The sequence below is a fragment of the Streptomyces gilvus genome, assembly GCF_022513565.1.
In the GTDB taxonomy this organism is placed as follows: Bacteria; Actinomycetota; Actinomycetes; order Streptomycetales; family Streptomycetaceae; genus Streptomyces; species Streptomyces gilvus.
Genome location: NZ_JAKWBE010000002.1, coordinates 57,672 through 114,396, shown reverse-complemented (window position 1 = coordinate 114,396; position 56,725 = coordinate 57,672). Strand labels below are relative to the sequence as shown.

General features: G+C 70.6%; 52 protein-coding genes and 1 pseudogene (2 of these 53 only partly in view). 25 read left to right on the top strand and 28 right to left on the bottom strand.

Translation table 11 applies throughout. The features are described from left to right. The 3 genes in view from MKW14_RS04695 to MKW14_RS04685 are tightly spaced (each overlapping or abutting the next) and all read right to left on the bottom strand, a layout consistent with a single transcriptional unit that may run on beyond the window. Window positions 1-798: the 5' portion of an STM4013/SEN3800 family hydrolase gene (locus tag MKW14_RS04695; protein ID WP_240859646.1), read on the bottom strand. Its footprint begins 18 nt before the window's first position; only the first 798 of its 816 coding nucleotides appear in the window; its start codon is at window positions 796-798; its stop codon lies beyond the left edge, outside the window. Beyond that, window positions 795-1,961: an STM4014 family protein gene (locus MKW14_RS04690; protein ID WP_374116536.1), complete on the bottom strand. Its 1,167-nt coding sequence runs from the start codon at window positions 1,959-1,961 to the stop codon at window positions 795-797. The genes MKW14_RS04695 and MKW14_RS04690 overlap by 4 nt, the downstream gene beginning before the upstream one ends. Then, window positions 1,958-2,917: an STM4015 family protein gene (locus MKW14_RS04685; protein WP_240859086.1), complete on the bottom strand. Its 960-nt coding sequence runs from the start codon at window positions 2,915-2,917 to the stop codon at window positions 1,958-1,960. The genes MKW14_RS04690 and MKW14_RS04685 overlap by 4 nt, the downstream gene beginning before the upstream one ends. 170 nt (window positions 2,918-3,087) lie before the next feature. Between MKW14_RS04685 and MKW14_RS04680 the strand changes: the two genes are divergently transcribed. Both MKW14_RS04680 and MKW14_RS04675 read left to right on the top strand, forming a co-directional pair. Continuing rightward, complete coding sequence (locus tag MKW14_RS04680) at window positions 3,088-3,414, top strand: DUF8820 family protein (protein ID WP_240859084.1); 327 nt, start codon at window positions 3,088-3,090, stop codon at window positions 3,412-3,414. 22 nt (window positions 3,415-3,436) lie between these two features. Then, window positions 3,437-4,489 carry a DUF6745 domain-containing protein gene (locus MKW14_RS04675; protein ID WP_240859082.1) on the top strand — a complete coding sequence of 351 codons (1,053 nt, stop codon included), beginning with the start codon at window positions 3,437-3,439 and terminating at the stop codon, window positions 4,487-4,489. An 87-nt stretch (window positions 4,490-4,576) separates the two neighbouring features. Here MKW14_RS04675 and MKW14_RS04670 read toward each other — a convergent pair whose 3' ends face one another. Then, window positions 4,577-5,221, bottom strand: a complete 645-nt coding sequence (locus MKW14_RS04670; protein WP_374116535.1) for a response regulator — start codon at window positions 5,219-5,221, stop codon at window positions 4,577-4,579. A 335-nt stretch (window positions 5,222-5,556) separates the two neighbouring features. Continuing rightward, a pseudogene (locus MKW14_RS40830) lies at window positions 5,557-5,766 on the bottom strand (DUF6262 family protein); the annotation flags it as partial. Between the two features lie 432 nt (window positions 5,767-6,198). Here MKW14_RS40830 and MKW14_RS04660 point away from each other — a divergent pair. Continuing rightward, the gene (locus MKW14_RS04660; protein ID WP_240859080.1) at window positions 6,199-6,720 is read left to right on the top strand and encodes an NUDIX hydrolase; all 522 of its coding nucleotides are present in this window, start codon (window positions 6,199-6,201) and stop codon (window positions 6,718-6,720) included. A 596-nt stretch (window positions 6,721-7,316) separates the two neighbouring features. On the opposite strand, the gene MKW14_RS04655 is transcribed toward MKW14_RS04660, so the two are convergent. After that, a complete protein-coding gene (locus tag MKW14_RS04655; RefSeq protein ID WP_240859078.1) occupies window positions 7,317-7,538 on the bottom strand; it encodes a CarD family transcriptional regulator in 222 nt (73 codons plus the stop codon). 204 nt (window positions 7,539-7,742) lie between these two features. Here MKW14_RS04655 and MKW14_RS04650 point away from each other — a divergent pair, with 204 nt between their 5' ends. Then, window positions 7,743-7,961, top strand: coding sequence for a hypothetical protein (locus MKW14_RS04650; RefSeq protein WP_240859075.1), 219 nt, complete (start codon window positions 7,743-7,745; stop codon window positions 7,959-7,961). A gap of 528 nt (window positions 7,962-8,489) precedes the next feature. Beyond that, the gene (gene htpG, locus MKW14_RS04645; protein ID WP_240859074.1) at window positions 8,490-10,397 is read left to right on the top strand and encodes a molecular chaperone HtpG; all 1,908 of its coding nucleotides are present in this window, start codon (window positions 8,490-8,492) and stop codon (window positions 10,395-10,397) included. Between the two features lie 147 nt (window positions 10,398-10,544). Here the strand turns inward: htpG and MKW14_RS04640 are convergent, their stop codons facing one another. Continuing rightward, complete coding sequence (locus MKW14_RS04640) at window positions 10,545-11,207, bottom strand: Tat pathway signal sequence domain protein (RefSeq protein WP_240859073.1); 663 nt, start codon at window positions 11,205-11,207, stop codon at window positions 10,545-10,547. A gap of 303 nt (window positions 11,208-11,510) precedes the next feature. Between MKW14_RS04640 and MKW14_RS04635 the strand changes: the two genes are divergently transcribed. The 5 genes from MKW14_RS04635 (at window position 11,511) to MKW14_RS04615 (ending at window position 17,115) form a co-directional block, all read left to right on the top strand. Beyond that, window positions 11,511-12,254 (top strand): TetR/AcrR family transcriptional regulator, encoded by a 744-nt coding sequence (locus MKW14_RS04635; protein WP_240859072.1) that lies wholly within the window; start codon window positions 11,511-11,513, stop codon window positions 12,252-12,254. Window positions 12,255-12,317: 63 nt separating this feature from the next. Then, a complete protein-coding gene (locus MKW14_RS04630; RefSeq protein ID WP_240859071.1) occupies window positions 12,318-13,016 on the top strand; it encodes an NAD(P)-dependent oxidoreductase in 699 nt (232 codons plus the stop codon). Between the two features lie 352 nt (window positions 13,017-13,368). Then, window positions 13,369-14,862 carry a hypothetical protein gene (locus MKW14_RS04625; RefSeq protein ID WP_240859070.1) on the top strand — a complete coding sequence of 498 codons (1,494 nt, stop codon included), beginning with the start codon at window positions 13,369-13,371 and terminating at the stop codon, window positions 14,860-14,862. A gap of 275 nt (window positions 14,863-15,137) precedes the next feature. Further along, window positions 15,138-16,196, top strand: coding sequence for a C40 family peptidase (locus MKW14_RS04620; RefSeq protein ID WP_240859068.1), 1,059 nt, complete (start codon window positions 15,138-15,140; stop codon window positions 16,194-16,196). 4 nt (window positions 16,197-16,200) lie between these two features. Further along, entirely contained in the window at window positions 16,201-17,115 is a 915-nt protein-coding gene (locus MKW14_RS04615; protein ID WP_240859066.1) for a hypothetical protein, read from the top strand. 82 nt (window positions 17,116-17,197) lie between these two features. On the opposite strand, the gene MKW14_RS04610 is transcribed toward MKW14_RS04615, so the two are convergent. Next, the gene (locus MKW14_RS04610; protein WP_240859060.1) at window positions 17,198-17,650 is read right to left on the bottom strand and encodes an ester cyclase; all 453 of its coding nucleotides are present in this window, start codon (window positions 17,648-17,650) and stop codon (window positions 17,198-17,200) included. Between the two features lie 147 nt (window positions 17,651-17,797). Here MKW14_RS04610 and MKW14_RS04605 point away from each other — a divergent pair, with 147 nt between their 5' ends. Next, window positions 17,798-18,547: a YhjD/YihY/BrkB family envelope integrity protein gene (locus MKW14_RS04605; RefSeq protein ID WP_240859058.1), complete on the top strand. Its 750-nt coding sequence runs from the start codon at window positions 17,798-17,800 to the stop codon at window positions 18,545-18,547. 70 nt (window positions 18,548-18,617) lie between these two features. Next, window positions 18,618-18,941 carry a hypothetical protein gene (locus MKW14_RS04600; protein ID WP_240859056.1) on the top strand — a complete coding sequence of 108 codons (324 nt, stop codon included), beginning with the start codon at window positions 18,618-18,620 and terminating at the stop codon, window positions 18,939-18,941. Between the two features lie 434 nt (window positions 18,942-19,375). Here the strand turns inward: MKW14_RS04600 and MKW14_RS04595 are convergent, their stop codons facing one another. After that, on the bottom strand, window positions 19,376-20,203 hold the full coding sequence (locus MKW14_RS04595; protein WP_240859054.1) for an NAD(P)H-binding protein: 828 nt from the start codon (window positions 20,201-20,203) through the stop codon (window positions 19,376-19,378). 96 nt (window positions 20,204-20,299) lie between these two features. On the opposite strand from MKW14_RS04595, the gene MKW14_RS04590 reads away from it, so the two are divergent. Together MKW14_RS04590 and MKW14_RS04585 are read left to right on the top strand one after the other, a co-directional pair. After that, a complete protein-coding gene (locus MKW14_RS04590) occupies window positions 20,300-20,683 on the top strand; it encodes a winged helix-turn-helix transcriptional regulator (RefSeq protein WP_240859052.1) in 384 nt (127 codons plus the stop codon). 284 nt (window positions 20,684-20,967) lie between these two features. Then, a complete protein-coding gene (locus MKW14_RS04585; RefSeq protein ID WP_240859051.1) occupies window positions 20,968-24,318 on the top strand; it encodes a lectin in 3,351 nt (1,116 codons plus the stop codon). An 81-nt stretch (window positions 24,319-24,399) separates the two neighbouring features. Here MKW14_RS04585 and MKW14_RS04580 read toward each other — a convergent pair whose 3' ends face one another. Together MKW14_RS04580 and MKW14_RS04575 are read right to left on the bottom strand one after the other, a co-directional pair. Beyond that, window positions 24,400-24,822: an ATP-binding protein gene (locus MKW14_RS04580; protein ID WP_240859049.1), complete on the bottom strand. Its 423-nt coding sequence runs from the start codon at window positions 24,820-24,822 to the stop codon at window positions 24,400-24,402. Window positions 24,823-24,892: 70 nt separating this feature from the next. After that, window positions 24,893-25,039 (bottom strand): hypothetical protein, encoded by a 147-nt coding sequence (locus tag MKW14_RS04575; protein ID WP_240859047.1) that lies wholly within the window; start codon window positions 25,037-25,039, stop codon window positions 24,893-24,895. Window positions 25,040-25,187: 148 nt separating this feature from the next. On the opposite strand from MKW14_RS04575, the gene MKW14_RS04570 reads away from it, so the two are divergent. From MKW14_RS04570 to MKW14_RS04560, 3 genes are all read left to right on the top strand, one after another. Continuing rightward, window positions 25,188-25,478 carry a hypothetical protein gene (locus MKW14_RS04570; RefSeq protein ID WP_240859045.1) on the top strand — a complete coding sequence of 97 codons (291 nt, stop codon included), beginning with the start codon at window positions 25,188-25,190 and terminating at the stop codon, window positions 25,476-25,478. Between the two features lie 84 nt (window positions 25,479-25,562). Beyond that, window positions 25,563-25,841 carry a GlsB/YeaQ/YmgE family stress response membrane protein gene (locus tag MKW14_RS04565; protein ID WP_240859044.1) on the top strand — a complete coding sequence of 93 codons (279 nt, stop codon included), beginning with the start codon at window positions 25,563-25,565 and terminating at the stop codon, window positions 25,839-25,841. 235 nt (window positions 25,842-26,076) lie between these two features. Then, a complete protein-coding gene (locus MKW14_RS04560) occupies window positions 26,077-27,261 on the top strand; it encodes a beta-ketoacyl-[acyl-carrier-protein] synthase family protein (protein WP_240859043.1) in 1,185 nt (394 codons plus the stop codon). Window positions 27,262-27,323: 62 nt separating this feature from the next. Here MKW14_RS04560 and MKW14_RS04555 read toward each other — a convergent pair whose 3' ends face one another. Continuing rightward, on the bottom strand, window positions 27,324-29,501 hold the full coding sequence (locus MKW14_RS04555) for a SpoIIE family protein phosphatase (protein WP_240859042.1): 2,178 nt from the start codon (window positions 29,499-29,501) through the stop codon (window positions 27,324-27,326). Between the two features lie 197 nt (window positions 29,502-29,698). Between MKW14_RS04555 and MKW14_RS04550 the strand changes: the two genes are divergently transcribed. The 3 genes from MKW14_RS04550 to MKW14_RS04540 all read left to right on the top strand — a co-directional run bounded on the left by MKW14_RS04550 (window position 29,699) and on the right by MKW14_RS04540 (window position 32,064). Then, on the top strand, window positions 29,699-30,262 hold the full coding sequence (locus MKW14_RS04550) for a dihydrofolate reductase family protein (protein WP_240859040.1): 564 nt from the start codon (window positions 29,699-29,701) through the stop codon (window positions 30,260-30,262). 250 nt (window positions 30,263-30,512) lie between these two features. Then, a complete protein-coding gene (locus MKW14_RS04545; protein WP_240859037.1) occupies window positions 30,513-30,857 on the top strand; it encodes a carboxylesterase/lipase family protein in 345 nt (114 codons plus the stop codon). Window positions 30,858-31,074: 217 nt separating this feature from the next. Continuing rightward, window positions 31,075-32,064: an aldo/keto reductase gene (locus MKW14_RS04540; protein ID WP_240859035.1), complete on the top strand. Its 990-nt coding sequence runs from the start codon at window positions 31,075-31,077 to the stop codon at window positions 32,062-32,064. 314 nt (window positions 32,065-32,378) lie between these two features. On the opposite strand, the gene MKW14_RS41490 is transcribed toward MKW14_RS04540, so the two are convergent. Next, window positions 32,379-32,627, bottom strand: coding sequence for a hypothetical protein (locus MKW14_RS41490; RefSeq protein ID WP_374116534.1), 249 nt, complete (start codon window positions 32,625-32,627; stop codon window positions 32,379-32,381). Between MKW14_RS41490 and MKW14_RS04530 the strand changes: the two genes are divergently transcribed. Continuing rightward, a complete protein-coding gene (locus tag MKW14_RS04530) occupies window positions 32,619-33,434 on the top strand; it encodes an SAM-dependent methyltransferase (protein ID WP_240859033.1) in 816 nt (271 codons plus the stop codon). The genes MKW14_RS41490 and MKW14_RS04530 overlap by 9 nt on opposite strands. 24 nt (window positions 33,435-33,458) lie before the next feature. Here the strand turns inward: MKW14_RS04530 and MKW14_RS04525 are convergent, their stop codons facing one another. The 4 genes from MKW14_RS04525 to MKW14_RS04510 form a co-directional block, all read right to left on the bottom strand. Beyond that, complete coding sequence (locus tag MKW14_RS04525; protein ID WP_240859031.1) at window positions 33,459-33,836, bottom strand: hypothetical protein; 378 nt, start codon at window positions 33,834-33,836, stop codon at window positions 33,459-33,461. Between the two features lie 105 nt (window positions 33,837-33,941). Further along, window positions 33,942-35,975 (bottom strand): right-handed parallel beta-helix repeat-containing protein, encoded by a 2,034-nt coding sequence (locus MKW14_RS04520; RefSeq protein ID WP_240859030.1) that lies wholly within the window; start codon window positions 35,973-35,975, stop codon window positions 33,942-33,944. A 145-nt stretch (window positions 35,976-36,120) separates the two neighbouring features. Beyond that, window positions 36,121-39,318: an alpha-L-rhamnosidase gene (locus MKW14_RS04515; RefSeq protein WP_240859028.1), complete on the bottom strand. Its 3,198-nt coding sequence runs from the start codon at window positions 39,316-39,318 to the stop codon at window positions 36,121-36,123. Window positions 39,319-39,759: 441 nt separating this feature from the next. Then, on the bottom strand, window positions 39,760-40,194 hold the full coding sequence (locus MKW14_RS04510; RefSeq protein WP_208778237.1) for a MarR family winged helix-turn-helix transcriptional regulator: 435 nt from the start codon (window positions 40,192-40,194) through the stop codon (window positions 39,760-39,762). Window positions 40,195-40,391: 197 nt separating this feature from the next. Between MKW14_RS04510 and MKW14_RS04505 the strand changes: the two genes are divergently transcribed. Continuing rightward, window positions 40,392-41,561 (top strand): PP2C family protein-serine/threonine phosphatase, encoded by a 1,170-nt coding sequence (locus tag MKW14_RS04505; RefSeq protein WP_240859026.1) that lies wholly within the window; start codon window positions 40,392-40,394, stop codon window positions 41,559-41,561. Window positions 41,562-41,699: 138 nt separating this feature from the next. Next, on the top strand, window positions 41,700-42,926 hold the full coding sequence (locus MKW14_RS04500; RefSeq protein WP_240859025.1) for a PP2C family protein-serine/threonine phosphatase: 1,227 nt from the start codon (window positions 41,700-41,702) through the stop codon (window positions 42,924-42,926). A 4-nt stretch (window positions 42,927-42,930) separates the two neighbouring features. Here the strand turns inward: MKW14_RS04500 and MKW14_RS04495 are convergent, their stop codons facing one another. After that, window positions 42,931-43,431 (bottom strand): MarR family winged helix-turn-helix transcriptional regulator, encoded by a 501-nt coding sequence (locus MKW14_RS04495; protein WP_240859024.1) that lies wholly within the window; start codon window positions 43,429-43,431, stop codon window positions 42,931-42,933. A gap of 119 nt (window positions 43,432-43,550) precedes the next feature. Further along, a complete protein-coding gene (locus MKW14_RS04490) occupies window positions 43,551-44,174 on the bottom strand; it encodes a hypothetical protein (protein ID WP_240859022.1) in 624 nt (207 codons plus the stop codon). Window positions 44,175-44,461: 287 nt separating this feature from the next. On the opposite strand from MKW14_RS04490, the gene MKW14_RS04485 reads away from it, so the two are divergent. Then, window positions 44,462-44,959, top strand: a complete 498-nt coding sequence (locus MKW14_RS04485; RefSeq protein ID WP_240859021.1) for a pyridoxamine 5'-phosphate oxidase family protein — start codon at window positions 44,462-44,464, stop codon at window positions 44,957-44,959. Between the two features lie 123 nt (window positions 44,960-45,082). On the opposite strand, the gene MKW14_RS04480 is transcribed toward MKW14_RS04485, so the two are convergent. From MKW14_RS04480 to MKW14_RS04470, 3 genes are all read right to left on the bottom strand, one after another. Next, a complete protein-coding gene (locus tag MKW14_RS04480) occupies window positions 45,083-46,708 on the bottom strand; it encodes a S53 family peptidase (RefSeq protein ID WP_240859020.1) in 1,626 nt (541 codons plus the stop codon). 121 nt (window positions 46,709-46,829) lie between these two features. Continuing rightward, complete coding sequence (locus tag MKW14_RS04475; protein ID WP_308314577.1) at window positions 46,830-49,670, bottom strand: helix-turn-helix transcriptional regulator; 2,841 nt, start codon at window positions 49,668-49,670, stop codon at window positions 46,830-46,832. A 113-nt stretch (window positions 49,671-49,783) separates the two neighbouring features. Next, complete coding sequence (locus MKW14_RS04470; protein WP_240859019.1) at window positions 49,784-50,722, bottom strand: LysR family transcriptional regulator; 939 nt, start codon at window positions 50,720-50,722, stop codon at window positions 49,784-49,786. Between the two features lie 100 nt (window positions 50,723-50,822). Here MKW14_RS04470 and MKW14_RS04465 point away from each other — a divergent pair, with 100 nt between their 5' ends. Then, the gene (locus MKW14_RS04465) at window positions 50,823-51,872 is read left to right on the top strand and encodes an NADP-dependent oxidoreductase (protein ID WP_240859018.1); all 1,050 of its coding nucleotides are present in this window, start codon (window positions 50,823-50,825) and stop codon (window positions 51,870-51,872) included. Here the strand turns inward: MKW14_RS04465 and MKW14_RS04460 are convergent. The 6 genes in view from MKW14_RS04460 to MKW14_RS04435 are tightly spaced (at most 53 nt apart) and all read right to left on the bottom strand, a layout consistent with a single transcriptional unit that may run on beyond the window. After that, complete coding sequence (locus tag MKW14_RS04460) at window positions 51,830-52,054, bottom strand: hypothetical protein (RefSeq protein WP_240859016.1); 225 nt, start codon at window positions 52,052-52,054, stop codon at window positions 51,830-51,832. The genes MKW14_RS04465 and MKW14_RS04460 overlap by 43 nt on opposite strands. 53 nt (window positions 52,055-52,107) lie before the next feature. Further along, a complete protein-coding gene (locus tag MKW14_RS04455; protein ID WP_240859015.1) occupies window positions 52,108-52,911 on the bottom strand; it encodes an LLM class flavin-dependent oxidoreductase in 804 nt (267 codons plus the stop codon). Next, a complete protein-coding gene (locus tag MKW14_RS04450) occupies window positions 52,908-54,611 on the bottom strand; it encodes a dipeptide ABC transporter ATP-binding protein (RefSeq protein WP_374116533.1) in 1,704 nt (567 codons plus the stop codon). Before MKW14_RS04450 ends, MKW14_RS04455 begins: the two co-directional genes overlap by 4 nt. Further along, window positions 54,593-55,507 carry an ABC transporter permease gene (locus tag MKW14_RS04445; RefSeq protein WP_240859012.1) on the bottom strand — a complete coding sequence of 305 codons (915 nt, stop codon included), beginning with the start codon at window positions 55,505-55,507 and terminating at the stop codon, window positions 54,593-54,595. Before MKW14_RS04445 ends, MKW14_RS04450 begins: the two co-directional genes overlap by 19 nt. Then, the gene (locus MKW14_RS04440; protein ID WP_240859011.1) at window positions 55,504-56,463 is read right to left on the bottom strand and encodes an ABC transporter permease; all 960 of its coding nucleotides are present in this window, start codon (window positions 56,461-56,463) and stop codon (window positions 55,504-55,506) included. Before MKW14_RS04440 ends, MKW14_RS04445 begins: the two co-directional genes overlap by 4 nt. A gap of 3 nt (window positions 56,464-56,466) precedes the next feature. Next, window positions 56,467-56,725 carry the final stretch of an ABC transporter substrate-binding protein gene (locus tag MKW14_RS04435; RefSeq protein WP_240859010.1) on the bottom strand. It continues 1,361 nt past the right edge of the window, so only the last 259 of its 1,620 coding nucleotides appear in the window; its start codon lies beyond the right edge, outside the window; its stop codon occupies window positions 56,467-56,469.

Here is a 56,725-nt window from a genome sequence, read left to right as displayed (position 1 = left end):
GGGGTCGAGGAAGAAGTGGGCGTAGGGCACGGTCCACACGGACTCGTGGCCGAGGCGGTGGCCGGTGTAGCCGTCGTCGCCGTAGGCGGTGCCGTGGTCGGAGCAGACGATCGCGAAGCAGCGGCGCCGGGAACTCGCGGCGGCGAAGAGACGGCCGATGTGCCGGTCGACGTACTCCAGCGCGGCGGCGTGCGTGGCGCGGCTGTCCCCGGCCTCGCGGGTCGCGCCGGGCAGATGGAACCAGTTCGGCTGGTGCAGGGCGGAGACGTTCACGAAGAGGAACAGCCGCTGCTCCGACGGGAGTTGGGAAACAATCCTTTCGGCTCGGGCGACCTGGTTCTCGAAGGACTGGGGCGAGGTCACGCCGAACCCGGTCTCCCAGTGGGACTCGGCGAAGAGTCCGGGCAGGACCGAGCCGAGCGGGCCCCGCTTGTTGAAGAAGCCGACGCCCCCGACGCACACGGTGTGATAGCCCGCCTTGGCCAGCCCGGACACCAGGTCGGGGGTGTCGTAGACGAAGGTGCCGTCGGCGGTGGTCTCGCTGCCGGCGAAGCTCGCCGCGAACAGCCGCGGATGCGGCCCCGGTGCGGCCGGGGTCGGCAGGAAGCCCGCGAAGATCGCCTGGTGGGAGGCGTAGGTGAAGCTGCCGGGTGCGTGGCGCTTCTCCCAGGCGCCGCCCGGAAGGTGACGGGCCAGGTTCGGTATGCGGCCCTCGGCCGCCAGCTCGACGGCCACGTCGTGGCGGAGTGTGTCGAGGGTGACGAGGAGAAGGTCGTCGCGGCCGACGATCTCCTTCATGTCGGGCTCGGACATGCGCTGTTCCTGTTCTGTACGGGCGGTGCGGGCCGCGGGTGGGTGCGCAGGGCGGCCGCCACCTGCGCGGCATAGGTGTCCAGTCCCTCGGCGCCGCTGCCGGGCAGACCGGTCAGCCGGGGCAGCAGATCACCGAAGGCGTTGACCTCGCCGACGTAGGCTCTGCGCCACCCGACGGCCGGCAGCAGGTCCACGCCGACGCACAGTGTGCGTGGAAAACAGGCCGCTGCCCGCTCGCACACCTCCAGCACGTCCACCCAACGGACCCCCGAGGCCGCCACGGCCTCGCGGGCGTCCTCCAGGTCGCCACGGCTGCCGCCGAGATGGAGGTTGGTCAGCGGTGTACGGCTGGTGCGGACCACCGCGTGGGTGGCCCGGCCGGCGACCACGACCACCCTCAGATCCGCCGCGCGCCCCTGCAGGGAGGCCTTGGGCACCCAGCGCTCGACATGCAGCCCGTCGGGCGCCAGCGCGTCGACGACGACGGCGATGTCCCGCTCGCGCTCGTACCGCCGCACCTTGAGGGAGTTGTACAGACGGCCGTCCGCGCTGAGTTCCACCGAGGTCGTCGCCCGGATCCGCCCACCCCCGGCCGCCTCCACGGCCAGAACCCCGGAAGCGGACGACCCGTGAGCCGGCTTCACGAACAGCCGCGGCATACGGTGCTCCCGCATCAGCGTCCGCACATCCTCCCAGCCCCGCACCGCCGCGCCCTGCGGCCCCGACGTCGGCGAAAACGGCACCGCGACTGCGGCCGCATCCAGTACGGCGTGACAACGGCGCTTGTCGAACAGCACCGCGAGCTCGTCGGGATCGTCCAGCCGGACACCGCCGCGCAGCGACCGCAACGCGGCGATCAACCCCGCGTACCAACGCGCCGACCCCTCCACCCGCGTGGGGTCCGAGACACTCCGCAACAGACGGTCGACCTCGGGATCCTCGCCGGGAGAGTCGACGCGCACGATCTCGTCCGCCGCGAAGTCGGCACCCCCCTCGCGCAGGACGTCCGCCCACGGCACGAGCCGCGGCTCGGACACGCCGGCCGCGCGCACCGCGTCGGCGAAGAGGGACACCCGCCGGTTGCCCGGGTTCCCGACCACGGCGAAACGCGGAACAGACGCCGCTCGGCTCACCAAGCGGGCACTCACTCGCCCACGGCGACATAGCGCCAGACCGTGCCGTCGTCCTCGGTGTCCTCGTCCGCGTCACCGCGGTCCAGATCGACCTCCACGCCCGCCGACTCCAGCGTCTGCCGGACACGCTCCACGAAGGGCTCGCTCAGGTAGTGATGATGGAGATCGAGCTTCTTGAGGTGGGTGAGCGGCTGTCCGCCGAGCAGCGCACCGGCGCCCTCGTCGGTCAGCACGCCCATGGACAGGTCCAGCACCTCCAGGCGGGCGACGACGGGAGCGGCGGCGACGGCCGCGGCCACCGCGTCCTGCATCTCGCTGTTGCGCAGGGCCAGATGACGCAGACGCGGCAACCGCGCGCCGGACAGGATGCCCTCCAGGTCGCCGACCTCGCTGTCACCGCCGTAGTCGGGAGTGCCCAGCCACAGGTCCAGGTGCTCCAGCGCCGGCAGGTCACTGGCGCCGACACCCCGCACCACATCGGCGGGCAACCCGCCCGTCTCCACGACGAGCCGGCGCAGCGCACCATGGCTCAGCGCGGTGAACCCCAGCCCCGAGCCACCCCGCACACCGAACTCCTCCAGCGCCGGAAACCCGGTCAACAGCCCGGTGACGTCGGTCTGGTTGATCCAGGAGATCTCACACTCCTCCATCACCATGTCCCCGAGGAACAGCGCGCGCAGCGCCGGGAAGCGGTCCCGCGCCGCGAGCAGGGCGGCGATCACGGGGGAGGGGTCGGTGTCGTACGCCTCCTGCCAGGCGCCCACGATCAGCGCCCGCACCCGGGTGGTGTCGACGGCGGCACAGAAACGGGCGAAGGCGTCGGTCCAGTCCTCGTCCGCGTCGTACACGTCCGAAGTGATCCGCCAGGCCACCGACTCCGCGTCGGGCAGGCCGTCCGTCGGCGCTCCGGGGCCGGAAAAGGTGTGCGCGGGCAGCCGGTACAACGCGTCGAGATGGCTGTGGATCGTCATGCGGCTGCTCCTGAGGAGAACGAGTGCGCGGGATGTGATGTCGGCAGTTCTACCAACAGCCACTGACAATGCCCCTCGGTGGGGCGGGATTCGGGGCGTTGTCAGTGGCGGCGCCTACGGTCTTGGTCATGAGGCCGGTGCGTGGTGCACCCGGCGGTGAGGGGAGAGCCGTGTTCAGGCAGGGAGACGTGCTGATCGTGCCGGTGACGGAGGACGCGGTCCCGGCGCATGTGGCCCACGCGCCGAGGGAGCGACGGGACGGGCGGGGCCGCCTCGTGCTGGCGCTGGGTGAGGTCACCGGGCACGCCCACGCGGTCGTGGGGCCGGGCGAACTGGTGTGCGAGCCGGGGCCGTTCGGCCCGCTGCTGCTGCACCTTCCCCAGGGCGGGCGGGTGGTGCACGAGGAACACGCCGCGATCGCGCTGCCCAAGGGCTGGTACCGGGTGATCAGACAGCGGGAGTACGTCCCCGGGTCCGTCCGCGTCGTCGCCGACTGAACAACGCAGAGGAGCACAGCACATGACCGGCACGAACACCGAAGAGCCCCTGACGCGGGCGAGCAGCGCCCCCGACCTGTCGACGTGGCGCGCGTACGCCTCCGCGACCGCTCCCGCCGACCGTGTGACCGCCGAGCACGGCATCCGGCGGGCCTACCGCGAGGCGGGACTTCCCGAACCGGAGCAGGTGGTGTGGGCCGACTCCCCGCGCGCGGCCGTGACGCTGATACGACAGCTCACCGACCGGGGCCCCAGCGTGCGCGAGGCGCTGCGCACCGCTCCCTGGGCGCTGGAGAGGCGGCGGCTGCACGCCCGACTCGGCGCCGAGGGCTGGGCCGGGCACTGGGCGGCGACCGGCGCACGCCTGTGGGCCTCCACCCAGCCTCTCGTCGACCGGATCAGCGCCGGCGTCCTGGAGGATCTGGTGGGCCGCGACACCGGCAAGGAGGCGGCGGAGGTCCGCCTGCTCCTGCTGGACGCCGTGCTCGGCCAGCACGACGCCCCCTGGCTCGCCGCGTTCCCCACAGACGACGGCCCGCTCGGCGCCCTGGCCGAGGTGTGCCGCAGCGCCGGCTGGTGGTGGCCCTTCGCCCGTGTCGCCGTGGCGTCGGAGCGTCCCGTGGCCCTGCACCGCGACGAGGCGGGCCGCCTCGACAACGGCGACGGCCCGGCCCTCGCCTACCCCGACGGCTTCGCCCTGCACGCCTGGCGCGGCATGCCCGTACCGCCCACGTTCATAGCCGAACTGCCCACCCTCACACCGGACCGCATCCGCGCCGAGGAGAACGCGGAGCTGCGCCGGGTGATGCTGGAGTACTACGGCTACGACCGCTACCTCGCCGATTCCGCGGCCCGCCCCGTCCACCAGGACGAGACCGGCACCCTGTGGCGCATCGACCTGCCCGACGACGAACCGGTGGTGATGGTCGAGGTGCTCAACTCCACCCCGGAACCGGACGGCACCCGGCGCACCTACTGGCTGCGCGTACCGCCGTCGACCCGGACGGCCAGGGCGGGCGTCGCCTGGACGTTCGGCCTGGAGCCTGAGGTCTACGCACCGGTCCGGGAGACGTGAGGGCACCGGTCACGGGTCGGTGTCGCGGCCCGGCTCCCATGCCCTGCCTGGGCGGGCGACCACCCGGTGGCTACCGGGTCGCCGACCTCAGATGCCACCGCCCGGCACGACCAGTCCGGTTTCGTAGCCGATGATGACCAACTGGGCTCTGTCGCGGGCGCCCAGCCGGTTCATTATGCGGCTCACGTGAGTCTTCGCGGTGAACGGGCTCAGATGCAGCGCCTGGGCGATCTCCGTGTTGTTCAGGCCCTTGGCCACGAGGGTGAGGACCTCCCGTTCGCGCGAGGAGAGGGCAGCCAGGCGCTCGGGGGTGAAGCGGGCGTCCAGGGACGAAGCCGTCTCCGGCAGACGCAGGACACGGGCGATGACGCGGGCTGTAGGACCGGGGGAGAGCAGCGCGTCGCCGGCGGCCACTGTGCGCACGGCCTGCAGCATGTCGGCCGGGAGGGTGTCCTTGACGATGAAGCCGCTGGCCCCCGCCCGCAGCGCGGCGATGATGTGCTCGTCGGTGCCGTACGTGGTCAGCACCAGCACCCGGACACCGGCCAGATCCTCGGCGGCGGCGATCAGACCGGTCGCCTCGATACCGTCCAGTTCGGGCATGCGGACGTCCATGACGACGACATCGGCGCGGGCGTCGCGCGCCAGTTCGTAGGCCCCGCGTCCGGTGGCCGCCTCACCGACCACCTCCGGGACCAGTGGCCAGAACACCCGCCGCCCGAGCAGTACCAAGACTGCTGGTCTCGGCGGTGATCACCGGCCCCGCCGCCTTCGCGCTCCTGGAGAGGCTCAGCCGCAAGATCGGCGATGCGCTTGTCGAGGAACCGGTTGTTGTCCCGCGCCGCTTTGAGGCGGTCCTCGAGGGTCTTGTTGTCCTGCGTCCGCTGCCGGATCTTCAGCTTGAGGCTGTGGTTCTCGCTTACGATTCGCTGGACGGTGTCGGCCGGCAGACCGCTCTCGAGGTCCCGGATGCGGCCCAGCAGGGTGGCGATCTGGGCCCGCTGCGTGCGCACTTCCAGATTGGCCGTCTTGGTGATCTCCTCGGCGTTGAGGGCCCGCTCGCGCCAGGCCGCTTCGGCGTGGGCGGCCTTCTCCGTCCGGTCCTTGACCGTCTGGCACGCAGCCGACTCGGCTGCGCGTTCCACGAGCCGTCGCGCTTCGCCGTTTTGGTAGAGGAACGTGCGTGAGACGTCCGCCCGGCGGGCGACCGCGGCGAAGGTCACCCGGGATCGTTCGCGGCGCATCTGCCTGAGGACGTCGCGGATCCGGTCGAGCATGGCGGCGGCGGCTGAGGTCCAGTGCCAGGACCGTGGCCTCGGCTTGGGAGAGCGGGCGGTCGCCGGACAGCGGCTCACCCGGTGCGGGTGACCCGGGTCCCGCGACCCAGACCGCCTGGAGTGTGTCTTCGATGTCCGAGGCCGCGCCCTTCGCGTAGTGCTCGGCCATCCGGTCGGAGACCTGACCGAGGTAGCGACGGATCTGCGTGAGCGAGGCGCCGTTTCGCAGCAGCCTCGTCGCCATGGAGTGCCTTGTGTCGGCAGAGGCCGTGTGCGGATGACCTCGTGTGGCGATTGAGTAGGTCGCTCTTCGAGGCACCGTTCGCGACGCCGATTGTCGAGCGTGTTGCCCCGCGGGATGTCCTGTGGTGCGGATCACTTGCCTCGGGTGCTCGTCGGGCAGTTGTCAGTGGGGGCTGAGATCGTGCCTCCGTGAGTGAACTGGTTGAGCATGTCGATGAGCATGACCGCGTGTTGGGAATCGTCGACCGGGATGAGGCGGTGCGTGAGAACTGGCCGCATTGCATTGCAACGACGATCTGTCGTGATCGCGAGGGGCGGATCTTGGTGCTGCGACGGGCTGAGACGATGTCCCGGTTCCCGGGCTACTACGACGTGATGGTCGGCGGTGCCGTGAACGTGGGCGAGTCGTATGAGCAGGCGGCAGTCCGCGAGCTGACTGAAGAGCTGGGCGTTCGTGTGCCGGTGCGGTTCCTGTTCAAGTTCCTTTGCCGGCAAGGGATTAGCCCCGTCTGGTTCGGGGTGCATGAGGCTGTCGTGCCAGCGGCTCTGGTGCCGGACCCGGTTGAGATCGACTGGCAGGACTGGATGACAGTGGACGAACTGCGTGAAGTCGCTGATGCATGGGTCTTCGTTCCGGGAGGGCGGGAGGCCCTGCGCCGATATCTGGAGTCCGGATTCGGTAGCGGTGCGGGCAAGCCAGCGGCCGGATGATCGGCGATGCGGGTCGCAGCGGTTCAGGGCAGGCATCAGCTGCAGGAGCCGATGACGGTGGTTCGCGGTATTAGAAGGCGTCTGACCTTGGGCCCCCTGGCGGTCGCTTCGCGGAGCCGGACGATCTCCTCGTCCCATTCCTCCGGCACCGAGCCGCGCCAGCAGCGGAAAACCGCCGCCCCTGCCCGGATCCGTGGCCTCGAGTGGCTGCACGCCCGCTCTCCCCCGTCACGCCCGGCCCCCCGCGCCGTTGCCTCCGCGACGACGCGCGGACCGGACGGCCCGGAGCAGGATACGGCGGCCGGGCACATCAACCCGCTCCGCCCCGCCTGTACGCGTGGACGTTACGCGGCCTTGGACCGGGCCGAACGCGTGTCCGGGATGGTCTCCTGTGGCTGGGGGTCGAAGATCTCGTCCTCCCCGAAGTCCGGAGCCTGGAAGGGATCTGTCGTCGGGGGCGGCGATACCGCGGTTGAGGGACGGCGGGGCTGCTGCTCCGGGGCGGAGAACAGCGAAGTCGGGTCGATGAGAGGTCTGCCTTCCGTTACAGGCCCCCATGAGGGGCCTGGTGTGCCGTGACCGGCCATGCGGGGGTGCTACAGCTTGGTCATCTTCGCGTACGGGCTCAGGATCCGCTGTTGCGCCGAGCCGAAGTCCACGAGTGCCGCGATGCCGTCCTCGATGCCGATGACCCGGCCGAGGCCGTACATGTCGTGCGTGACCTGGTCGCCCACGGCGAAGTGCTTCGGAGCCGGTACGACCGGGGCCTTGAAGGGGCTGGTGGGCAGATGACGCTTCGGTGACGCGGATTTGGTCATGGCTCAGTATGCGCCACCGCGGATCCCCCTCGCTGTGGCCATCGGCACAACCATGGACGACCCGCACGGCGCCAACCCACTGACCTGGGCCTTCGAGACCGAGGGCGCCAAAACTGGCCCACCGTTCCGGTATTCCGCCGCCGTGCGCTCTCTCCTGATCACCTCGATCTTGCGCACAGTCCGCGCCCCCGATACAACCGTCCGGTGACAAGCGACTCCGCGCCGAGGGCGCGGTGGACCAAGGACAGGGCCGGAGCCACCCTGGCGGCCACGTCCGGCTACTTCCTCGCTTTCGGACCGGCCATCGAAACGACGAAGCGACTGACCCAGGACCACACGTATGAGGCTGCTGCGCTCGCCAGCTTCGCGGTCGCGGTCCTCGCGTACTGGATCGGCTCACGGCTGATGAAGAAGCTCCCCTGACGCCTGCCACCCGCACGGACCGACGGGCCATCACCCCACATCCACGCGGCGGCCCTCCGCGGTATCGGTGCCCGTCCCGCTGAGGCTCTGTTCATCGACGACACGCCCGGACACGTCCACGCAGCCAGGACACTCGGCACCCATCTCGCCGACGGGGTCGAAGCCGACGGCGCTGCCCTCCTCTCCTGGCTTCGGTCGCTCGGCCGGTGCCTGGGCGACTTTCGGTGACATCCCCCTGCGACTCGCTGGGCGAGCCGGTCTGCCATCAGGGACCGAGTGACGGCTGCAGGCGGCGGGACCAGGGTCTCGCGGTGTCCGCTGGACGTAAGATCCTTCCCGAAGGACGCCGAATCGTCGCCGTCGGGCGGGTGGAGTCGCCGAGCGCGTGGACGGGCCGACAGGGCGGTCAGGAAGGCATCGGCAGGGTCGGGTGGCCCGGGCCGGGATTCCTCGACCCCGGGCCGGGGGCGCGTCACAGTGGCTTTCGTCCGCATCGGCGACCAGGGACCTGTGAGGGGTACGCGAACCATGCCGACCGAAACGTTTGAGTTCCAGGTTGAGGCCCGTCAGCTGCTGCAGCTGATGATCCACTCGGTGTACTCGAACAAGGACGTCTTCCTGAGGGAGTTGGTCTCCAACGCCTCCGACGCGCTGGACAAGCTGCGTCTGGCCGCGCTGCGGGACGACAGCCTCGGGGCGGACACCAGCGACCCGCACATCGAGATCGAAGTCGACCCGGACGCGCGCACGCTCACCGTCCGGGACAACGGCATCGGAATGTCGTACGACGAGGTCGGCCGGCTCATCGGCACCATCGCCAACTCGGGTACGGCCGCCTTCCTGCAGGAGCTCAAGGAGGCCCAGGACGCGGCGGGCGCCGAGGGGCTGATCGGGCAGTTCGGCGTCGGTTTCTACTCCGGCTTCATGGTGGCCGACGAGATGACCCTGGTGACCCGGCACGCGGGGGAGAGCACCGGTACGCGCTGGTCGTCGCGCGGTGAGGGGACGTACACCCTGGAGACAGTGGACGACGTGCCGCAGGGGACCGCCGTCACGCTCCACCTCAAGCCGGCCGACCCCGAGAACCAGCTGCACGACTACACCTCGGTGTGGAAGATCAAGGAGATCGTCAAGCGGTACTCGGACTTCATCACCTGGCCGATCCGGCTCGTGCCGAACGGGGCGGGGGACGACGGCGAGGAGACCTCCGAGCCCGAGACGCTGAACTCGATGAAGGCGCTGTGGGCACGTGCGAAGGAAGAGGTCTCCGAGGACGAGTACCACGAGCTGTACAAGCACGTCAGCCATGACTGGCGCGACCCCCTGGAGACGATTCGCCTCCAGGCCGAGGGCACCTTCGAGTACCAGGCCCTGCTGTTCCTGCCGGAGCACGCTCCGCACGACCTCTTCACCCGGGACTTCCGGCGCGGTCTGCAGCTGTACGTCAAGCGCGTGCTGATCATGGACGACTGCGAGGCGCTGCTGCCGCCGTACCTCCGCTTCGTCAAGGGGGTCGTCGACGCGCAGGACCTCTCGCTCAACGTCTCCCGCGAGATCCTCCAGCAGGACCGGCACATCCGGATGATCCAGCGTCGGCTGACCAAGAAGGTGCTGTCCTCGGTCAAGGAGATGAAGGCCAACGCTCCCGAGAAGTACGCCACGTTCTGGCGGGAGTTCGGGGCGGTGCTGAAGGAGGGGCTGTTCGGCGATCCCGACAACCGCGACGCCCTGCTCGCCGTGGCCTCGTTCGCCAGCACGCACGCCGAGGAGGGGGCGACCACGCTCCAGGAGTACGTGGAGCGGATGAAGGACGGCCAGGACGACATCTACTACATGACCGGTGAGTCCCGGCAGAGCCTCGAGAACTCCCCGCACATGGAGGCGTTCCGGGCCCGTGGCGTCGAGGTGCTGCTGCTGACCGACCCCGTGGACGAGGTGTGGGTCGACGCCGTCGGCGAGTTCGAGGGCAAGCGGCTGCGGTCCGTCGCCAAGGGGGAGATCGACCTCGATGGGCAGGGCGAGGAACAGGCCGAGAAGGAGCGGGAGAAGCAGGCCGAGGAGTACGCCGGGCTGCTGGGCTGGATGAAGGAGCAACTGGCGGACGACGTGAAGGACGTCCGGCTGTCCGCGCGGCTGACGGTGTCCCCGGCCTGTGTCGTCTCCGACGCCCACGATCTGACCCCGGCGCTGGAGGAGATGTACCGGGCGATGGGCCAGGAGGTGCCGCCGACGAAGCGGATCCTGGAACTCAACCCGGCTCATCCGCTCGTGCAGGGGATGAACCAGGCGTTCCAGGGGAGCGAGGACCGGAGCGAACTCGCCGAATCCGCCGACCTGTTGCACGGTCTGGCCGTTCTCGCGGAGGGCGGCCGGCCGAAGGAGCCGGCGCGTTTCGTGAAGCTGGTGGCGGAGCGGCTGGAGCGTTCCCTGCGGTGACGCGGTTGCGTGCCGGGGGCCCGGGACGGTTTCCCGGGCCCCCGGTGCGGCACGACGGAGGTCGTGATGGACTTCGCGACTACGGCGCCCAGGGTTGGCGGGTGAGGGGGCCCGCCGGCCAGGACCGGCGAGCGCCCTCGACCTCGGTCAGTTGGTGTAGACGGCGGGGGAGCCGCTGACGCTGCTGTCGACCAGGGGGGCGTAGGAGGCCGAGAAGTAGCCGTTGGCGTTGCACAGCCCGGAACCGGAGACCTTGGTGAAGGCCTGGTTGGTGAAGGTCAGGCTGTTGGAGTCGTTGGAGCTCACCGCGGAGAGGCTGGGGGCCTGGTAGACGCAGGTGACGGAGCCCAGCAGGGTGGAGAGGACCACGGTGGTCTGGATGCTGCCGCCCGCGGCCGGGGACACGGTGACGCTGCCGTCGGAGGCGGCGGAGGTGGTGTAGGGCAGGCCGTTGACGGTGATGCTGCGCACCCCGGTGACGCCGAAGACGTTGCTGGTGCAGCCGGTGAAGGTCTGGGCCGTCGCGGACTCGGTGGCGGTGCCCGGGGCGGCCGGGTTGTCGGTCACGGTGGCGGAGAGCGTCGAGCCGGTGCAGGTGATGCCGGAGCTGCCGCCGTTGCTGGTGGCGAGGGAGGCCTTGGTGCCGCCGGCCAGTGAGCCGGTGATGACATCGCCGACGGCGACGGCGTTGCCGCCCGCGCTGCCGTAGGTGAGCACGGCGCTGTCCGCGGAGGCGGCGGTGGCCGGGAGGAACGTCAGGCCCGCGAGGGCGGCGGTGGCGGCTATGGCGACGACGGTGTGTCTGCGCATGGCAGGTCCTCTGGTACGGGGGGTGGCGAAGAGAGCGGGCCGTCGCCTCCGCCAAGGGGATGTGGAGGCGACGACCCGCGCACGGCCGCTCCCGGAGGGAGGGAACGGCGGACCGGTGCGGGTGCTGACCCGGCGTACGGGATGCCGGGGCTCTTGTTGCGGCCTTGCGGGTGCGTGAGACTGACGGCTCCAGCGGTCTGCACCGCAGGTCCGCGCGAGTGGAAAACCTGTGAAGGTTGTAAACCTGACGGGTATTCAACGTCAAGGCGCTGCACGGAAGTTCGCGAGGAAGGACGTGGTGGCATGGCAGAAGCGCCGTCGGTGCCGCCCGCGCTGGTGCTGCCCGGTACCCGCACGGGACGCGACCCCGAGCGCTCGCTGCGGCGGGGGCCGCGTCGTGCCGCGCCCGAGGTGGTCGCCGCCAACCAGCGTGACCGGCTCCTGGACGGTTTCGTCCGCACCGTCGCCCAGGTCGGCTACGCCCGCACGCGGGTCAGCGACATCTGTACGGCGGCGGGCGTGACCCGGCCGGTCTTCTACGAGCTGTTCAAGGGCAAGGAGGACGCCTTCCTCGCCGCCCACCACCACGGCACCTCCCTGGTCTTCTCCGCCATGGAGGAGGCGCACGCCCAGGGCGCGGACTGGCCCAACCGGGTACGCGCCGGGCTCGGCGCGCTGCTCGGGATCCTGGCTCAGGCGCCGGCCTTCGCCGCCATGGCCATCGTGGAGATCGACGCGGTCGGCCCCGCCGGCCGGGAGGCGCGCGAGGCGCTGCTGGCCCGCTTCCGGTACTTCTTCACCGACCTGCCCGAGCTCGAACTCCCAGTGCCCGCCGAGGAGTTGATCGACATGGTCGTCGGCGGGGTGTACTCCGCGATATACCGGCGGATCGCGGCCGGCCGGACCGCCGAACTGCCCGCCCTGCTGCCCGGTCTGACGTACTCCGTCCTGGCCCCCTTCGTCGGCCCGGAACGCGCCGCCGCCTGCCTCGCCGACCCGCCCCCGACGGCCGGCCCCCGTCCGTCCTGCCTCGCTCCGGAAACCTGACCCGCCGGGACGTCACATTCGCCGCCCCGAACTCCTCTCAGGTGAGAGGAAAGGGGAACGAACGTGAATATCGTCGTATTCGGCGCGAACGGACCGACCGGCCGGCAGGTGACCGGGCGAGCGCTCACCGAAGGGCACACCGTCACCGCGGTCACCCGGCACCCCGCGGACTTCCCGCTGCGTCATCCGTCCGTGCGGGTCCTCGGCGCGGACGTGCTCGACCCCGTCGCCGTCGAACGGTCGGTCGAGGGGCAGGAGGCGGTGATCTCGGTGCTCGGGACGCCGTACACCCGTGGTCCGGTCAGCGTGTACTCGGACGGCATCACCCACATCACCCGGGCCATGACGAAGCACGGCGTCCGGCGCCTGGTCTGCGTGAGCTCGACCGTGCTCTTCGACGTGCCCGCGCCCGGCGAGACCTTCTTCTTTCGCACGGTGCTCGAACCCCTCATCGCGCGCACCGTCGGACGCACGGTGTACGACGACATGCGGCGCATGGAGCGGATCGTGTGCGACAGCGACCGCACCTGGACGGTCCTGAGGCCTGCGGGCCTCTTCGACGCGGAAACCGTCAGCGACTACCGGGTCGCCACCTCCCGCCTGCCCGGCCGGTTCACCTCACGCGCGGACCTGGGCGACGCGCTCCTGCGTGAGGCGACCGGTGACCTTCATCCGCGCGCATTCGTCGATGTCCGCACCACGGAAGGCGTTCCCGGCATTTTCGAGGTGATCAGGAAGGAGGCGTTCGGCGGCGGGAAATGAATCCGGGCAACGAAAGTATGCGCCTGCAAATTTTGTGCGCTTTCCCACTTCGCGTCGCTCATGAAAGCCCCCGGTGGCACGGGCTCAACCTCCTTACTCACTGATGCAATCAAGCCGCAGTCGAATACTTGCTGATCATTATGACCAGGAATTTCGTTGGCAAAGTGCTGTGAGTTGTCCAGAAGGCCGCTGTTAACGTCTCTGGCGCCCGATCCGGAACGCAAGGAGCAGGCCTGTGCCTTCGAGGAACCCGATACAGTCACCGCATACCGCACGGCGTGATCACGCCAGACGTCGAGCCCGGTCGAAGTGGTCGCTCGCCGTCATCGGGGGGCCGGTGATCCTGGCCGTCGTGGCCGGATCGGTGTTCGCCGCGGGCGCCGGCCACCACCAGCAGGCACAGGCCGATACGAAGACGGCCGCACAGCCGGCGCAGGACGCCGCGCCCGATCCGAACTGCACGCTGGTGGTGCCCAGCCACCCGCTCACCGCCCGAGGCCTGGCCACGCCCTACAAGCTCGTCGCCACGGACCCCGGCAAGGGCCCCTGCCACGAGGCCAATCCCGACCAGGCGGCGTTCGTCGAAGCGGCCATCGTGACCAGAAGCGGCAAACTGACCGTCTATGACCCGCTGGTGATCGACAAGGGAACGAAGCCGGCCGCACCCACCGTCCGGCCCACCGTGCCGAAGGGATCGACGGTCGGCGTGTGGTTCGGCTTCAACGGCGACCAGCTCACCCTCAAGTCGAGCGGCGGCAGCCTCGCCGAGGGCAGGTGCGTCAACGGCGTGCCCGGATCCGTCTTCGGCCAGTTCGCCTACTGCAACGCCCCCGCCTTCTTCCGCGCCGCCAACGCCCAGACCGCCAAGAAACACCTCGCAGTCCCCGCGCTCGGGACCGCCAGGGACGGGCGGCCCTGTCCGACCACCCGGGACTTCTCGGTCGTGGACCAGGACGGAAGCGACAACGTGGTCACCCACTACCTCGCCGACGCACAGGGCCGCATAGCCCAGAACAACGCCGCGAGCAGGGCGGCCCTGCGCAAGGCCGCGCACGGCAACGCGGGCTCGGGCGGCGCGTCGTTCACGGACCTGACCAACGGCAGCGACAACCTCCTGCTGACCCACTTCATCGACCCGGCTCTGGGCTGCACCCCCTTCACCGCGCCCAACCAGTCCAGCGACGGCCAGGCCTCCTCGGCCCTGCCCCTGGACGAGCTGTCCGCCGCGGCCCGTCAGCGGGCCCCGATCGCGCTCGTCCCGCAGAACGACCCCATGACCCTCGTCGACGACCGCACCAGCGTCCGCAAGACCGACCTCTACCGCGCCGGCGTCGACATGCCCCCGGTCGGCCCCGGCCACGGCGGAGACGGAAAGGCCTTCTGCAGCACCCTCTTCGGCGACGCCGCCGGAGTCCAGCGTGTCTTCAAGGACAAGGCGTTCTTCACCAACGCGCCCTCACCCGACCCCGCAACGGCCCCCAACCTGTTCGGATTCCTGGCCTCACGGGCGAACCAGTCCTTCACCAACCTCGGCTGCGACCGGCTCCTCGGCGTCGCGAACCCCGTCGGTCTCACGACGGACGCGGGCGGTCTGGTGACCGACGCCGTGCTCGTGCCGCTCGGCCAGACGCCGCCGTCGTCCAGTCCCGCGAACAGTGCGTCCCCGACCGTGGCACCGAGCACCGCGTCACCTTCGGCGAGCCAGGCCCCGGCGACACCGGTCACGAACACTCCCACCTCCTCACCGACACCCACCGCCAACGACAGCTCGTCTCCGCCGAGTTCGACGCCCCCGAGCACTTCGCTCACCTCCGTGACGCCATCTTCATCGGTGAACGTTCAATAGTTGTACGGTCGCCGTTCCCGCACAGGGTGCCGGGGGTTTCCCCCGGGAACCGCAGTGCGCGAAGAGCCGTCGATACCGGTCACCTGCCGGTACGGCGGCTCGACGCGTTCTCGCCAGGGGGCGGGCTGACACGCCGGGGATCCACGAGGCCGGTGTTTCGGAGGAAGGTAATGTGTTCGAGGCTCGAACGGCCCCGCGCGGGACCCGGGTTGGGGATCGCGAAGGGCGTGTCGTCCGTCTGAGCCGCCTGCACGCGACCTCTGAACATGGAGTTGATGAACGTGTCGACCGGCGGCAGACAGCTGCGGAGCCGGGCCGTGTCAGCGGCCCTCGTCTGTGCGATCACCCTGTTACCGAGCCCGAGTTACGCGGCCCCGAATGAACCCGACCCCCAGAACGACAAGTCGATCGAGGACATCCACACCGAACTGAACGCCCTCTACCGCGCGGCGGAGGTGGCCACCGAGGCCTACAACACCGCCGACCAGAAGGCCACCGAGCAGGCGAAGCGGCTGACCTCGCTCCGCAGAAACCTGGCCCGCACGGAGAGCCGGGTCGACGATCTGCACGACCTCGCCGGCGCGGCCGCCCGGACCCAGTACCGCGGGGGAGACCTGGACGCCACGGGCATCCAGCTCCTGCTCGGCGACCACCCCGACCGGGCCCTGGACGAGGCGTCCCAGGCCCGCCAGGCCATGCGGAACCTGGTCAACGTCTCCGAGAGCCAGGAAACCGCCCGAGCCGAGTTGACCCGGCAGACCGACGCCGCCGCGCGGAAACTGCGGGAGCTGAAGCACAGCCGCGCCGACCAGGCCGCCGCCCAGCGGAAGATCGAGGAGAAGATCGCCGCGGCCGAGCGGATCGAGGCGGGACTGAAGAAGGAACAGACCCGCAGACTCGCCCAGTTGGAGAAGGAGGAGACGCAGAAGGCCAAGTCCGAGTGGACGGGCCCCGATGCCTCCGGCGGCAGGACCAGGGCGACGGGAGCGGCCGCGAAGGCGGTCGACTTCGCGATGGCGCAGATCGGCAAACCGTACGTGTGGGGCGCCGTCGGCCCGTCCTCGTACGACTGCTCGGGACTGACCTCCACGGCGTGGGCGGCCGCCGGGCACCCCATACCCCGTACCTCGCAGGCGCAGTGGCAGGGACTGACCCGGGTCAGCCTCTCGTCCGCGCGCCCCGGAGACCTGATCATCTACTTCAGCGACGCCACCCACGTGGGCATGTACATCGGGGGCGGGCAGATCGTCCACGCCCCGCGGCCCGGACGCACGGTCACGACCGCGCCGGCCGCGTCCATGCCCGTCCTCGGTGTCGTGCGCCCCGGAGCCTGAGCGGATGTCCCACTCACCTACACCCCGTGACCAGGGAAACCTGCCCGCGCTCGGCGCACCCCCGCTGATCCGTCTCGACGCCTATGTGGCCGAGGACGGGTCGACGGTGGTCAACGGCCATCTGCTGGAGATGGCCGGCACCCGACAGCCCAACGAGGCGATCCTCGACGCCATCGCCATGTTCGCCCGCACACTGGGGGCCCCGGTGGCGGCCACGGTCATCGACCGCACCGTGCAACAGGTGGCACGTCTTCGGGTGTACCCCGACGGCTCGAGCCGGACCATCGGCGACGAGGAGGACCTGCCGCCGGGGCGCGAGCGCACCGCCGCGGAGGAGGAGGCGTTCCCCCCGCTGGCCCGGGTCGAGCGGATCATCCAGCACGCGCAGCGCGAGGAGATGCACGCGGCGTACGTCCTCGCCAGGGCGCTGCGGGAGCACCTCACGCTGCGCAGGGGAGCGGAGGACGACCTCTCGCTGGAGGCACGGGCGATCGAGGCCTACCTCGCCTATCTGCGGGGCGACTACATGCTCTCCACCGTCCTGGCACTGACCGTCGCCCGCATCCGCTGCCGCACCGACCTCAACCGGGCGGCGCCCGAGGTGGCCCGCGCCACAGCGGCCTGGCAACGGCTGGATGACGACCGTCAGGTGGCCACCCGGGGGCAGGAACTGCTCCACATGTGGGAGAGGCTGTCCGCCGAGGGGCTGCTGCTCGAACCGTCCCACCAGGCCATGGCACAGGCGGTGCGGAGCCGGCTCGAACGAGGCAGCCAGTCCGTTCCGCCCCCGGCCTCGGCCCCGGCCCTGACCGCGGCCCGGGGACCGCTCGCCCCCGAGGACAAGCCCCTCAAGCCCACGCGACGGGGCCTACGGCGTTTCACCCGCCGGGCCGGCCGGTCCCCGGAGTCCTCGCCCTAGATGTGTTCTCCCGGGACGTTGGTGACACGCGTGCCAGGTGAACCGGACGCCGTCGGCCCGCCGGGCCGACGGCGGGGCGAGGTCAGCGACCCGGTGAGCTCGGTGCGGTTGCGGCGCCGAGTTGCCGAAGCTGCGTGAGGACGTCGACCACGCCCCGGATCTCGGCGATGCGTCCGCCGGCGAAGCGGAAGATGAAGATCTCGCTGTAGGTGACGGTCCTGCCGGTGGGCGCCAGGCCCTGATAGGGGCCGAGGTGGGTCCCGGTCACCGTGTTCCGGGCGACGACCTTGTCGCCCTGCGCGACCGTCTCCTCCAGCGCCACGTGGATGTCGGGATACGCGCATAGAAGCACCTCCCACACCCGCTTCAGGGCCTGCGCCCCCGTCACGTCCATCGGCACCGGTGTGTGGAAGTCCACGTCGGGCGCGACGAACTCGTCGATGGCCTGGGCGATCGTGCCCGGGTCGTGGCTGTTGACCGCCACGTGGAATCGGTCGAGCAGTGCCCTGTTGTTCTCTGTCCCGGTCACCGGCATGGCTGTCTCCTTCGCACTGGGTCGGACGGTGTCCCGGCACTACGACGAGACAGCCGCCCAGGGTGTGACAAGGCGACCGGACGGGGCACGCGAATGCTGGGGTGTCCGCCGAGGGGCGGGCCGCCCACGACGGGGGTGGGAGGGCACATGGACGTCCTGGCCCGACTGGACCGATATCAGCGACGCCACCGACGGGCGGGCATGCCGCTCGCGGTCGTGTACAAGTTCTTCGACTCCCAAGCCGTCCAGCACGCCCTGAACAAGCTCTTCGCGGTGCCGCGCCACGCCCGGCCCGACCCGCTGCGCTCGCGCCTGAGAGGCCTGTACTTCCTCCTGCTGCTCGCGGCCGGACTCGGCGTGACCACGGCGCTGTCGGCCGCGGAATCCGCGACCGGCGCCTTCGGCACCGGTCCGGCGATCGGCCTGCGTGTCGCCGTCAGCGTGGCGGGCATCGTCGTCGACGCCGCGCTGCTCCTGCTGAGCTTCCGTCTCATGACCCGGCGCCGACTGCCGCTGCGCTCGCTGCGCGGCCCGGCTCTGGCAGCGGCCTGCGCCTGGCAGGCCCTGCAGTGGGGAGGCTCGTACTACATCGGGCATGTGCTGCGGGGTGCCACGGCCACGTACGGCATGTTCGGGATCGTCCTCGGACTGCTCGCCTGGATCTACCTGGCCGCGGTCGTCTACCTGGCCACGGCGGAGGTCATCGCCGTGCGACATCTGCGGCTGTGGCCGCGCAGTCTGATGACGCCCTTCACCGACCACGTCCACCTAGCGGCCGGTGACCTGCGCGCCTACCGGTTCTACGCGAACGCCGAGTCGTTCAAGGGATTCGAGAAGATCTCCGTCCGTTTCGGTGAACCCCCGCCACCGCCCATGGGCCACAAGGAACCGCTCTGAACCGCTCTGAACCGGCCGGGATCTTGGCCGTGAACCGGGGTAGTCGAGGGGGGACCGAGGGAGGAACGCCATGACGACGTACGTCATCTCGGTGCCGGGGACGTTCACCGGCGCAGCAGGCCAGGAGACGGAGACACAGAGCGAGCTGGCCCGGGCCCTGCGGCCGGTGGACCCGCACCAGACCCATATGGGGAACGAGGAGGATCTCGACGCCCTCACCGTCAACGACGACGGCACTTTCACCGTCCGGCTCAGGATCGACGCGGACAGCGCTCCCGAGGCCGAACGGGCGGCCCGCCGTTACGCGGAGTCCGCCCTGAACGCCGTGGGCCTGGACGAGGGCAGCGCCCCGCTGGGTCCGGCAGCCGTCACGGGCATCGACTCCGACGGCTGAGCGCTGACCGGCCGAGCCGTCGGCCGCCCCGGGGCCTTGGGTTCTCGCCGCCGAGAACCACCTCGGAAGACATCGCGGGGACGACGGATCTTCACACCGCGGTCATCTTCGTTGCGATCGCAGACGAGGTGCGTGTGACACGCGTGATCAGGTGCAACAGCGGTGTGTGCGGCGGCCTCATTCCTCGCGCCGCATTCGCTGCCGCGAAAAGCACGGCCCGGAAGAAGGTGACAGCGTGGCCGAGGCCCTCCCCGACGAAGCGTCCGAAGCGGGTCCGGTGACAAGGCGGAAGGCGGGCGCGGGCTGAGCCGCGTATGCGCTGAACCGGAGAAGGGCCCTGCCGCACCACGGGGGAACGGTGCGGCAAGGCCATGCCACCCGGTTGCCCGGCACGGCCGACCTCATGCACGCCGGCGGTCAACTCGCGGGCCGCATCACCGGAAGGCCGCGATGGTGCCGGCCGCCCACTGGGCGAAGGTCCGGGGCGGGCGGCCCAGGAGCCGCTCGACGTCCGGGCTGACCCGGCGCAGTGCCGCTGAGGGTGCGCCGAGGATGTCGAGGGTGCGTTCCACGACGGGTTCGGGCATGAACCGCACCATCGCCGCCCTGGCCTCCGCCCGGCTCTGCTCGACGAAGCGCACGGGCTCGCCCAACGCGTCCCCGATCGCGGCGGCTTGCTCGCGGGGCGAGATCGCCGCCGGTCCGGTCAGCTCGTAGACCCTGCCCGCGTGCGTGGCATCGCGCAGCGCGACGGCGGCGACCGAGGCGATGTCGCCCGGGTCGACGGTCGGCAGCGCGACATCCCCGAACGGCGCCGTCACCGTCCGCCGCCCGCGCACCGCCTCCGCCCACTGCAGGGTGTTGGAGTGGAAGCTCCCCGGCCGCAGGACGGTCCACTCCAGGCCCGACTGCCGGACGGCGTCCTCCATTTCGGAGGGAAGTTCTCCCGTGCCCACGGCCTGCGAGGACAGCAGGACGATCCGCTGAACGCCACCGTCGTGCACGGCAGTCAGGACACCGCCGAGGTCGCCGTCGGCCGCCATGAAGTCGCCGGAGGTGAGCAGGAACAGTGTCTTGGCTCCGTCGAGGGCGGGCTTGAGGTTCCGCGGCTCGGTCAGGTCCGCCTGATGATGCCGTACCCCGTCCGGCAGAGGTGCGGGCGGGATCCGGCGGGACACCGCCGTCACCCGCTCACCCGCCGCGGCGAGGGCCCGCACAAGTGGCCGTCCGACATTACCCGTTGCGCCGGTCACCACGATCATGTTCTCTCCCGTTCCGAGTCCTTGAGGTGCACGGCGACGCTACTATCGCGAAGTCAGTAGGTACCTAGAGGAAAGTATTGGGTCGAGGGGGCGGATGTGACCGAGAGCACAACGGGACAAGGCCGGGCGGAGGTCTCGCCGAACAGCGCGTGTCCGATCGCGCCGGTGGTCGACCTGGTCTTCAGCCGGTGGACCACCCCGATCCTGTGGACCCTCAACGAGTACGGCCGGCAGCGGTTCGTGGAGCTGGAACGCCGGATCGCCACCATCTCGCCCAAGGTGCTCACCCAGCGGCTGCGGCAACTGGAGCGCGACGGGCTCGTCCTGAGGACCTATCACGCCGAGGTACCGCCCCGGGTGGAGTACGAGATCTCCGAACTCGGCCGCAGCCTGGCGCCGTTGTTCGCGACCCTCGCCGAGTGGTCGCCCAACCTGGACCACGTCGAGCGGGCCCGCCGGGCCTACGACGCCAGGCGGTAAGCGCAGGCCGGGGCGTCGTCCGGCTTTTTCACCAAGGTATTTGCCAACTCCTGACTCAGAAAGTCGTGTTGGCCTCGTTGACATGCCGCAAGCGCAGGCGTTTCACTCGACACTCGTGAATGGCAACGTTGTCAGGCCGGGTGACCGGAACGTTGCCTGTCGCCGGCGCCGCGCCCTCGCGGCGCCGGCGATCGATGTGCGAGCACGAACTGCTGCGGAGGCAACCGATGGTGAGACCCCGACGTTCAGCTGCACCACGCGACCGAAGAAGACTCCGCCAACGGATGGCGGTTCTCTGTGTCCTGGGCATGGCGGCCCTCCCGCTCACGGCCCTGGAGAGCGCCCAGGCCGCGAGCACCGCGACGCCGGCCTTCGTGAAGGATCCCGCGTCCCTGGTCAACCCCCTGATCGGCACGTCCGGTGCCGTGGACACCTTCCCCGGCCCCGACATGCCGGCCGGCATGGTGCAGTGGGGCCCCGACACGACGCCCCACCGCCCTGACGGCGGCGGCTACGAGTACAACGACAGCAAGATCTCCGGCTACAGCCTCACCCATGTCTCCGGCCCCGGCTGCCCCGTCGCGGGCGACCTGCCGATCCTGCCGGTGACCGGCGCTCTGTCGGGCAGCCTGGGCGACACCTCCGTCGGCTTCAGCCACAGCGACGAGCAGGCGGGCATCGGCTACTACCGCGTCACCGACGCGAGCGGCGTCAAGACCGAACTGACCGACACCACCCGGGCCGGCCTGGGCCGCTTCACCTTCCCGGCCGGCCGGCAGGCGAACCTGCTGTTCAAGCTCAGCGGCGGTGCCACCCAGGTGGACGGAACCCGCGTCCAGGTGGTGAGCGACAAGGAGATCAGCGGCGCGATCGACAGCGGTCACTTCTGCGGCGCCGACAACAGGTACACGCTGCACTTCGACATCAAGTTCGACCAGCCGTTCACCGAGAGCGGCACCTGGGTCGGCGGCACCATCAACCCCGACGCGAAGTCGCTCAAGGCGGGCAAGGTCCGGCAGGCCCCGCAGGCGGCCAGGACCGCACCGCTGAAGGAGAAGCACTTCACCGTCCCGGCGAGGCCCGCCCCCACCCTGCACGGGAGCACCGCCAAGACGTCCGGCACGCCGTCCCCGACGCCCAGTGCCGGCACCGCCCCGCGCTCCTCGGCCACGGCCGACGCCGCCCAGCCCCCCACCACGGGCGCGAACGGCATGTACCTCACCTTCGACACCTCCGCCAACCCCACGGTGAACGCCAAGGTCGGCATCTCGTACACGAGTGACGCCAACGCGGCGTCCAACCTCTCCTCCGAGATCAGGACCTGGAACCTCGACACCGTCGAACAGGCCAACCACAAGGCCTGGAACACCGTGCTGAACAAGCTTCAGATCGGCGGCGGCACCTCCGACCAGCAGACGCAGTTCTACACCGCGCTCTATCACGCGCTGCTGCATCCGAACGTCTTCTCGGACGCCAACGGCCAGTACATGGGCATGGACAACCAGATCCACAAGCTGGCCAAGGGCCTGCAGGCCCAGTACGCCAACTACTCCGGCTGGGACACCTACCGCTCCCAGACCCAGCTGATGGCGATGGTCGAGCCCAAGGTCGCCAGCGACGTCGTCACCTCGATGCTGAACGGCTACGACCAGACGGGGCTGCTGCCCAAGTGGGCCTCGAACAACGGCGAGAGCTATGTGATGGTCGGTGACCCGGCCGCCGGCATCATCACCGACGCGTACGCGTTCGGCGCCACGGACTTCGACACGAGCAAAGCCCTCGCCGCCCTCCAGCACGAGGCCACCGTCCCCAACAACGACCGCCCGGGGGAGTCGGTACGGGACGCCAAGGGCTATCTCCCGCTGGACGAGAACGACTACGGCTGCTGCAACTTCTACGGCCCGGTCTCCACGCAGCTGGAGTACGACTCGGCCGACTACGCGCTGGCCGCGTTCGCCAAGTCCCTGGGCAAGACGGACGTCTACACGAAGTTCGCCACCCGCGCCCAGGACTGGATGAACGTCTTCAACCCGCAGACCGGCTACGTGCAGGCGAAGAACAAGGACGGCCAGTTCGCGGGCGGCTTCACCCCCGGCACCTCCAACGGCTTCGTGGAGGGCACGTCCGCCCAGTACACGCCGATGGTCCCCTTCAACCTCAAGCAGCTCATCCAGGCACGCGGCGGCGCCCAGGCGTACTCGTCCTACCTGGACAGCCTGCTCGACAACATCACCAACCCCGGCAACACCGACGCCGACCTCAGCAACGAGCCCAGCGTGGAGATCCCCTGGGAGTACGACTACACGGGCCAGCCGTGGAAGACGCAGGCGGCCGTCCGCCAGGCCCAGCAGGATCTGTACTTCAACGCCCCCGTCGGCTCCTTCGGCAACGACGACCTCGGCGCCATGAGCTCCTGGTACGTCTGGTCCGAGCTCGGCATGTACCCCGAGACCCCGGGCACGGACACCCTGGCCCTCGGCAGCCCGGTCTTCCCGGTGGCCCAGGCGACCCTCGCGGGCGGCAGGACCGTGCGGATCAACGCACCGCAGGCCGCGCCGAACGCGCCCTACGTGCAGTCCCTGAACGTCAAGGGCAAGGCATGGAAGAACGCCTGGCTGACGTACGGACAGTTCAAGGGAGCGGGCAGCCTCGACTTCACGCTCGGCACCCAGCCCAACACCTCCTGGGCCTCCGACCCGTCGGCGGCACCGCCGTCGGACACCACGGGCGGCAACCGGGTGCTCGCCGCGACCGGCCCCTCCAGCGACGGCCTGGTGCTCCAGCCCGGCGCGTCCGGTGACGCCACGCTGGATCTGACCAACCTCGGCAGCCAGGCCGTCACGGTCGACTGGAAGGCGACGGCGCCCACCGGCGTCACCGCGGACCCGGTGTCCGGTTCACTGACCGTGCCCGCCGCGGGCAGCGCCGAGACAAAGGTCCATGTGACGGCGGGCACGAGCGAGGGGACCTACCCGGTCACCTTCGCGCTGACCGACCACGGCACCGGCGCGACGGTGGGCGGGGCGACCCTCCGCGTGGCCGTCGCCAAGGCCGGCGCGCTGTGGCCGTACAACACCAACGAGGGCGTCTATCCCGACGGGGCCACCTTCTCGGGCGGCTTCGACAACGGCGGCTGGGCGTACTCCCAGAACGCGCTGTCGGCGGCCGGCGTCACGAGCGGCTCGACCCTCACCGTCGACGGCATCTCCTACACCTGGCCGACGGTGGCCTCCGGTCAGCTGGACAACCTGGAGATGGCCGGACAGACCATCCCGATGCCCGCCGGTACGTCAGGTGCCTCGCTGGGTCTGCTGGGCGCGGCGACCAACGCGCCGACCGACGGTGTCTCCGGCACCGTGACCGTCACCTACACCGACGGCACCTCGTCGAAGGCGACGGTCGGCTTCTCCGACTGGACGCTCAACGGCGGCTCCAGCAAGCCGATCGCGGGAGACACCACGGCCGTCACGACGGCCTACCGCGACACCGGCAGCGGAGGCCGGGACGGTGTGAAGACCTACGTCTTCGCCACGAAGGTCGCGCTGGATCCGTCGAAGCAGGTGGCGTCGATCACGCTGCCGGTGACGGGTTCGACGGGCACCGACCACCTGTTCGCCTACGGCTTCGGACAGTAGGGGCACCGCCGATACCCGTCATGCCGAGCCGGTTCCCGGACACCCGGGAACCGGCCCGGCCGGGCGCGCTTCCGGCGCGTCTCACGGCTCGTCGACGGTGTCCGTGGGCGCTCGAAAGCAGGCGACGACCGACTTGCCGTGACGGCAGGGCCGGAACTCCCACTCGTCGGCCAGGGCGTCCACGAGGAACATGCCGCGTCCGCCCACGCGCTCGGTGCTCGCGCTGCGGGGCGTCGGCGGATCGCTGGAACCGTCATGAACGCTGATGTGCAGACACTGTTCGTCCCAGGTCATGACCAACTGGGCGTTGCTGTGCGCGTGCACGTGCGCGTTGGTGACCAGCTCGGAGACCGTCAGCAGCACGGCGTCCACCGTCTCCGGGGCGGAGGCGGTCCACCCCAGGGTCCTGAGGTGATCGCGTGCCCAGTCCCGGGCGGCCTTCACTTCGCTGGACATGGGCAGCGAGCGGGCCCAGCCCACTGCTCGCAGCGAGGAACCTTCCACCGTTGCCCTCCCTCTTTCCTCGGGGTGTGCGCCATGTACGTCCGTCCGGAGGGGATCGCGCCGAACCCGGTCAACGGTGGCCACGGAGCCTGCCCAGCAGGCGCTGCGCCTGGGCCCGTCGGCGCGGATCGGCGGCGGCCCGCCGTGCCTGTTCGGTCATGCGTCGGCCCTGAGGGCTCCTGGCGAACTGTTTGATGCGCTCCATCATGCCGGGCATGACGCTCCTTCCCGCGGGGGGCTTGTCCCTTTCTGTCGGCTCGGTTACCCCCGACGAGGCCGGTCAGCCCTGGCCCTCGGCGACCCGGCCGGGACCGCTGGGCGAGACGCAAGGTGCAGGGCGGGCCGGCCGGGGTACTGGGCGCCGCATGGCGATGCACACTGAGTCCTTCACCCCCTTGCCGGTCGCCCGGCAGTTGCGGCGCATGCGGACCCTCTACGCGGCGGGCGTGATGCTGTGGGCGGCTTCGAGTGCCTGGACCGGGTGGGTGTCTCCCGGCAGCCGGCCGATGTGGACGTCCTTGCTGCTGCTGGCGGTCTTCACCGGGCTTCTCGCGACGGCCGGCTGGTGGCTGCGGCGTGTGGAGTCCGCCGAGCCGGCATCCCGCGGCGGCTCCTTCTCAGAGACCGGTCCGCTGCGGGGAACTGACGAACCGTGATGCGGGAGAGATGTTTGTTCAGACGTGGACGGTGCACACGGAGAGCTGACACAACCTTTACATGCGACGAAGTGGAGACGCACTGTGGGCATCATCGCGTGGATCCTCATCGGCCTGCTCGCCGGCGCCATTGCCAAGGCCCTGTTGCCGGGCAAGGACCCGGGGGGCGTCATCGTCACCATGCTCATCGGCATCGTGGGCGGCCTGTTGGGCGGCTGGCTCGGCAAGGTGATCTTCGGGGTGGACTCCATCGACGGATTCTTCGACCTCTCCACCTGGGTCGCCGCGATCGTCGGCTCCCTGATCCTGCTGGTCCTCTACCGCCTCGTCACGGGCAACCGGCATTCGCACCGTCACGCCTGACGCGCCGGTGACGTCCGCGTCCGGGCGCAGCGCGACGGCTCCTTCCCTTGACGAAAGGGCGGGAGTTGTCGCGTTTTTGACATGAGATCCAGAGTTGGGCATCTTTGATGCTTTTACGTTCAATGGATCGCCGGGGCGAAGTAGAGTGCCCTCACGGCGTCTTGACCCTCGGGTTGACGATCGGGGCGAGTTTTGCTGCCCAACGCTGTGAAGATGTGCGGAGAAAGGGGCGTATATGAGCGCCTGTCTGTGTCCTCCCGCTGTGGTGCACGGCGAACACGCCGTGGCGACCGATCAGATCCTGGCTGAGGTGCGCGGCCGACATCCGCACGCGCCCTGGCTGTCGCGCATCGACGGCATCGCCGCGAGCACAGGGATCACCTCCCGCGGATGGATGCTGCCGCTGGAGAGGGCCACCGCGCCCAGCCGCGGAAGCGGCCTGCGGACACCGGGGGTTGGGCCGGCCCGTGAAGCACTGGCCCGCGACGGGTTCAGCGACCGGGAAGTGAACCGGGTCATCGCCGCCCTGGAGGCGATACCCGCGCAGCAGACCGTCCAGGAGCGCACCGCACCGGCCTGGGCGGCGGTGCAGGACTACGGCGAGCGGGCGGCCCGCGAGGCCCTGGAGATCGCCGGACTGGAACCCGCCGACGTCGACTGCCTGATCACCAGCAACTCCACCACGCCGGCCCTGCCGGGGCTCGACCTGTCGTTGCTCAACCGCCTCCCGCTGCGCAGGGACGTGTTGCTGCTGCCGGCCACCCAGTGGGCCTGCATCGCCGGGACCCGATCGCTGGCGCTGGCCGCCGATCTCGTCGCCGCGGACCCCGACCGGGTGGTGCTGGTGGTGATATCGGAGGCGCTGAGCACCACCTACCAGCCGGCCGACGACACGCTGGAATCCCTCATCGTCCGGCTGCTGTTCGCGGACACGGCCGTTGCCACGGTGGTCACCGGCCACCCCAGAGCAGAATCGATCCTGCGGCTGGATGCGGCCTGGCACCACACCCTGCCCGGGACCACGGACCTGCACCGCCTGGACACCCGGGCCGACGGGACCCACTTCGTCATGGACCGCCGTGGACCGCGTGCCGTCCAGGAGACGGTCGCCGCGATGTGGGCATGGCTGCGCGAACGCCACCAGGACGACCGGCACCCGTGGCACCCCGATCTCCTGCTCGCCCATCCGGGCGGGACGCGGGTGCTGGAGTACATGGAACAGACGATGCCCGACGGATGGCCCGGGGGACTGCTGGCCCACAGCCGGGCCGGCTACACCACGGGCAACCGCGGCGGCGCGGCCGTACTCGACATCCTGCGGCGCGCGTACGACGCCGGGCAGAAACCCGGCAGTCGTACCGTGCTGTACGCGGCCGCGCCCGGACTGACCGCCACGGCCGTGGAGGGGGAGTGGCTGTGAGGCGCTGAGTCTGACCCGCCCGGCTCGTCCCGACACCCGCCCGGCTCGTCGCGGCGGCCGCCCTACACGTCGAGTTCCGCCCAGACGGCCTTTCCGGTGTCGGTCCACCGCACGCCCCAGCGCGTGGTGAGCTTGTGGACAACGTGCAGGCCGCGCCCGCCGTCACCGAGCAGCTCGCCGCGGCGCAGCCGCGGCCGGCCGTTGCCCGCGTCGCCGACCTCGCACGTGAGCCGGTGGCCGGCTTTGACCAGCCGTACCGTGACGGGCCCGGTGCCGAAGACGACGGCGTTGGTGACCAGCTCGCTGATCACCAGCAGTGTGCTGTCCCGGCCCTGGGCGCCGACGTGCCATCGCCGCAGCAGGGCGGCGACCAGCGTGCGGGCGCGGGCGGCGGTGTCGTCGGCGGCGGGCAGCCGCCAGGTCGCCGTGTCCCGGCTGCGACGTCCGGTCGTACGGGCGAGCAGCAGGGTCACGTCGTCACGCAGACGCCCCCGCGGGGCCAGCTGGGCGACCACGCGACGCGCGGCCTGCTGCAGATCGTCCCAGGGGTGCACCTCACGCACCGCTTCCTTCAGCCGTCCGATGCCCTCGTCGATGGGGCTCACCGGGTCCTCCACCAGACCGTCGGTGTAGAGGGCGAGGAGCGAACCGGGCGGTGCGGCGAACGCGTGCAGGTCGAACGGCTCCCGCACGGCGAACTCGGCGCCCAGTCCCGGGTGGGGCTGTGCCGTGAGGGTGGTGGCTGAGCCGTCCGGGTGAACGAGGATCGGGGGCAGATGCCCGGCGTTGGACATGACGACGCGGTGGTCGACGGGATCGTAGACCGCGATGCAGCACGTCGAGCCGAGCGCGCTGTAACCGGCCGCCAGGCCCGCGTCCGTGTCGTCGAGGAGGGTGACCGTCTCGTCGAGACGCTCCAGGACCTCGTCGGGGCCCAGCCCGGCCGACAACAGCGCGCGGGCCTCCATGCTCAGCTGGCCCATGGCGGCCGCGGCCCCCAGACCGTGCCCGACCACGTCCCCGACCACCAGCGCGGTACGGTCGCCCGGCAGCGGGAAGCTGTTCACCCAGTCCCCGCCGACGCCCGCGCTGTCGGGGGTGGTGGGCTGGTAGACGCTGGCGACCTCGATGGTGTCGCTGCCGGTCCGCGGCAGCAGCCGCCGCTGCAACGCCAGGACCTGGGCGTGCTCCCGCTGATGCTGGCGGGCCAGATCCACGTGCCGGGCGGTCTTGGCCACGAGTTCCTGCAGGTCGAGCAGCTCGCTGTCACGGAAGGGATGCTCCGGCCGCCGCCAGACCTCCGTCACCCCCAGCACGATGGGTCCCGGAGTGCCTTCCGGCCCTCTGACCACCAGCGGAATGCACGCCACGCTCGCGGGCAGGTTGCCGGGCACCAGAGCACGCACCAGCCGGGGATCGCCGAGCACCCGTTCGATCGCCGCGCGGTCGGGAATGACGATGGCCTGCGGCACGTCGTCGCGCGTCACCGCGCCGACCAGCAGACGGCTCGCCTCGCGGGGAAGGTTGTCCCCGCGCGTCAGATAGCCCTCGGGCCAGGCCCGGTCCGGCGCCAGGGCCGCCCGCCGCAGCCGGATGCGCTCGTGCGCCTGCTCGATGACCGCCTCTCCCGTCCACACGGCGAAATCGAAGTCGACGGCGGCCACGTCACCCCAGGCCAGCAGGGACTGGGCCAGGGACTGCGCCGTCTCGCCGATGTCCAGGGACGTCCCGATCGCGGCGGCGGAGGCGTACAGATGCAGCCGTCTGGCCATGGCGATCAGCGAGACCGTCAGCCCTCCCTGGGGCGCGGCGGCAGGCAGGATGCTCATCGAGACCACCAGCTCGGTGCCGTCGTCCCGCCGCAGACGCTGCACCCGGGCGACGTGTGCCTCCTGCGTATCGATGACGTTGCGCAGCCTCTGGGTGACGGTCGGTATGTCCTCGGGCGGCAGCAGCGCGGAGAAGGGAGTGCCCGGCGCGGCGGTGACGCCGGCGAAAGGGGTCGCATCCAGATTGCAGCTGGTGATGGTCAGATTCCGGTCGAGGTTGACCACCGCGAGGATCTGTTCCTGACCTCCGCCCTCCCGCCGCTCACCCGCGGGCCCCTGGCCGCGACGGGCGCTCCGGGAGCCGGTGGGGCGCCGGGCCGCCGTGGCTCCCGCTCGGGGGATGTAGTCCGCCAGGGCGCCGCTGACCACGTCGAACGGCGAATCCGGCGAAGAGGGGGATGTGGGGTCCATGAGGCTCACTCAGCTCGCTGACTCCGGCACACGCCGGAGAGGCAATTCCCGAGTACGTGCGTTCGAGCCCCGAGATCCCTTACCGCACACCTCCTGGATAGCACACAACGCCGTTCTCACCGTAGGGGCCCGATGTCTCCCGAGGAAATGATCTCCATGCGGCCCTAGTCTCGGTCCCGTCACCGAGGAGGCTTCTGATGCGCAACGTGACCTATTCGATGAGCATGTCGCTCGACGGCTACATCGTCGGACCGGACGGCCGTTTCGACTGGACGGCACCGGACCCCGACGTCTTCCGCTTCTGGATCGACGACATCCGAGACGTCGGCGTCCACCTGATGGGACGACGGTTGTACGAGACGATGCTGTACTGGGAGACGGCCGACCAGGATCCGACGCTCGGCGAGGCGGAGCAGGAGTGGACCGCGCTGTGGAAGCCGCTCCCCAAGGTGGTGTTCTCCTCCACGCTGCGGGAGGTTCAGGGAAACGCCCGCCTGGCGTCCGGCAGCGTGGCGGAGGAGATCGAACGGTTGCGGAACGAGCCCGGCGAGGGCGAGATCGCGATCGGCGGCGCCACCCTCGCCGCCGAAGTGGCCGCCGCGGGTCTGATCGACGAGTACCGGACCATCGTCTACCCGGTCCTCGTCGGCGGAGGCATTCCGTTCTTCCCCCGCCACGAACGCCGAGTTGACCTCGAACTCGTCGAGACCCGCACCTTCAACTCCCGATTCGTCTACCTCTGCCACCGGGTGGTGCGCTAACGCCGTCTCAGGCAAAAGGGGGGAAGGGCTCTGCGGCGCCACGCGCCGAACTCGAGCGGCCCCTGATCATGGCCGGGGGGTTCAACGTGAGCAGCACTCGGCTCCCCCTCTCGGCTCCCGGACCACCGAGCATGGCATGACGAAGACCGCGGAAGCCGCGGATCGACCGGGGGAGGACGGCGGCCGAGTCGGCGGCGTCGCTCCGTACAATCGCCACCGCTGCCCGCGGGGGTGAGGGGGAGGCGTTGTGATGGAGCGTTCGCCGACCGGCGGGCGAACCTGGCTCTACGACTTCGCCTGGCAGGGGCCCACACTGGGGGCCGCCCACGGGATCGACGTCCCGTTCGTCTTCGGCACCGCTGCGACCCGTCCGGCGGCCCGTCTGCTCGGCTCCCCGCCGCCCGCCGAGTGCGCCACCCTGTCCGAACGCGTCCGAGCGGCGTGGACGTCCTTCGCCGCCACCGGCGACCCGGGCTGGCCCCGCTTCACTCCCGACAGCCCCACCACCCGGGTCTGGGACACGCCGCCCAGCGACGTGCCGTACCCGCTGGAGGGTTCGAGGCGCATCTGGCAGGACCACCCCCGGTCGCGATAGCCGCGTGTGTCGCCCAGCCGCGTTTCCAGAGACTCGCCGAGGCCGCCGGTGCGCCCGTCGGCCGACTTGCCCTGGAGTGCGCTCCAAGTCGTAGCGTCGAAGACACAGCGGCGCACGAGGCCGGTGTCGACGGGGGCCTCACCGGGGCGCCGTCTCGTGTCCTTTGAACCACGCACGAACCACGCACGAACGAGTGCAGGAAAGGCTGGACCACGGCATGCAGAAGCGCAGTCTGCGGGAATTGCACGTATCGGCCATCGGCCTGGGATGCATGGGCATGTCCGCCTTCTACGGGTCCGCCGACCAGGAGGAGGGGATCGCGACCATACGACGGGCCCTCGATCTGGGGGTGACCTTCCTCGACACGGCGCAGATGTACGGACCGCTCACCAACGAGTCCCTGGTCGGCGAGGCCATCCGGGGGCACCGCGACGAGTACGTCCTCGCGACGAAGTTCAACTACCGCATGGACGACGCCGTACCGGGCGACATCAGCACGGTCGGTCCGCAGGACGGCTCGGCCGAACACGTCCGCAGTTCGGTCCACGGCTCCCTGAAGCGGCTCGGGACCGACCACATCGACCTGTACTACCAGCACCGGGTCGACCCGAACGTGCCCATCGAGGAGACGGTCGGCGCGCTCGGCGAACTGGTGGCCGAGGGCAAGGTTCGGCACATCGGGTTGAGCGAGGCGAGCGCGGAGACCATCCGGCGGGCCCACGCCGTGCACCCGGTCACGGCCGTGCAGAGCGAGTACTCGCTGTGGTCGCGGGACGTGGAGGCCGAGGTGCTGCCCGCCTGCCGTGAGCTGGGCATCGGCTTCGTACCGTACTCGCCGCTCGGACGCGGGTTCCTCGCCGGGCGGTTCACGTCGCCGGACGATCTGGACGTCGACGACTGGCGTCGCCAGAACCCCCGCTTCCAGGACGCCAACCTGGAGGCGAACCTGCGGCTGGCGGCCAAGGTGAAGGAGATCGCCGCCGAGAAGGACGTCACGCCGGCTCAGCTCGCCATCGCCTGGGTGCTGGCCCAGGGCGAGGACCTGGTGCCGATCCCGGGCACCAAGCGGCGCACCTACCTGGAGCAGAACGCCGCCGCGGTCGACATCACCCTGACCAAGGACGACTTGGCTCGTATCGAGGCGGAGCTGCCCGAGGCGGCGGGTGAGCGGTACGACGAGGCGGGGATGCGGTCCGTCAATCGCTGACCCGTGGACCGCAGGCGCCGGTTGGACGTCCGAACCGGCGCGGTGGGAGGTCCTTGCGGCTGGTGTCGAGGTGGGGGAGCCTCTCGTGCCGTGTGCCGCAAGGACCTCCGGCGCGCGGCTTCCGCGGCGGGGGGGGGAGTGCCGCGAAACCGCGCGTGAGGTGACCGGCTCCGTCACCAGGGGGGAGGTGCGGTCGCCGTGCCACTCGTCACGCGCATGCCCCGCTTTCGGATTCCTAACCCGACGAATGCGGGAAGAGTTGAATTGTGACCGGGCCCACTTCAGCCCCGTCCGGCCAGGGGGTCCTGGCGTCCTCAGTCCTCAGTGATCCGGACGATGGTGCGGCCCGGTCTCACCAGGCTGTTCCGGGAGCAACTCGGCACCACCCCGGCGCGGTACATCGAGTCCATCCGGTTCGACATCGCGAAGTCACTGCTCGTCCAAAGGCACACCGCGACCCAGGCGGCATCCCTGGCCGGCGTCCCGAGCAGCGGGCCGAGCAGTTCGCAGCAAAAGGGCTGTGAGCAGGCGAGGTTGCGGGAAGAATGGTCGTCATGACCCACGAAGGCTCCTCCATCGATCCGACCAAGCCCAGCATCGCCCGCGTCTACGACTACCTGTTGGGCGGCAAGGACAACTACGCCGTGGACCGGGAGATCGGCGACGTGTTCAAACGCGACCTGCCCGGCTCGGTGGCCATCGCCTTCGCCAACCGCGCGGCCCTGACCCGGGCGGTCAGGGAGATCGCGCGGACCACGGACGTACGGCAGTTCATCGACCTGGGCAGTGGCCTGCCGACCGCCGACAACGTCCACCAGGTCGCGCAGCGCAACGCCCCCGACTCCCGGGTCGTGTACGTCGACATCGACCCCCAGGTGCTCGTCCACGGCCGCGCGCTGCTGGAGAACAACGAACGGACCCGCGTCGTGGCGGTCGACGTGCGCGACCCCGACGGCATCCGCACCCACCCCGACACTCTGGATCTCATCGACTTCACCCGGCCCGTCGCCGTGATCCTCAGCGCCATCCTCCACCACGTCAACGACGACGAGGACCCGGCCGGCATCGTCCGCTACTGGCGCGAACAGGTGCCCTCGGGAAGCTACTTCTTCGTCAGCCACTTCCGCTCCGGCAACAACGCGGAGACCGTGGAGGCAGAGAAGGTCCTTCAGCAGACCTTCGGCCGGGGTCGCTGGCGCACCGACGAGGAGATCGCAGCCCTGCTGGACGGCCTGGAGATCCTCGACCCCGGGATCGTTCCCGCGTCCCTGTGGCGACCCGACGAGAGCGACGGCCCGTGGAACGGCGGCCAACGCGAACTCACCGTCTGGGAACACCTCATCGCTGCGGGGCTGGCCCGCAAGGCCTAGCGGTGATCGCCGGATGTGAGGCCGTCACCCGAGCCAACGGGCGGCGGCCTCGTAAGTGGTGGCCGGGGTGCTGTTGAAGGCGATGGCCGCGTCGGGTGCGTGTCGCCGGATCAGGTTGACCACCTGTTCCAGGAGTTCGGCCTGATCGTCCGAGTGCCGGAAGCCGCCGCCGATGACGACGCACTCCCACGGCCGGGCTCGCAGCGCGTTCTCGACGACCGCCGTCACGTCGTCACTTCCGTCAAGGCCGACGAGGCAGGTCTCCACGCCCACGCCGTGCTCGGCGAACTCGGCCAGTCCCGCCTCGATCGCCTTGGCCACTGGTTCGGGGTCCCACGGCCCCGGCACTCGGTAGGGATCAAGGCCGATGACGAGGACGCGGGGTTCGGCCGGAATGTCCATGTGCGGACGATACCCGCTCAGCCGTGGGTGGGTGCCGATCCACTGGGGTGGGCCTGCCCTGCCCTCTCTGGGGCAGGCCCACGGTTCTTCGCCGCTCTGTTCCTGTCAGGCCGGCTGCCAGGAGAGGATCGACCGGTACTGCGACTCGATGCCGCCCGCCGCGATGACGCTCGACGGAACCTGGGCCGACCCGGTGATGGCGTGGTTGTCCTTGATCAGGACCTTCTTGTTGTCGTAGTCGGACGGACCGTTGGGCCAGTAGTTGCCCTCGATGTCCGTGGGGTCGTACGTGCCGTCGCCCGCCGTGTAGTTCACGTGCTTGCTGCCCCACGGCGAGACGTTGATGTTCCACACCGCGTTGCCGAGGATCGAGACGTAGGTGGCGCCGTTGTCGGTGTACAGGACGTGGCCGCCCGAGGTGTTGAGCTGGTCGTGGACGACGTTGCCGACGACCTTCTCACCGTTCGCCATCGAGGTGCCGGTGATGCCGTTCGTGTAGACGGCGCCGCCGTCACCGAGCAGCGACATGTGATCGTGGATCAGGTTGTACGAGATCGTGTTGTTGTTCGAGTAGTTGGGCTGTGCGGGCAGGCTCACCTTGTCGGGCCAGCCGCCCCAGCCGATGGAGATGGCCGTGTAGGGCACGTCATCGATCTGGTTGTGGGTGATGGTCGAGGTCTCGATGTATCCGGCGTCGATGGCGACCCCGCCGTGGTACTCGGTGGCGGTGTCGTAGAAGTGGCTGTCCTTCACGGTGATCCCGCTGGTGTGCTGTGCCGCGCTGCTGGGCTGGGGGATGTCCACGCCGCCCAGGTCGAGTCCGTTGCCGGAGATGTCGGTGAACACGCAGGCGGTGACGGTGTCGTTCTGCGAGCCGTTGCCGAGATCCAGTCCGGCCGCGCCGAGATGGACGAAGTAGTCGTGGTCGAAGTGGATGCTGCTGTCGTAGGTGAACCGCACCGCGCCGGGCATCTTCGTCCAGTTGCCGTACGGGCAGGTGCCGCCCGACACGAAGGTGCACAGTCCCTGGGTGGCGTAGCCCGTGGTGCCGGTGACCTGGTAGGTCGCCTGGATTTCGGAGAAGCCCGTGCCGGTGTTCGAGGTCGAGTAGTTCGCGTAGCTGAACTGGATGCCCTGGAAACCGATGTGACCGGGTTCGTCCGAGGCCTTGCCGGCGGACGCCACGAGTGTGTCCAGCGAGGGTGCCTCGACGTCCGCGGTGGTCAGGTCCTGTCCGGAACGCGGGATGTAGTAGAAGCGGTGCTCGGTCTTGTCCAGGTAGAACTCACCGGGCTTGTCGAGGAGTTCGTAGGCGTTCTCCACCGCCGTCGGCGCCTCGGTGATCGATTTGCGGCCGACGAGGTTGTAGGTACGGCCCGAGTCGTCGGTGCGCATGACCCGCTGGGTGGAGTTGTTCCAGCAGGGCTGGGCCATGGTGATGGCGGTACTGGTGACCGAGGCGACCGGGCAGCGCGGCTCGGTCCACAGTCCGAGTCCGCCCCGGTAGACGAACTCGATCGCCGACCGATTGCGCCAGCCGGCCATGGGGTCGCCGGACGCCGTGGTGTATCCGGTCGCCGTCTGGGTCACCGACACCGGCAGAGAGCCCGTGGCGCGCTGGGCGCGTACGCCGTTCACGTACAGCTGCCGGGTGTCCAGGCCGCTGGGGGCCGGGGCGGACCAGATGCTGCTGTCGGCGCTGGTCCGCGACCAGCCGGTGACCTGGACACCGCCGCTGATGACCGGGCTCTGTCCGGCTGCCGCCTTCCACCAGACGGTGCCGGCCGTGCCGCCGCCGGAGTCCGCGGAACTGAAGGTGAGGGTCTTGGTCAGCCGGTAGACGCCCCCGGCCAGCGTCACGGTGACCGGACCTGACGTCGACTTGTCGATCGACCGGACCGCTGTCTGTGCCTTGGTGACGGTACGGAAGGGGGCGTCGGCGCTGGTCCCCGGGTTGCTGTCACTGCCGCTGGGCGAGACGAAGTAGGTGACCGCGGTCGCGGCGTGCGCGGGTGCGGTCAGCGCTCCAAGGGACAGGACTGCGCAGAAGAAGGCCGCGAGAACTCGGTAAGACCCGATGAATAAGACGAGGGGTCCGGCGGGTCTCGCGGCATGCGTCTGTTCTCTTGTCAAAAACATGCAGGAAAGGTAGGGGCAGGGCAGTGAGAGGTCAATGACTGCGGCGCAGATACATCGGACCAATGATGTGGTTCCGTCGGCGGCCTGCTACACCCGCGCCGCCGACGGAACCGCCGGGCTCGACCCCGGCCCTCAGGACGGCTGTTCAGGCGGTGAACGTGTGGATACCGGAGCCGACCCGGTACACGGCGCAGCCGTCCTCCAGGCGCACGAACGTGCCGTGGGTGTGGGTGACCTTCGCCGGGTCCGACGTGGGGATCCAGACCTCGGCCGTCGTGTTCGGCGGCACCTCGCAGGTCAGGGTGAAACGGCCGGACCGCGACCGCCAGCGGGTGGACACGGGCCCGTAGACCGAGGTGAAGGTGGCGCGGGCGGAGGTGACCGCGCCGCCCGGGCGCGGGCGGACGACGATCTCCCGGTAGCCGGGCCGGCCCGCCGCGATGCCCGCGATGTTCGTGTACATCCACTCGCCCACCGAGCCGTAGGCGTAGTGGTTGAAGGAGTTCATGCCGGCGTCCTGGAAGCTGCCGTCGGCCCGGATGGAGTCCCAGCGCTCCCACATGGTGGTGGCGCCCCGGTCGATCTGGTAGCCCCAGCTGGGGTACGAGCGCTGCTGGAGCAGACGGTAGGCGACGTCGGTGTGTCCCGTGTCGGTGAGGACGGGCAGCAGCCGGGGTGTGCCGAGGAACCCGGTGGACAGGTGCCAGTCACGGCCCTCGATCAGTGCCACCAGCCGGTCGGCCGCCGCCTTGCGGGACGCGTCCGGCAGCAGGTCCATCGAGAGGGCCAGGACGTACGCCGTCTGTGTGTCGCCGCGCACCCGGCCGTCGGAGGTGATGTAGGCGTTCTGGAAGGCCGTTCGTATCCGCCCGAAGAGGTCGCGGTACGGCTGGGAGTCCTGGCCGAGTTCGGTGGCCATCCGGGCCGCGAGGTCCGCGCTGTGGGCGAAGTAGGCGGTGGCGATCACGTCCTTGGGGGTGTCGTCGTCGAGGTTCAGCCAGTCGCCGTAGCCCTCGGCCGGGCGCAGCAGGCCGGTGCTGTGCTGCTCCAGGTAGGTGAGCCAGGCCCGGACGGACGGCCAGGCATCGGCGAGGACCTGCCGGTCGCCGTAGGCCTGGTACAGGGCCCAGGGGACGGTGACACCCGCGTCGCCCCAGCCCGCCGTGCCGCTGCCGAGGGTGCCGACGGCGGGGGCCACGTCCGGGAAGGCGCCCGCCGAGGTCCGGGAGTCCCGCAGGTCGACGAGCCACTTGGACAGGAACCGCGCCGACTCCATCGTGTAGGCGGCGGTCGGTGAGAAGACGTTGATGTCGCCGGTCCAGCCGAGCCGTTCGTCGCGCGCGGGGGTGTCGGTGGGCACGGACAGGAAGTTTCCGCGCTGCCCCCAGGTGATGTTGTGGTGCAACTGGTTCAGCATCGGCACGTCGGTCTCGAAGTCGAGGGTGAAGGGGGCGTCCGTGTGCATGACCCGCCCGGTGACGGCCTTCGCGCCGGGGGTGCCGGGATACCCCGTCACCTCCACGTACCGGAACCCGTGGGAGGTGAAACGGGGTTCGTAGACCTCCTCGCCCCCGCCCTTGAGGGTGTACGTGTCCGTGGCCGCCGCGCTGCGCAGGTTCGCGGTGTAGACGGTGCCGTCCGGGTTGAGCACCTCGGCGTGCCGCAGCCGGACGGTCGTCCCCGCGGCACCGGAGACCCGCAGCCGCACCGAGCCCACCATGTTCTGCCCCAGGTCGAACACGAAGACGCCGGGCTTGGGCTGAGTCACCGCCTTGGGCGTCAACTCCCGTTCCACGCGCACCGGTCCGTCCACCTGGGCGACGATCAGACCCGGTCCGATGTCGCCCTCGCCGCGGACCGCGAGCCAACTCCCGTCGTCGAAGCGGGGCGAGGTCCAGCCGGGGGTCTCCTTGCGTGCGTCGTACGTCTCGCCGTTCAGCAGGTCGGCGGCGACGATCGGACCGGCGGCGGCCCGCCAGTCGGTGCCGGAGGTGACGCGGTCACTGGTCCCGTCCGCGTACTCGACCTCCAACTGGGCCAGAAGTGCCGGGTGCGGTCCGTACTGGCCGGGCCCGAACATGCCCACGTTGCCCGCGTACCAGCCGGGGGCGAGGTAGGCGCCGATGGCGTTGGCGCCCGGTCTCAGCAACTCGGTGACGTCGTACGTCTGGTACTGCACCCGCGTGCGGTAGTCGGTCCAGCCGGGGGCGAGTTGGTCGGTGCCCACCCGGCTGCCGTTGAGGTGGGCCTCGTAGAGGCCGAGCGCCGTGGCGTACAGACGCGCGCGGACGACCTTCTTGCGCGGGAGGCGGAAGGTGTGCCGCAGCTGGGTCACGGCGTACGACACCGGGACGACCCGCCCCCAGGGGCCGGAACCCCAGGCCGCCGCAACCCTCGCCGCCGACCAGGCGCTGTCGTCGAAGCCCGACTGCCGCCAGCCGTCCGCCGGTTGCTGGTCGATGGCCTTCCACGAGCCGTCGGTGAACACCTTCCGCTCACCGGAGGCGGTACGGACCACGAGGACGGCGAGCAGCCCTGCCGGGCCCACGGTCGCGTTGGTGGCGGAGACGGCGACAACGTTTTCCCCCGCTCGCACCTGGTCGAGCACGTCGATGACGGCGGGGCGGCGCCAGTCCTCGTTGTCGGTGTCGAGGTCGGTGTGGGCCACCTCGACGCCGTTGACCGAGACGGCGTAGACGTTGTCGGCGGTGATGGCGAGCGTCGCCGACGTGATGGCGTCGGGCAGGTCGGCTCTGCCGCGGAACCAGCGGGTGGCCGCCGGAACGCTGCTCGTCGGGTCGCCCTCGGGGAACCAGATCCAGGAACCGCCCTCGAAGGACGGCGCGTCGGTGAGGCTCGCCGGGGCGGAGATCCAGTCGGCGGTCCACTGGCCGGTGTCCATGAGCCCGGTCTCCCACCACGAGGGCTCGCTCCAGGCGGACACCCGGCCGTCGCCGTCCCAGACCCGCACGGACCAGTGGTAGCGGGTGCGGGGCTCGAGGGCCGGTCCCGCGTACGGCACGAGCACCGAGTCGGCGGAGTCGACCTTCCCGCTGTCCCAGACGTCCGGACGGGCCAGTCCCGAGACGCTGGTGGCGACCCGGACCTGGTAGGCGCTCTGCCGCACCCCTGTTTTGTCGGCGGTCAGCGGCCAACTGAGGCGCGGGCGCGGGGTGTCGACGCCCAGGGGGTGGCGGACGTACTCGACGCTGGGCCCGGTCACGCGCGGGCCGGCGGTCCTCGCCGGTCCGGACCCCGGCGCGGCCACGGCCGAACCGCTGTCGACCGCCGCCGCGGCGACCACCGCGGCGGCGGTCGCGAGAATGTTCCTCCTGCTGATCACCACGACTCCTCACACACAGGCAAAGGAATGAATCGATTCAAACGGGAGAGGCGTGGCAAACCTAGAACCGGGTGAGGCGAGGGTCAATCGTCCTGCAACGCTTTTTCACACGTGGGCATTTCACGATGACGCACGGCATCAGCGACAGAACGGACGACGGAACCGGGCACTTGAACGGTTTCAATCCGTCCGTCGGCCCCACTCGTTCGAGAGACATAGCGCACAACCACGGCAGAACTCGCCGATGTCGGGGTATCCGAGTTCGCGTAGGAGCCCTCCGGCGCATTGTTGCTGTTTGACAATAGTAGCCGTGCGGCAACAAAGTAAGCGGGTCGGACGTACGCGGGAAGGACCTGGAATGCTCCGGTGGACGGAGGTCACTCCGTGTGCTGGTCACCGACGTCGAAAGCCGACGGTGACACATGCGTCGCGAACGACGGTTCAGGCGGTACGGCTGCCCGAATCCGCGACGTCGTCGTGTATCTGCGTCGCCGCGGCGGCACAGAACGCTTCCAGTCCCTCCAGCAGCGCGACCCGCTTGGCGGCGGGCATATCCCGCAGCACCGTCTGCAGCTCCCTCTCCCGGCGGGCGCGCAGGTCGGCGAGGAAGGCGCGGCCCCGGTTGCTCAGGTGCAGCCGCACCTCGCGCCGGTCCTCCGCGCTCACCTCCCGCTCGACGAACCCGGCGGCCACCAGCCGGTCGCACAGCCGACTGGTGGAGGGCGGGGTGGAAGCGAGGGACTCGGCGAGTGTGCGCAGCCTGATGCCGTCCTGGTGCTCCAGGATGTGCAGCACCCGCAGCTGGGACGCGGAGGTGGGCGCCGTCGAGGCCCGGCCCCACACGACCTCCAGCAGCTCAACGGCCGTGGTGGTCACACGCGCGACCTCATCGGGCTCCGGGGGGCGGCGGAAGGCAGTCACGATCACTCTCTCGCAGGCACTGGGGTGCCTGTCAGCGTACTAGCCGCGGGCCCTGGCCACCGAGACTACGGTCCGCCCGACGCGGCGCACCCGGCAGCTCGGCCTTGCGCGTGAACCAGGTCGTCCGGCGAAGGATTGGTGTTTCACTCATCATGAAAAGATTTGTGGCCGCTGAACGCGCTCTGCGTACAGCGGCGCCCCACGAGTTGCTCGACGCCGTACGCGCCGCGCTGCTCGAGCAGTACGACGCGCAGAACGTCGAGTTGTTCCTGGCCGACTACGGACTGACCGTGCTGCGGCCCGTGTCGGTGCCGCCGCACACACCGGAGCCGGTGTCGGTGCACAACAGCCCGGCCGGCCGGGCCTTCGGGTCGCAGCGCCCCTATCTGGAGGAAGGGCGGACCGGACCAACCCGTCTGCATCTGCCGGTCAGTGTGCGCGGCGACCGGCTCGGCGTGCTGTCCGTGACCCTGGCCGGCAGTGACGTCGCCCGCCAGTGGGAACCCGAACTCGCCGAGATCGCCAATGTGCTGGGACACGAACTGATCGTGGCCGAGCGCGACACCGACCTGTATCTGCAGGCGCGGCGCAAGGACCGGCTGACCCTGGCCGCCGAGATGCAGTGGCAGCTCCTGCCCGGCCGTTCGTGCTCCCGGCCCGAGTACGACCTCGCGGCCCAACTGGAGCCCGCCTACGCCATCTTCGGGGACAACTTCGACTGGTCGGCCACCGCCGACCACCTGATGCTGTACGTCACCAACGGCATGGGTGAGGGCATAGAGGCCTCCCTGCTGACCAACCTGGCCATCAACGCGCTGCGCAACGCCCGCCGTGCGGGCATCTCCATCGCCGACCAGGCGGCCCTGGCGGACCAGGCCATCTACGCCCACTACCAGGGGCGTTGCTACCTGTCGGTCCTGATGTTCGACTTCGACCTGACCACGGGCCGTACCGTCGTCGTGGACGCGGGCTCCCCGCGGCTGCTGCGACTGCGCAACGGCAGCGTGGAACCCGTCGACTTCGACGCCCAGCTTCCCCTGGGCATGTTCGAGGAGACCGACTACGTGGCGCAGGACTTCCAGGTCGAGCCCGGTGACCGGCTCGTCTTCGTCAGCGACGGCGTCCATGCGGTTGCCTCTCCGAAGGGGGAGGCGTACGGCGACGAGGCTCTCGCCCGGGCCGTTCAGGCCACCCGGCTGCTGCCTGCCGCCGAGGTGCCGCGCGCGATCCTGAGGGAGCTGACCGGACATCGCGGTGGAGCCGTGCCGGACGACGACGCACTGGTCGTGTGCCTGGACTGGCGCGGCAGGACGCTGGGTTGACGGTCCACCCGACCGCCAGGCGGCGGCAGGCGGTGTTGTGGGGCGCGTACGCGCCAGCTAATGTTTGTCATGCGGCAACAATTGCCTGATGGTCTGCCGCTCGGCGGGTCGCAGCCTCGCAGCAGGGAGACGATGCAGGTGGCGGAGGAGAACACGGCTTCCGGGGCGGCGGACGCACTGGCCGACTTCCTGCGGCGGCGCCGTGAGCAGATCGCTCAGCGGTGGGCCGACGCGGCCCTGTTCCGTACGGTGTTCACCGTCGCCCGGGACGAGGCGGTGGAGGCGTCCAAGGCCGTCCTGGACGCGCTGGCCGAGGTGGCGCGCTCCGGACGGCTGGAGGATCTCGCGGCTCCGGGTTTCACCGCCGTCAGAGAGCAGCTCGGCCGGATGTCCGCATCCCGGGGCCGGGCCGGATTCACCACCGCACAGATCGACAGCGAGGTGGCCGGCCTGCGCGCGCCGGTCATCGCCCTGCTGCGAGCCGAGTTCGACGCTTCCGAGGAGCCCGCGCATGAGTGCGCCCTCGCGCTGACGGCCCTGATGGGCACGCTCCGCCTGGTGGTGCTGGAGACGACGGTGAGCGCGGGCGAGCAGGTGATCGCCCGGCAGCACGAGCAGCTGCTGGAGGTCGCCACCCCGGTGATCAAGCTGTGGGAGGCCGCCGAGATGCACTGGCAACTGCTGCCCGGAGGCGGCTGCGCCCGCGAGGAGTACGTCATCGGCGCCCACCTGGAACCCGCCTACGCCATCGGTGGCGACAACTTCGACTGGTCCACCGGCGCGGACCACCTCGTCCTCACCATGACCGACGGCATGGGACAGGGCATCGACGCCTCTCTGCTCACCAGCCTCGCGGTCAGTGCCCTGCGCAACGCCCGCCGCGCCGACATCTCCCTCGCCGACCAGGTGTGCCTGGCCGACCAGGCCGTCTACGCCCAGTACGGCGGCAAGGTCTACGCCTCCACGCTGCTGCGGTTCGAGCTGGCCACCGGCATCGTGTGCGCGGTCGACGCGGGTTCGCCCCAGCTGTTCCGCCAGCGTGACGGGCGCACCGAGCAGATCGAACTGACCGCGCAGCTGCCGCTGGGGATGTTCGAGGAGACCCTCTACGAGGAGCAGACGTTCCAGGTCCGGCCCGGGGACCGTCTCATCGCCGTCAGCACCGGGGTGCACGGTACGCGTTCCGCCGTGGGCGATCTCTTCGGTGAACGTGCCCTGCGGCAGGTCCTCAGTGCGACCCGTCCGACGACACCGCACGAGACGGCGCGCGCGATCGTCGCCGGGCTGGTCGAGCACTACGGCAGCAGCGATCTGGCCGCGGATGCCGCGGTGGTCTGTCTCGACTGGAACGGTCCCCGGGGCTGAGGTCTCACGGGGAGTCGTCGCCTTTCTTGTCGGCGCCTTCCTGAGCGGTCAGGAAGGCCCGGATGCCCCGGCTCAGCGCCGTCCGCTCGCCGGGCTTCATGGCCGCGAGAACCACGACGAGCGCCTGGGATCTGCGCGCGGCCACTTCGCCGAGCACCTGCCGGCCGCGGTTCGTGAGGAGCAGTTGCACCTCGCGTCGTTTGTGCGGATGCAGGAGACGCTCCAGCAGGCCTGCCGCCTCCAGCCGGTCGCAGAGCCGACTGGCGGTCGGCGGCCCTATGTCCATGCCCTCGGCCAGAGCGGTCAGATTGAGTCCCGGTTCCGCTTCCAGGATCCGCAGGGCCCGCAACTGGTGCGGCGACAGCCGCAGGCTGGCTCCCTGGGCGGCCACCGACCACAGGTCCGCGAGAGCGTCCACGGCATCGGCGATCTCCAGCGCGATGGACCGCGGATCATCTCCTGATCCGTTCGACCGGTCGTCCCCCGAGCCACTGAGACGAGTCACGCCCACATCACTTTCAGTAACCACCTGCCCATGCGGATGCCACCCTCATTGAACGCGGTACCCGAAGAGCCGTCGAGCAAGCACCTCCTGATCGTCTCTTGCTACTTCCGCACATGCTGTCAGGCGGGCTGGGATGTCTCCTGCTCGTCCTGCGGGGCGGGCTCGGCGGTTTCCGGGGTGGTGTAGAAGACGGAGCGGCCTTGCTTGGTGCGCTGGGCGTGGTTCCTGGCCACCAGTCCCTCGAGGGTGAGGCGCACGATCTTGGTCTTGATGTCCCGCTCGGGGTGCAGTTGTTGCAGCGCGGTGGCGACCTCGGCGGCGGAGCGGGGTTCCTGCTGGCCGGCCAGGTGTTCGCGGACCAGGTCGACGAGTTTGGGCGGGGCCGACGGCGCGGTCGGGGCCGGGGCGGAGGTCTTCTTGCCTGTCTTGCGGGCGGAAGCGGTGGACTTGGTGGCTCGCGCCTGCTTGCCCTTCCCGGACCCGGCGGCGGTCCTCCTCTTTCGGGGAGCGGGCACCGTCGCGGTCTCGGGGGCCGGCTGAGCGGGAGCCGCCGGGACACCGAGGGCCTGCTGGATGTTCACCAGGACGGAGTGGTCCTCCTGCAGGGCGCTCAACTGAGCCTGCAGTGCTTCGATCTCCTCCTGGACGCGCTCCTGTTCCTTGAGGTTGCGTTCGAGGTCGCCTGTCACCTGTGCGCTGTAGTGCGACGTCAACTCGCTGTTGCCGGCAGTGGTTTCGGACATCGTGCTCACACTCCTTCGCGGGGCGTCACGGTCGACTGGAGACAGGCCGTGACGTGTGCGGAATCCAAACGCGTGTGCTGTTCATCCTGGTGCTGCGTGAGCAGCAGTCGTTACTGCCGCACAGCTGTGTTCAAGCGATAGTACGGAAGACATGTGCTTCGTCGTCCACCACTGGCTGAAATCCAGCAGAATCCAAGCCGGGTGTCGAGAACGTCCGACCGGCTCCGTCCCAGGGACACGAGCCGCCGGAGGGCCGGTTCGTCGGCACCCACCACAGGAGCGAAGACATGGACCAGCACCGGATCACCGAGATCCTGAACCGGCCGATCAGCCAGGAACTACTGGCCCGCGACCTGACCCGTCTGGCCTATGTCGCCAAGGACGGAACACCCCGCAACATTCCCATCGCGTTCACATGGAACGGTTCCCAGATCGTGCTGTGCACCACCAAGAACGCCCCGAAGCTCCCTTCCCTGCGCCACAACCCCCAGGTCGCGCTGACGATCGACACCGAGGTGCACCCGCCCAAGATCCTCCTCATCCGCGGGCATGCCGAGCTGGACGTCGTCGACGGCATCCCTGAGGAGTATCTGCGGATGAACGGCAGCTACGAGATGACACCCGAGCAGCGCGTCGAGTGGGAGGCCGAGGTGCGGTCGCTCTACGACGGCATGGTCCGCATCGTCGTCACCCCGACCTGGGTGAAGCTCATCGACTTCGAAACGACCCTCCCCACAGCGGTCGAGGAACTGATGCGGCAGCGCGCGGAACGACAGCGAACCTGACACTGCCCCGGCCGGCATGACCTGCCCCGCGTGATCACCTGCCTGCAGCTTCCCGACCGCGGTCGCACCGCAGCGCGGGCCGGGAGCTGTCCCGGGCCCGCGCTGTATGTCGGCCGTTCGATGTCAGCCGAGCAGCTTGCTCGCCAGCGTCGCGGCGTTGTACGAGCCCCAGCCGGTGGTGAAGTCCCAGCCGGTGGACGCGGAGTAGGCGCCGTTGCTGCCACTGGTGATGTCATGGAAGCCGGTGCCGCCCGCGGAGTACAGGGCCGGGTTGGCGAAGCCGAGGTCGGCCTTGCCCGCGGCGGCGGCCTGCTGGTTGTACAGGGCGGCGAACGCCGCCCACTCGGGGGCCGCCGCGCTGGTGCCGCCGACCGAGGACCAGGAGCCCTGCGAGTAGATGGACACGCCGGGGCTGGGATTGGCGTGCGCGGAGACGTCCGGCACCTGACGGTAGCCGCCGCCGGCGCTCTTCTGGACCGCGGTCTGCCAGCTGGGGATCTTGAAGACGGAGGACTTGCCGCCGCCACCACCGGACCAGGCGACCTCCTTGCTCCAGGCGTTGGCGGAGGTGACGGTCAGCTTGGTGCCGCCGACACCGGTGACGTACGGGTCGCTGGCGGGGAAGTCCACGGACGTGCCGCCGTCGCCCGCGTCGTCGGAGCCGTCGTCGCCGGAGGCGGCGTAGAAGCCGAGGCCCTGGGCCGCGCCCGCCTTGAAGACGGCGTCCACAGCGTTGATGTTGGACGTGGTGCGGGCGCTCTCGGCGGCGCCCCAGCTGATCGAGGTGGTCGGGATGCCGCTGTCGACGATGGCCTGGTAGGTGTCCACTTCACCGGCGTCGGAGTTCGGGCCCTCGAAGACGGTGACGTTCGCCTTCGGGGCGATGGCGTGCAGCACCTCGATGTCCAGCTCGACCTCGACCTGTCCGTCCCCGAGCGCGCCGGAGCCGCCGTCGACCTTCTGCACGGTCGGGGTGGGCGAGCCCAGGCCGTAGTTGGTGTCGTACTTGGTGATGTTGGACTGCTGGAAGCCGTCGAACTCCAGCAGAGCGATCTTCTGTCCGCTTCCGGTGTAGCTGCCGGAGACGTTGTACCCGCCCTTGAGCTGGGCCGGTGTGTAGCCACCGCCGGGGCCGTTGTGCGGGGAGACGGTCCGGGGGACCGCCTGGTGGTGGAGCTGCACGCGGTTGTTGAGGCCGGCCACGTCGCTGACGAGGGACGCGAGGCCGGACGGCAGGGTCGGCGCGCTGTCGTTGGCGTAGAAGGAGCGCCCCGACCTCGAGTCCTTCCAGGTCGACAGCTTGGTGCCGAAGGCCTTCTCCAACTGCGCGGCGGTGCCGCTCGCGTCGATCAGCAGGTTGCCCGAGTGGACCTTGCCGACGGTGAGGCCCTGCGCGTGGAGGTAGTCCTTGAGCTGCTCGACCTCCGCGTCGGTGCGACCGAAGCGCGCCGCGAACCGGCTCTTGCTGAGGTAGTGGCCGTAGGAGGCGGAGTGCGGGTCGCTGACCTCGGCCACGAACGTGTCGAGAGCGCTGCCGCCTCTGGGCGTCAGACTGATGGCCACCGATATGCGCTTCCCGGCTGCGACGTTCCCGGTGCGGTCCGCGCTCTGCTTCAGGCCCGGCAGAACGTCTCCGGCGATGGCGGCACGCGTGGCGTGCGGGGCGTTCGCGGCGTAGGCGGCGGGGACGACCGCGGTGACGAGGGCCGGCGCGGCGACCAGGCCGAGCAGTTTCAGACGAGACTTCACTGAAGTCCTCCGGAAAGTGGGGGAGTTGTCCCGGGAGCGGAACGACTTCACCGTAGAAACTCCGGCCCCACCCCCATAAGCGGGGGAACCCTTGCGTTACGTGTTAACGGCGGATGTCACGTCAACGGCGTGTGTCCAGCGGGCGACGGCTCTGCGAGACGCCGGCCTGAGCGACCGTCACCGCCTGTTCCCGGGAATCGACTTGACCGTCGTCGCCGGGACTCACGGCCGCAGCGGAGGCGATGACGGCGACCGCCATCACATGGGCGAGCGCGGTGCGCGAGCGAACCCCGACCTTGCGGTAGATCCGCGACAGGGTCCCCTCCACGGTCTTGACGCTGATGAACAGCTCGGCCGCGACCTCCCGGTTGGTGGCCCCGCCGCCGACCAGCTCGGCGATCCTGGCTTCGGTGGGGGTGAGTTCGGGCCCCGCTTCACGGCTTGCGGCCTCGACCCGGGCGAGTTCGTCCCTCGCCCGCGTCGCCAGGGGAGCGGCGCCGATGCGGGTGGCGATCTCGAGGGCCTCACCGAGGACCGTGCGCGCCGTACTCCGGCGACGGGAGCGTCGCTCGACCGTGCCGAGCGCGATGAGGGTGCGTACCAGGTCCACGGGCAGGGGGAGTTGACGCAGTCGGTCCACGGCGGCACGCAGTCGTGCGGCTCCCTCTCTCGCCCGGCCCAGACCCGCCTCGCGCAGCCCCTCCGAGCGTTCCAGCGCCACCGACACGCTGACGGGCGTGTGGCGGGACACCCGCGTGCGGGCCTCGCGGAGCACCACCCCGGCCTCGTCCGTCTCGCCCAGGACGACGAGGGCTTCGGCCAGGTCGGCGTACCAGTGCAGCAAGGGCGGATCGGCGGCGCCCATGGCCGTGCCCAGCTCTCTGACCCGCCGCAACGCCTCCGCCGCTGCCGCCGCCCCTCGCGGGTCGCCGCCGAGGAGCTGAGCCTGCCCGAGCGCGGCCAGCGCGCGCAGCAAGAACAGCCGGTCGCCATCGGCCTCCGAGGCAGCCACCGCCTGCTCGGCCAGGCGACGGGCCTCCTCGGCGGTGCCGCCCGCCGTCGCCGCCAGGGCGGCCGCGTACAGAGCCGGCGCCGACTGGGCCATGGCCTGCGAGCAGCGGGCCGCGGTGTCCAGGGCCTCGCGGCACAGTCCGGCACGCGCCTGGATCCGGGTCAGCGACACCAGGGTCGCGAGAACTTCCTCGACCCCTGCCAACTCGGCGATGACAGCGAGGAGTTCACTCACCTGCTTGCGGGCCTCGGCCACCCGGTCGGAGTCCAGGGCGAGGATCGCCCGCATCCGGATCAGCCGCCAGCTCTGCGGACCGCCACCGGCGGCCCCGGCCAGGACGAGCGCCTCCTCCAACGCGGCGTCCGCGGCGAGTGGTTCGCCCGCCAGGGAGCGCACCCGGGCGAACGTGGCGAGCGCCCCGATCCTGGTTTCCGTGTCACCTGCCGCAGCGGCCTGCCGTGCCGCGTACCGGGCATGCCCGGCCGCCTTCTCCAACTCCCCGCACAGCAACCCTCGTACGGCCGCCCAGTGGTGCAGCCACGCCTCCGCCTCCGGATCGCCGTCCGCGTCCCGAAGACCCTCCTCGATCAGCGCACGGGTACCTTCCAGCGCCTGCCCCGCGTTGCGCAACAGAACCAGACGGGCCCGTACGCGCTGCCGAGCCGAGCCCGTGGCCAGGACGGTCTCCGCCGCCTCGCCCGCCTCCTCCAACTGCCCCGCGTCACATGCGAAGTCGGCCGCCGCCAGAAGCCGTTCGGCCCGGTCCGCGGGCCGGTCGCCGGGGGTACGGCGGGCAGCGAGCCCGGCCAGCTCCCAGGCGGTACCGAGGGCACCGTCCAGCCGCGCGGACTCCGCCGCGGACATCAGGGTGCGGGCGATGGTCTCGTCCTCGTAGGGGTGGGCGTAGGCAAGATGGCGGGCCCGCTCCACGGGCTCGGTGACCGCGCGGGCCAGCAGGGCGTGCGCCCGCCGACGGTCGCTGTCCGACGCGTCGGTGTAGACGGAGGACCGGATCAGCGGATGGCCGAACCGTACGTTCCCTTCGGCGTCCGCCGTCGCGATACCGAGCCGTTCGGCCTGCGCGAGATCCGCGGCGGGATCGGGGATCCCCGTCGCATGCAGCAGGGTGAGGCTGGGGCGAGCCGCGGCGCCGGCGACAAGGAGGGTGCCGCGCACGCTCTCCGGCAGTGTGCGCGCCTGCTCCAGGAGCGGGGCGCGCAGTCTTCGGGGTACGCGCAGCGGCAGACCGAAGCCCGCGCGCGCTGGTCCGAACAGGGCCGCCCGCCCCAACTCCAGTGCGTACAAAGGGTTTCCGGCAGCGGTGTCCTGGATCGCCCGCAGTGTCGCCGGCGGCAGCTCGGCGCCGGTGCCGGCCCGCACGAGGACGGCCACCTCCTCGTCCGTCAGTGGCGGCACGGCGAGTTCGGCGGTGTCCGGCGGGCAGCAGCGCAGCCGCTCGGGCTGTTCACCGTCGGCCACGCGCTCGGCGGCCACCACCCGGACGTCCAGACGCTCCAGGCGCCGTACGGCGAAGGCGAGAGCCTCGGCGGTGGGCTCGTCGAGCCACTGCAGGCCGTCCACTACGAGGGTGACCGGGTCGACGGCGGCCAGGGTCCGCAGGACCTCGAGGGCAGCGGCGCGCACCGCGAGCCGGCCGCGCCCGTCCCGCGGTTCCGGGCCACGCAGCAGGGCCGCGTTCAGTGCGCGCCGGAGCTCGGGCGCGAGCGCGTCCAGGCGGCTCCGGGGCACCGGTGCGAAAAGGTCGGCCAGCCCGGCGAACGGCAGTTCGCCGTCCTCCTGGGCGGGCGAGCAGCGCAGGACCGTGCCGACCGCGTCCGCCGTCAGGGCCGACACGAGGACGGACTTGCCGATTCCCGCGGGACCGTGGAAGAGGACGCCGGAGCGGGCCGTCAATGCGGCCCGGGCGGTGTCAAGCAGTTCGGAGCGCAAGGTCAGTGACCGCGCCGCCGCGGAGCTCGCCCATCAGCTGTCCCGCACATCCCACGGCCTCGAATCATGTGCTCATGACAACCTCGTTGGATTCCGCTTGTCAATGACCTCTGTCACGCCCGTCGATCACGAGACTGCGGGGCAGCGGGCAGTCGCACGGGACGCCGAACTTCAGCGGCCCGCAGTTCCCTCACCAGGGCGCGCACGACGGCCGACCCCGCCAGCTCGGGGGTGGTGACGTAGCCGACCCGGCGCGTCGGGCGTGCGGGGCCGAGGTCGGTGATCCCGACCGAGTCCGGCGCGTCGACCAGGGAGAGCGCGGGCATGATCGCCATTCCGTGCCCCGCGCTCACCAGGGCGAGAACCGCTCCGTCGTCCTCGGCCACGACGGTCGCCTCCGGGATCCAGTCCTGGGCGGCCCACCAGTCGCGGGTGTACGAACCGCAGTTCTCGGCCCAGTCGACCAGCGGCAGTGAACGCGGGGCGACGTGACCCGCCGCATGCACCAGGGCGTACGGCTCCTCGAACAGTCCGCTCGCGACGAGGCCCGGCTCGGGCGCAACGGAGCCGCCCAGCGTGACGATGGCCAAGTCGGCCTTCCCGTCGGCCACTTCGCCCGCGGTGCCGCGCCCCACCTCGCGGACGATCCGCACCCGTGGCTCGATCCCCGGATGCCGGGCGCGCAGCCGCTCGAGGACGGGCGGCAGCAGATGCAGAGCCGCACTGCGGAAGGCCGCGATGCGCAAGGGCCCCTGCGTCGCGTCGGAGCGGGCGGCACCGCGCGCCTCGGCGGTCAGGACGTCCAACAGACGCAGGACGCGGCGGGCGTGAGCGACGGCTCTCCGCCCGGCCGGGGTGGGGCGGGCGCCGCTGCGACCGCGTTCGAAGAGCACCGCACCGATCTTGCGCTCGCTGCCGCGCACCGAGTGGGAGACCGCTGACTGCGTGAGCCCGAGTGTCTCGGCCGCTGCCGAGAAGGCGCCGGTGTCGGCGACCGCCACCAGGACGCGCAGTTCGTGCGGGGCGAGATCGGAGTCGATCGTGCGGGCCACGGGGCGCTCACCTCACCGTATGAGAACTGCTCATGGAACGGGGCGTCGCATGAGCCCAACCCGCTGCCCAGCAGGCGCATTCCCGCCCTACGGTCCGGTCATGAACGAGACCGCGCGCACCGTGCACCAGACCGCCCGCCCGCACGGCTTTCCCACCGCCGAGCACTTCACCTTCGTCGAGTCCCCGCTTCCCGAACCGGCGGCCGGCAGCGCACTGGTGGAAAACCTCTACTGGTCCGTCGACCCCTACCACCGCGAGATGATGGACGACGTGCCCGGCGGCTTCGCGCTCCACGCACCGCTGGAGGGCCGCACCATCGGCCGGGTCATCGCCTCGCGCACCGACAGGTTGAGCGAGGGCGACATCGTGTTCCACCGGCGGGGCTGGCGCACGCACTCCGTGGTCACGCCCGAGGAGACACGCCATCTGCCCCGCTTCGAGGGGGTGCCCCTGACCGCCTACCTGAGCATCCTCGGAGGCACCGGCCTGACCGCCTACGCGGGCCTGACCCGCGTCGCCCGGCTCCAGGAGGGCGAGGACCTGTTCGTGACGGCCGCGGCGGGCGGGGTCGGCACGGCGACCGGGCGATTCGCCCGGCTGCTCGGTGCCGGACGGCTCGTGGGCAGCGCCGGATCGGCGGCGAAGGCCGAACACCTCACCCGGGAGGTCGGCTACGACGCCGCCTTCGACTACCACGACGGACCCGCTGCCGACCTGCTGCGCAAGGCCGCACCGGACGGCATCGACGTGTTCGTCGACAACGTCGGAGGGGAGCAACTGGCCGCGGCGGTGGGAGCGCTGCGCCCCTTCGGGCGCATCGTCCGCATCGGTACGATCAGCCAGTACAACACCCCCGACGCGCCGCCGCCGCGCTTCGACTACGCGGGCATCGTGGAGAAGAGCCTCCGGATGGAGGGCTTCCTGGTCAGCAACTACCTGGATCTGCAGGAGGAGTTGTACGACTTCGCGGTTCCGCACCTGCGGAGCGGCCGGCTCGCGTCGGACGAGACGGTGGTGGACGGGTTCGAGCACATCGTGGACGCGTTCTTGGGCATGCTGCGCGGCCGGAACACCGGCAAGACCATCGTCCGAGACCACACGCAGGCTCAACCCCGTGATTCCTCCAGGGGCCAGCGGCTCGCCTCCTGAACGGCAGGGACGGCAGTGCGCCAACCCAACTCGGGGGCGATCAGGTGCCGTACGTCGTGCAGGATCTGCTCGTACTCCTCCCGGTGGAACTCGTACGGCAGCTCCAGGTGCAGTTCCGACACCTGCGCGAGGACGGGATCGGCCGTCAGCCGCTCCAGGATCTGCTCCGCGGAGCCGACCACGTCCGGGGCGAACAGGATCCGCTTCCCGCCCAGCGCGGCGACGGTCTGCGGCTTCAGGGTGCGCGCGTGCCGACTGGCCGCGTAGTCGCGGTAGCGGGCCCGGGTGGCCCCTCGGCGCTGTCGAACGGCACGATCACCCGCCCCAGGGCCACGCGTGCCGCCCGCCGGGCGTCGCCGAGGGTGCGCCGGTACTCGGTGAGCAGGTTCGCCTGGGCGGTGGTGAAGTCGTCGGTGTCCTCGCCGGAGACGATGTTGCCGGACAGCAGGCTGAGGCCGTTCTCGGCGGCCCAGCGGACCGAGCCCAGGCTGCCTCCGCCGTACCAGATCCGCTGGACGAGACCGGGGTTGTGGGGTTGCAGCCGAGGCCGCTGGACGTTGCCGGGCGAGTGGATCACGGTGTCCGGGCCGCCGAGGTAGTCGCCGCGCAGGTGGTCGACGAGGCGGGCGATCCTGCCGTACGACAGGTCGAAACCGCGCCAGTCGCCGTCGTACACCAGGTCGCCGAGGAGTTCGGCGTGCGGCATGCCGGTGCTGAAGCCGACCTGGAGGCGGCCGCGGGACAGGACGTCGGCCAGGGCGAGGTCCTCGGCCAGGCGGAAGGGGTTCTCGTAGCCGATGGGGATGACCGCGGTCCCCAGCTCGACCCGCTCGGTGCGCTGGCCGGCCGCGGCGAGGAACACCGCGGCGGAGCCCACGCCGTGTTCGAGGTGGCGCTGGCGGATCCAGGCCCCGTCGTAGCCGAGTCGTTCGCCGTACTCGAAGAGCTGGAGGGTCTCCTCCAGACCGGTGTAGGGGTCGTTGTCGGCGAAATTGCCGGGGGTGAGGAAGGCCAAGGAGGTGATGGTGGGAGTGCTCATGACGCTGCTCCTCGGCTCGTGGTGGTCTCGGCGGGGGCGGGGGCCCGGCCGCCGGGGATGGCGGCGAGGAGTTCTCGGGTGTACGCGTGGCGGGGGTCGGTGAAAAGCTTCTCGGGCGGTCCCGTCTCGACGACACGGCCGGCCCGCATGACCGCGACCTCGTGGGCCATCTGGCGTACGACGGCCAGGTCATGGGAGATGAACAGGTACGCCACGCCCGTGTCGGCCTGCAACTCGGCGAGCAGGTCGAGGACTTGGGCCTGGACGGACACGTCGAGCGCGGAGACCGGCTCGTCGCAGACCACGAGGTCGGGGGAGAGGGCGAGGGCACGGGCGATCGCCACGCGCTGGCGCTGTCCGCCGGAGAGCTCCGCCGGCCGGCGCTCCAGCGTGGCGGCGGGCAGGGCCACCCGGTCGAGGAGTTCGCGGGCCCGGGCGAGCCGGGAGACACGGTCGCCGACCTTGAAGGCACGCAGCGGTTCGGTGATCACCTCGGCGATGGAGAAGCGGGGGTCGAGGGAGGCGTAGGGGTTCTGGTAGACGAGCTGGGCCCGGCGGCGCAGCTCCCTGGCCTGTGCTCCCTTGGCGGTGGTGACGTCGGTGCCGTCGAGGAGGATCCGTCCAGCGGTCGCGTCGGTGAGGCGCAGCACCAGGCGGGCGGTGGTGGACTTGCCCGAGCCCGACTCACCGACCAGGGCGAGCGTCCTCCCGCGTCGGAGGGTGAGACTGACGTCGTCCACGGCGCGCAGGGTTCGGGGACCGTCGCCGGTGCGGGGCAGCCTGAACTCCTTGACCAGGTTGCGCACTTCGAGCAGCGGTGCCGTGTCCGTCTCGGGTGCGGTGACGGGCGTGCGGGGTTGGCCGGTGGTCAGGCTGGGGGCACTGGCCAGCAGGTGCCGGGTGTAAACGTCCTGCGGGTCGGCCAGGATGTCGGCGGTGGGGCCGGCCTCGACGACCTTGCCCTGGGACATCACCACCAGCCGCTGCGCCCGGTCGGCGGCGACCCCGAGATCATGGGTCACCAGCAGGACCGCGGTGCCCAGTTCCTCGGTCAGGGACTGGAGATGGTCGAGGATGACCCGTTGCACGGTGACGTCGAGCGCGCTGGTGGGCTCGTCGGCGATGATCAGCTCGGGCCGCGCGGCGATGGCGATGGCGATCAGGGCACGTTGCCGCATGCCGCCGGACAGTTCGTGCGGGTACTGCCGCGCCCGCACGGCCGCGTCGGGCAGCCCGGCCCGGTCCAGGACCTCGACCGCCTCGGCGGGAGCCGATCGGCGGCTCGCCAGACCGTGGATGCGCAGCACCTCGGCGACCTGGTCACCGATCCGCCTGACCGGGTTGAGGGAGACCGTCGGATCCTGCGGGACCAGCCCGATCCGCGCTCCGCGCACCGTGCGCAGTTCGGCCTCCGAGAGGGTGGCGAGGTCGTGCCGGCCGAAGCGGACGGTGCCCGCGTCGATCCGGCCGTTCGCCGACAGCAGCCGGGTGATCGCGTGCGCGGTCGTGCTCTTTCCGGAGCCCGACTCGCCGACCACCGCGACCACCTGTCCCGGCCACACGTCGAGGTCGACGCCCCGGACGGCCTCGACCGTGCCGCCGCGGGTGCGGTACGACACCGACAGACCGCGTATCTCAAGCAGTGGTGTGGTCACGTCCTCACCGTTCTCCGGTTCGTCGGTCATGGCTGTCGGGACCATTCGCCGTCCAGCGCGCGGGCGATGCGGTTGGTGGCCAGCACGGTCGCGGCGATGGCCAGTCCGGGAAGCGCGGTCAACCACCAGGCGTTGGCGAGGTAGTTGCGGCCGTCGGAGATCAACGTGCCCCACTCCGGGGCGGGCGGCGGAGCACCGTAACCGAGGAAGCTGAGGGCGGAGACGGCGAGGATGGAGGAGCCGAAGTCCAGGGTGGCCAGGACGATCACCGGGCCCGCCGCGTTGGGCAGCACATGCCGGCCCAGCACCGAGTACCAGCGCGCCCCGCTCGCGCGCGAGGCCTCCACGAACACCGCCTGCCGTACCCGCAGCACCTCCGCCCGCGCCACCCGCGCGAACGCGGCGACGCTGGCGATGCCGACCGCGACCGCCACCTTCACGGTGCCGTAGCCGAGCGCGGTGACCAGGGCGAGGGACATGAACAGCGCGGGGATGGACAGCAGTACGTCGACGAGGCGCATGAGGGCGTCGTCCACCCAGCGGCCCACGAACCCGGCGACCACCCCGAGCAGTCCGCCGACCACGAACGCGACCAGGACGGCGATCAGCGTTGCCTTCAGGGACAGTTGGGCGCCGTGGACGACCCGGGAGAACACGTCGCGGCCCAACTCGTCGGTGCCGAACCAGTGATGTGCGCTCGGGCCGCGGAAGTTCTGCGCGGGGACGCCCTTCAGCGGGTCCTGCGAGGTGAACAGCCCCGGCCAGAACGAGGCCAGCACCACCAGCACGAGGACGACGACCGACAGCAGCAGACCGGGCCGGCGGGCCAGGAAGCGCAGCACGCGTCGTATGCCGACGCGGCGCCGTGGCTCGGGGCCGGGGGCCGTGTCGACCGGCCGGGTGAGGCCGAGGGCGGTGTCGTCGACGAGGCTCTGGCTCATGCGAGGGCCGCCCTTCCGTCGGAGGCCACCACGATCCGTGGATCGAGGAGCGGGTAGACCAGGTCGATGACCAGGTTCGTCGTCACGAAGATCAGCGCTCCGAACACCACGACCCCCTGCACGAGCGGGATGTCCTGGGCCGTGACCGCCGCCGCGGTGACACGGCCGAGGCCGTCGCGGGAGAACACCGTCTCGACCACCACCGAACCGGCGATCAGCTGCCCCACCAGCAGGCCGACGACCGTCAGCGCCGGCAGGGAGGCGTTGCGCAGGGCGTGCCGCAGATGGACCCGCCAGCGGTCGGCGCCCTTGGCCCGCGCCGTTTCGATGTACGCGTGGTCCAGTGCCGTGAGCAGGCTCTTGGCGAGCACCTGGGCGACCTGCGCCCCGGTCGGCACCGCCAGTGTCAGGGCCGGCAGCACCAGCCCCCGCAGGCCGTCGTTGCCGAACGCGGGGAACCAGTGCAGCCGGAAGGAGAACATCTCGACCAGCAGCAGTCCCACCCAGAACGTCGGGACGGACACTCCCAGCGGCGGCAGTGACAGCAGCAGCTGCCGCAGCCAGCGCAGGCCGGTGTAGGTCGCCACCACCGCCAGACCGCCGCCGAGGACCACCGCGAGCAGCAGGGCCGCGCCGGTCAGCTGCAGGGTCTGCGGCAGGGCGTCGGCCAGCGTCGAGGTCACCGCGCGACCGGTGGACACCGAGTCGCCGAAGTCACCGCGCACCGCCCGGCCGAGGTACTCGGCGTACTGCACCAGCACCGGCTTGTCGAAGCCGTACTCGTGCCGCAGGGCGGCGATCTGCTGCGGGTCGACCTGCCCCGAGTCCATCCCGGCACCGGCCATCGCCGTGACCGGGTCGCCCGGCAGATAGTCCAGCACCAGGAAGGACACCGTGTACGCCGCCCACAGCACGCCGACCGCCTGCGCGAGCCGTTTGATCACATAGCGGCGCATGCGTCAGCCGATCCAGGTGTCGTGCAGCTGGAGCCGGCTGGAGGCGTCGAAGTCCAGGTCGTGCACCTTCTTCGACACGCCCAGCTGGGTCTGGAGCTCCACCACCGGCGCGTAGTAGGCGTTGTGCACGATCAACTGCTGTGCCTCGGCGACCAGTTGCCCGCGCTTGGCCGCGTCGACGGTGGCGGCCTGCTCGGACAGCGCCGTGTCCAGGGAACTCGGCGGCAGGTGGTAGAAGTTGGCCAGCTTGGTGGAGAAGGAG

Coding starts and splice junctions, on each gene's coding strand:
- MKW14_RS04685 (WP_240859086.1), bottom strand. CDS start 2,917: ATGACGATCCACAGCCATCTCGACGCGTTGTACCGGCTGCCCGCGCAC.
- MKW14_RS04675 (WP_240859082.1), top strand. CDS start 3,437: ATGACCGGCACGAACACCGAAGAGCCCCTGACGCGGGCGAGCAGCGCC.
- MKW14_RS04655 (WP_240859078.1), bottom strand. CDS start 7,538: ATGACCAAATCCGCGTCACCGAAGCGTCATCTGCCCACCAGCCCCTTC.
- htpG (WP_240859074.1), top strand. CDS start 8,490: ATGCCGACCGAAACGTTTGAGTTCCAGGTTGAGGCCCGTCAGCTGCTG.
- MKW14_RS04640 (WP_240859073.1), bottom strand. CDS start 11,207: ATGCGCAGACACACCGTCGTCGCCATAGCCGCCACCGCCGCCCTCGCG.
- MKW14_RS04635 (WP_240859072.1), top strand. CDS start 11,511: ATGGCAGAAGCGCCGTCGGTGCCGCCCGCGCTGGTGCTGCCCGGTACC.
- MKW14_RS04620 (WP_240859068.1), top strand. CDS start 15,138: ATGAACGTGTCGACCGGCGGCAGACAGCTGCGGAGCCGGGCCGTGTCA.
- MKW14_RS04615 (WP_240859066.1), top strand. CDS start 16,201: ATGTCCCACTCACCTACACCCCGTGACCAGGGAAACCTGCCCGCGCTC.
- MKW14_RS04610 (WP_240859060.1), bottom strand. CDS start 17,650: ATGCCGGTGACCGGGACAGAGAACAACAGGGCACTGCTCGACCGATTC.
- MKW14_RS04605 (WP_240859058.1), top strand. CDS start 17,798: ATGGACGTCCTGGCCCGACTGGACCGATATCAGCGACGCCACCGACGG.
- MKW14_RS04600 (WP_240859056.1), top strand. CDS start 18,618: ATGACGACGTACGTCATCTCGGTGCCGGGGACGTTCACCGGCGCAGCA.
- MKW14_RS04595 (WP_240859054.1), bottom strand. CDS start 20,203: ATGATCGTGGTGACCGGCGCAACGGGTAATGTCGGACGGCCACTTGTG.
- MKW14_RS04585 (WP_240859051.1), top strand. CDS start 20,968: ATGGCGGTTCTCTGTGTCCTGGGCATGGCGGCCCTCCCGCTCACGGCC.
- MKW14_RS04575 (WP_240859047.1), bottom strand. CDS start 25,039: ATGCCCGGCATGATGGAGCGCATCAAACAGTTCGCCAGGAGCCCTCAG.
- MKW14_RS04570 (WP_240859045.1), top strand. CDS start 25,188: ATGGCGATGCACACTGAGTCCTTCACCCCCTTGCCGGTCGCCCGGCAG.
- MKW14_RS04560 (WP_240859043.1), top strand. CDS start 26,077: ATGAGCGCCTGTCTGTGTCCTCCCGCTGTGGTGCACGGCGAACACGCC.
- MKW14_RS04555 (WP_240859042.1), bottom strand. CDS start 29,501: ATGGACCCCACATCCCCCTCTTCGCCGGATTCGCCGTTCGACGTGGTC.
- MKW14_RS04550 (WP_240859040.1), top strand. CDS start 29,699: ATGCGCAACGTGACCTATTCGATGAGCATGTCGCTCGACGGCTACATC.
- MKW14_RS04545 (WP_240859037.1), top strand. CDS start 30,513: ATGGAGCGTTCGCCGACCGGCGGGCGAACCTGGCTCTACGACTTCGCC.
- MKW14_RS04540 (WP_240859035.1), top strand. CDS start 31,075: ATGCAGAAGCGCAGTCTGCGGGAATTGCACGTATCGGCCATCGGCCTG.
- MKW14_RS04530 (WP_240859033.1), top strand. CDS start 32,619: ATGACCCACGAAGGCTCCTCCATCGATCCGACCAAGCCCAGCATCGCC.
- MKW14_RS04525 (WP_240859031.1), bottom strand. CDS start 33,836: ATGGACATTCCGGCCGAACCCCGCGTCCTCGTCATCGGCCTTGATCCC.
- MKW14_RS04520 (WP_240859030.1), bottom strand. CDS start 35,975: ATGTTTTTGACAAGAGAACAGACGCATGCCGCGAGACCCGCCGGACCC.
- MKW14_RS04505 (WP_240859026.1), top strand. CDS start 40,392: ATGAAAAGATTTGTGGCCGCTGAACGCGCTCTGCGTACAGCGGCGCCC.
- MKW14_RS04490 (WP_240859022.1), bottom strand. CDS start 44,174: ATGTCCGAAACCACTGCCGGCAACAGCGAGTTGACGTCGCACTACAGC.
- MKW14_RS04485 (WP_240859021.1), top strand. CDS start 44,462: ATGGACCAGCACCGGATCACCGAGATCCTGAACCGGCCGATCAGCCAG.
- MKW14_RS04465 (WP_240859018.1), top strand. CDS start 50,823: ATGAACGAGACCGCGCGCACCGTGCACCAGACCGCCCGCCCGCACGGC.
- MKW14_RS04455 (WP_240859015.1), bottom strand. CDS start 52,911: ATGAGCACTCCCACCATCACCTCCTTGGCCTTCCTCACCCCCGGCAAT.
- MKW14_RS04450 (WP_374116533.1), bottom strand. CDS start 54,611: ATGGTCCCGACAGCCATGACCGACGAACCGGAGAACGGTGAGGACGTG.
- MKW14_RS04445 (WP_240859012.1), bottom strand. CDS start 55,507: ATGAGCCAGAGCCTCGTCGACGACACCGCCCTCGGCCTCACCCGGCCG.
- MKW14_RS04440 (WP_240859011.1), bottom strand. CDS start 56,463: ATGCGCCGCTATGTGATCAAACGGCTCGCGCAGGCGGTCGGCGTGCTG.